Origin of the sequence: Furfurilactobacillus entadae (genome assembly GCF_045862745.1) — a bacterium.
GTDB lineage: Bacteria > Bacillota > Bacilli > Lactobacillales > Lactobacillaceae > Furfurilactobacillus > Furfurilactobacillus entadae.
In genome coordinates, this window is the sequence record NZ_BQXN01000003.1 from 1 (window position 1) to 57,671 (window position 57,671).

55 protein-coding genes and 1 pseudogene (1 of these 56 running past the window's edge) are annotated in these 57,671 nt (G+C 47.4%); 10 read left to right on the top strand and 46 right to left on the bottom strand.

What is annotated here, in order from left to right:
- The coding region (locus tag ACKTR5_RS01885) for an IS3 family transposase (RefSeq protein ID WP_407878723.1) at positions 1-238 on the top strand (238 nt) is incomplete at its 5' end.
- 79 nt (positions 239-317) lie between these two features.
- Here the strand turns inward: ACKTR5_RS01885 and ACKTR5_RS01890 are convergent.
- A complete protein-coding gene (locus ACKTR5_RS01890; RefSeq protein ID WP_407878725.1) occupies positions 318-953 on the bottom strand; it encodes an NAD(P)H-binding protein in 636 nt (211 codons plus the stop codon).
- Between the two features lie 232 nt (positions 954-1,185).
- On the bottom strand, positions 1,186-2,157 hold the full coding sequence (locus ACKTR5_RS01895) for a TDT family transporter (RefSeq protein WP_407878726.1): 972 nt from the start codon (positions 2,155-2,157) through the stop codon (positions 1,186-1,188).
- Between the two features lie 114 nt (positions 2,158-2,271).
- Between ACKTR5_RS01895 and ACKTR5_RS01900 the strand changes: the two genes are divergently transcribed.
- Entirely contained in the window at positions 2,272-3,111 is an 840-nt protein-coding gene (locus ACKTR5_RS01900; RefSeq protein WP_407878727.1) for a LysR family transcriptional regulator, read from the top strand.
- Between the two features lie 52 nt (positions 3,112-3,163).
- Here the strand turns inward: ACKTR5_RS01900 and ACKTR5_RS01905 are convergent, their stop codons facing one another.
- From ACKTR5_RS01905 to rnz, 5 genes are all read right to left on the bottom strand, one after another.
- Positions 3,164-3,682 carry an adenine phosphoribosyltransferase gene (locus ACKTR5_RS01905; RefSeq protein WP_407878728.1) on the bottom strand — a complete coding sequence of 173 codons (519 nt, stop codon included), beginning with the start codon at positions 3,680-3,682 and terminating at the stop codon, positions 3,164-3,166.
- A gap of 15 nt (positions 3,683-3,697) precedes the next feature.
- Positions 3,698-6,028 carry a single-stranded-DNA-specific exonuclease RecJ gene (recJ, locus tag ACKTR5_RS01910; protein WP_407878729.1) on the bottom strand — a complete coding sequence of 777 codons (2,331 nt, stop codon included), beginning with the start codon at positions 6,026-6,028 and terminating at the stop codon, positions 3,698-3,700.
- Between the two features lie 119 nt (positions 6,029-6,147).
- Positions 6,148-6,549 carry a LapA family protein gene (locus ACKTR5_RS01915; protein WP_407878730.1) on the bottom strand — a complete coding sequence of 134 codons (402 nt, stop codon included), beginning with the start codon at positions 6,547-6,549 and terminating at the stop codon, positions 6,148-6,150.
- Positions 6,549-7,433, bottom strand: coding sequence for an SDR family NAD(P)-dependent oxidoreductase (locus ACKTR5_RS01920; protein ID WP_407878731.1), 885 nt, complete (start codon positions 7,431-7,433; stop codon positions 6,549-6,551). Before ACKTR5_RS01920 ends, ACKTR5_RS01915 begins: the two co-directional genes overlap by 1 nt.
- Positions 7,434-7,481: 48 nt before the next feature.
- Positions 7,482-8,411, bottom strand: coding sequence for a ribonuclease Z (gene rnz, locus ACKTR5_RS01925; RefSeq protein WP_407878733.1), 930 nt, complete (start codon positions 8,409-8,411; stop codon positions 7,482-7,484).
- A gap of 246 nt (positions 8,412-8,657) precedes the next feature.
- On the opposite strand from rnz, the gene ACKTR5_RS01930 reads away from it, so the two are divergent.
- The gene (locus ACKTR5_RS01930; protein WP_407878734.1) at positions 8,658-8,939 is read left to right on the top strand and encodes a hypothetical protein; all 282 of its coding nucleotides are present in this window, start codon (positions 8,658-8,660) and stop codon (positions 8,937-8,939) included.
- Positions 8,940-8,949: 10 nt separating this feature from the next.
- On the opposite strand, the gene ACKTR5_RS01935 is transcribed toward ACKTR5_RS01930, so the two are convergent.
- From ACKTR5_RS01935 to ACKTR5_RS01960, 6 genes are all read right to left on the bottom strand, one after another.
- A complete protein-coding gene (locus ACKTR5_RS01935) occupies positions 8,950-10,866 on the bottom strand; it encodes an acyltransferase family protein (protein WP_407878736.1) in 1,917 nt (638 codons plus the stop codon).
- Between the two features lie 27 nt (positions 10,867-10,893).
- Positions 10,894-12,213 carry a GTPase ObgE gene (gene obgE / locus ACKTR5_RS01940; RefSeq protein WP_407878737.1) on the bottom strand — a complete coding sequence of 440 codons (1,320 nt, stop codon included), beginning with the start codon at positions 12,211-12,213 and terminating at the stop codon, positions 10,894-10,896.
- Positions 12,214-12,368: 155 nt separating this feature from the next.
- The gene (gene uvrC, locus ACKTR5_RS01945; protein WP_407878739.1) at positions 12,369-14,210 is read right to left on the bottom strand and encodes an excinuclease ABC subunit UvrC; all 1,842 of its coding nucleotides are present in this window, start codon (positions 14,208-14,210) and stop codon (positions 12,369-12,371) included.
- Positions 14,211-14,402: 192 nt separating this feature from the next.
- Positions 14,403-15,548 (bottom strand): ArgE/DapE family deacylase, encoded by a 1,146-nt coding sequence (locus ACKTR5_RS01950; protein ID WP_407878740.1) that lies wholly within the window; start codon positions 15,546-15,548, stop codon positions 14,403-14,405.
- A gap of 29 nt (positions 15,549-15,577) precedes the next feature.
- Positions 15,578-16,330: an amino acid ABC transporter ATP-binding protein gene (locus ACKTR5_RS01955; RefSeq protein ID WP_407878742.1), complete on the bottom strand. Its 753-nt coding sequence runs from the start codon at positions 16,328-16,330 to the stop codon at positions 15,578-15,580.
- Positions 16,323-17,804 carry an ABC transporter substrate-binding protein/permease gene (locus ACKTR5_RS01960; RefSeq protein WP_407878743.1) on the bottom strand — a complete coding sequence of 494 codons (1,482 nt, stop codon included), beginning with the start codon at positions 17,802-17,804 and terminating at the stop codon, positions 16,323-16,325. The genes ACKTR5_RS01955 and ACKTR5_RS01960 overlap by 8 nt, the downstream gene beginning before the upstream one ends.
- Positions 17,805-18,007: 203 nt before the next feature.
- Between ACKTR5_RS01960 and ACKTR5_RS01965 the strand changes: the two genes are divergently transcribed.
- Complete coding sequence (locus tag ACKTR5_RS01965) at positions 18,008-18,178, top strand: SPJ_0845 family protein (RefSeq protein WP_407878745.1); 171 nt, start codon at positions 18,008-18,010, stop codon at positions 18,176-18,178.
- A 47-nt stretch (positions 18,179-18,225) separates the two neighbouring features.
- On the opposite strand, the gene ACKTR5_RS01970 is transcribed toward ACKTR5_RS01965, so the two are convergent.
- The 8 genes from ACKTR5_RS01970 to rpsO all read right to left on the bottom strand — a co-directional run bounded on the left by ACKTR5_RS01970 (position 18,226) and on the right by rpsO (position 27,080).
- Positions 18,226-18,528 (bottom strand): nucleoside triphosphate pyrophosphohydrolase family protein, encoded by a 303-nt coding sequence (locus ACKTR5_RS01970; protein ID WP_407878747.1) that lies wholly within the window; start codon positions 18,526-18,528, stop codon positions 18,226-18,228.
- 5 nt (positions 18,529-18,533) lie between these two features.
- Complete coding sequence (yihA, locus tag ACKTR5_RS01975) at positions 18,534-19,133, bottom strand: ribosome biogenesis GTP-binding protein YihA/YsxC (RefSeq protein ID WP_407878749.1); 600 nt, start codon at positions 19,131-19,133, stop codon at positions 18,534-18,536.
- Between the two features lie 225 nt (positions 19,134-19,358).
- Positions 19,359-20,624: an ATP-dependent Clp protease ATP-binding subunit ClpX gene (gene clpX, locus ACKTR5_RS01980; protein WP_407878751.1), complete on the bottom strand. Its 1,266-nt coding sequence runs from the start codon at positions 20,622-20,624 to the stop codon at positions 19,359-19,361.
- A 235-nt stretch (positions 20,625-20,859) separates the two neighbouring features.
- Positions 20,860-22,188, bottom strand: a complete 1,329-nt coding sequence (gene tig, locus ACKTR5_RS01985) for a trigger factor (protein ID WP_407878753.1) — start codon at positions 22,186-22,188, stop codon at positions 20,860-20,862.
- A 223-nt stretch (positions 22,189-22,411) separates the two neighbouring features.
- Positions 22,412-23,602: an elongation factor Tu gene (gene tuf, locus ACKTR5_RS01990; protein WP_407878944.1), complete on the bottom strand. Its 1,191-nt coding sequence runs from the start codon at positions 23,600-23,602 to the stop codon at positions 22,412-22,414.
- A 221-nt stretch (positions 23,603-23,823) separates the two neighbouring features.
- The gene (locus tag ACKTR5_RS01995; protein WP_407878755.1) at positions 23,824-24,753 is read right to left on the bottom strand and encodes an outer membrane protein assembly factor BamD; all 930 of its coding nucleotides are present in this window, start codon (positions 24,751-24,753) and stop codon (positions 23,824-23,826) included.
- 6 nt (positions 24,754-24,759) lie between these two features.
- A complete protein-coding gene (locus ACKTR5_RS02000) occupies positions 24,760-26,484 on the bottom strand; it encodes a ribonuclease J (protein WP_407878757.1) in 1,725 nt (574 codons plus the stop codon).
- 326 nt (positions 26,485-26,810) lie between these two features.
- Complete coding sequence (gene rpsO, locus ACKTR5_RS02005) at positions 26,811-27,080, bottom strand: 30S ribosomal protein S15 (RefSeq protein WP_407878759.1); 270 nt, start codon at positions 27,078-27,080, stop codon at positions 26,811-26,813.
- A gap of 276 nt (positions 27,081-27,356) precedes the next feature.
- Here rpsO and rpsT point away from each other — a divergent pair, with 276 nt between their 5' ends.
- Entirely contained in the window at positions 27,357-27,611 is a 255-nt protein-coding gene (rpsT, locus tag ACKTR5_RS02010; protein ID WP_407878760.1) for a 30S ribosomal protein S20, read from the top strand.
- A 154-nt stretch (positions 27,612-27,765) separates the two neighbouring features.
- Here rpsT and holA read toward each other — a convergent pair whose 3' ends face one another.
- The 18 genes and pseudogenes from holA to pdhA form a co-directional block, all read right to left on the bottom strand.
- Entirely contained in the window at positions 27,766-28,791 is a 1,026-nt protein-coding gene (holA, locus tag ACKTR5_RS02015) for a DNA polymerase III subunit delta (RefSeq protein ID WP_407878762.1), read from the bottom strand.
- A 29-nt stretch (positions 28,792-28,820) separates the two neighbouring features.
- Positions 28,821-29,675, bottom strand: a complete 855-nt coding sequence (locus ACKTR5_RS02020) for a ComEC/Rec2 family competence protein (RefSeq protein ID WP_407878945.1) — start codon at positions 29,673-29,675, stop codon at positions 28,821-28,823.
- 129 nt (positions 29,676-29,804) lie between these two features.
- Positions 29,805-31,126: pseudogene (locus ACKTR5_RS02025) on the bottom strand (ComEC/Rec2 family competence protein); the annotation flags it as partial.
- The gene (locus ACKTR5_RS02030) at positions 31,126-31,635 is read right to left on the bottom strand and encodes a ComE operon protein 2 (RefSeq protein WP_407878764.1); all 510 of its coding nucleotides are present in this window, start codon (positions 31,633-31,635) and stop codon (positions 31,126-31,128) included. The gene ACKTR5_RS02030 and the pseudogene ACKTR5_RS02025, both read right to left, overlap by 1 nt.
- Positions 31,636-31,684: 49 nt before the next feature.
- Complete coding sequence (locus ACKTR5_RS02035) at positions 31,685-32,395, bottom strand: helix-hairpin-helix domain-containing protein (protein ID WP_407878765.1); 711 nt, start codon at positions 32,393-32,395, stop codon at positions 31,685-31,687.
- 126 nt (positions 32,396-32,521) lie between these two features.
- Positions 32,522-33,562 (bottom strand): SepM family pheromone-processing serine protease, encoded by a 1,041-nt coding sequence (locus ACKTR5_RS02040; RefSeq protein WP_407878767.1) that lies wholly within the window; start codon positions 33,560-33,562, stop codon positions 32,522-32,524.
- A 27-nt stretch (positions 33,563-33,589) separates the two neighbouring features.
- A complete protein-coding gene (gene coaD, locus ACKTR5_RS02045) occupies positions 33,590-34,075 on the bottom strand; it encodes a pantetheine-phosphate adenylyltransferase (RefSeq protein ID WP_407878768.1) in 486 nt (161 codons plus the stop codon).
- Positions 34,072-34,644, bottom strand: coding sequence for a 16S rRNA (guanine(966)-N(2))-methyltransferase RsmD (rsmD, locus tag ACKTR5_RS02050; RefSeq protein WP_407878770.1), 573 nt, complete (start codon positions 34,642-34,644; stop codon positions 34,072-34,074). The genes coaD and rsmD overlap by 4 nt, the downstream gene beginning before the upstream one ends.
- A complete protein-coding gene (locus tag ACKTR5_RS02055; protein WP_407878772.1) occupies positions 34,641-35,297 on the bottom strand; it encodes a YlbG family protein in 657 nt (218 codons plus the stop codon). The genes rsmD and ACKTR5_RS02055 overlap by 4 nt, the downstream gene beginning before the upstream one ends.
- Positions 35,298-35,315: 18 nt before the next feature.
- Positions 35,316-36,485 (bottom strand): FtsW/RodA/SpoVE family cell cycle protein, encoded by a 1,170-nt coding sequence (locus ACKTR5_RS02060; protein ID WP_407878774.1) that lies wholly within the window; start codon positions 36,483-36,485, stop codon positions 35,316-35,318.
- Positions 36,486-36,634: 149 nt separating this feature from the next.
- A complete protein-coding gene (typA, locus tag ACKTR5_RS02065) occupies positions 36,635-38,479 on the bottom strand; it encodes a translational GTPase TypA (RefSeq protein WP_407878776.1) in 1,845 nt (614 codons plus the stop codon).
- A 108-nt stretch (positions 38,480-38,587) separates the two neighbouring features.
- A complete protein-coding gene (locus ACKTR5_RS02070) occupies positions 38,588-39,367 on the bottom strand; it encodes an inositol monophosphatase family protein (RefSeq protein ID WP_407878778.1) in 780 nt (259 codons plus the stop codon).
- A 21-nt stretch (positions 39,368-39,388) separates the two neighbouring features.
- Positions 39,389-39,673 (bottom strand): UPF0223 family protein, encoded by a 285-nt coding sequence (locus ACKTR5_RS02075; RefSeq protein WP_407878779.1) that lies wholly within the window; start codon positions 39,671-39,673, stop codon positions 39,389-39,391.
- A gap of 1 nt (position 39,674) precedes the next feature.
- On the bottom strand, positions 39,675-40,610 hold the full coding sequence (locus tag ACKTR5_RS02080) for a lactate/malate family dehydrogenase (RefSeq protein ID WP_407878780.1): 936 nt from the start codon (positions 40,608-40,610) through the stop codon (positions 39,675-39,677).
- Positions 40,611-40,837: 227 nt separating this feature from the next.
- Entirely contained in the window at positions 40,838-42,265 is a 1,428-nt protein-coding gene (lpdA, locus tag ACKTR5_RS02085) for a dihydrolipoyl dehydrogenase (protein WP_407878781.1), read from the bottom strand.
- 7 nt (positions 42,266-42,272) lie between these two features.
- Positions 42,273-43,583 carry a 2-oxo acid dehydrogenase subunit E2 gene (locus ACKTR5_RS02090; protein ID WP_407878782.1) on the bottom strand — a complete coding sequence of 437 codons (1,311 nt, stop codon included), beginning with the start codon at positions 43,581-43,583 and terminating at the stop codon, positions 42,273-42,275.
- 74 nt (positions 43,584-43,657) lie between these two features.
- Positions 43,658-44,635: an alpha-ketoacid dehydrogenase subunit beta gene (locus ACKTR5_RS02095; protein ID WP_407878783.1), complete on the bottom strand. Its 978-nt coding sequence runs from the start codon at positions 44,633-44,635 to the stop codon at positions 43,658-43,660.
- 2 nt (positions 44,636-44,637) lie between these two features.
- Positions 44,638-45,756 (bottom strand): pyruvate dehydrogenase (acetyl-transferring) E1 component subunit alpha, encoded by a 1,119-nt coding sequence (pdhA, locus tag ACKTR5_RS02100; RefSeq protein ID WP_407878785.1) that lies wholly within the window; start codon positions 45,754-45,756, stop codon positions 44,638-44,640.
- 512 nt (positions 45,757-46,268) lie between these two features.
- On the opposite strand from pdhA, the gene ACKTR5_RS02105 reads away from it, so the two are divergent.
- Positions 46,269-46,880 carry a peptide deformylase gene (locus ACKTR5_RS02105; RefSeq protein WP_407878787.1) on the top strand — a complete coding sequence of 204 codons (612 nt, stop codon included), beginning with the start codon at positions 46,269-46,271 and terminating at the stop codon, positions 46,878-46,880.
- 83 nt (positions 46,881-46,963) lie between these two features.
- Here ACKTR5_RS02105 and ACKTR5_RS02110 read toward each other — a convergent pair whose 3' ends face one another.
- Positions 46,964-47,482, bottom strand: a complete 519-nt coding sequence (locus ACKTR5_RS02110) for a hypothetical protein (RefSeq protein ID WP_407878788.1) — start codon at positions 47,480-47,482, stop codon at positions 46,964-46,966.
- Positions 47,483-47,744: 262 nt separating this feature from the next.
- On the opposite strand from ACKTR5_RS02110, the gene ACKTR5_RS02115 reads away from it, so the two are divergent.
- The 4 genes from ACKTR5_RS02115 to ACKTR5_RS02130 all read left to right on the top strand — a co-directional run bounded on the left by ACKTR5_RS02115 (position 47,745) and on the right by ACKTR5_RS02130 (position 51,993).
- A complete protein-coding gene (locus tag ACKTR5_RS02115; protein WP_407878790.1) occupies positions 47,745-47,957 on the top strand; it encodes a DNA-directed RNA polymerase subunit epsilon in 213 nt (70 codons plus the stop codon).
- Positions 47,958-47,960: 3 nt separating this feature from the next.
- Entirely contained in the window at positions 47,961-49,754 is a 1,794-nt protein-coding gene (rnjA, locus tag ACKTR5_RS02120) for a ribonuclease J1 (RefSeq protein WP_407878792.1), read from the top strand.
- A 282-nt stretch (positions 49,755-50,036) separates the two neighbouring features.
- Positions 50,037-50,999 carry a diacylglycerol/lipid kinase family protein gene (locus ACKTR5_RS02125; protein ID WP_407878793.1) on the top strand — a complete coding sequence of 321 codons (963 nt, stop codon included), beginning with the start codon at positions 50,037-50,039 and terminating at the stop codon, positions 50,997-50,999.
- Between the two features lie 13 nt (positions 51,000-51,012).
- Entirely contained in the window at positions 51,013-51,993 is a 981-nt protein-coding gene (locus ACKTR5_RS02130; protein WP_407878795.1) for an ADP-ribosylglycohydrolase family protein, read from the top strand.
- A gap of 73 nt (positions 51,994-52,066) precedes the next feature.
- Here the strand turns inward: ACKTR5_RS02130 and ACKTR5_RS02135 are convergent, their stop codons facing one another.
- The 6 genes from ACKTR5_RS02135 to ACKTR5_RS02160 form a co-directional block, all read right to left on the bottom strand.
- Positions 52,067-52,249: a hypothetical protein gene (locus ACKTR5_RS02135; protein WP_407878796.1), complete on the bottom strand. Its 183-nt coding sequence runs from the start codon at positions 52,247-52,249 to the stop codon at positions 52,067-52,069.
- 339 nt (positions 52,250-52,588) lie between these two features.
- The gene (locus tag ACKTR5_RS02140) at positions 52,589-53,791 is read right to left on the bottom strand and encodes a C40 family peptidase (protein WP_407878797.1); all 1,203 of its coding nucleotides are present in this window, start codon (positions 53,789-53,791) and stop codon (positions 52,589-52,591) included.
- 564 nt (positions 53,792-54,355) lie between these two features.
- Positions 54,356-55,099 (bottom strand): glucose 1-dehydrogenase, encoded by a 744-nt coding sequence (locus ACKTR5_RS02145; RefSeq protein ID WP_407878798.1) that lies wholly within the window; start codon positions 55,097-55,099, stop codon positions 54,356-54,358.
- Between the two features lie 193 nt (positions 55,100-55,292).
- The gene (locus tag ACKTR5_RS02150) at positions 55,293-56,162 is read right to left on the bottom strand and encodes a triphosphoribosyl-dephospho-CoA synthase (protein ID WP_407878946.1); all 870 of its coding nucleotides are present in this window, start codon (positions 56,160-56,162) and stop codon (positions 55,293-55,295) included.
- Complete coding sequence (gene citX / locus ACKTR5_RS02155; RefSeq protein WP_407878800.1) at positions 56,162-56,722, bottom strand: citrate lyase holo-[acyl-carrier protein] synthase; 561 nt, start codon at positions 56,720-56,722, stop codon at positions 56,162-56,164. Before citX ends, ACKTR5_RS02150 begins: the two co-directional genes overlap by 1 nt.
- A 159-nt stretch (positions 56,723-56,881) precedes the next feature.
- Positions 56,882-57,671 carry the 3' portion of an NAD(P)-dependent malic enzyme gene (locus ACKTR5_RS02160; protein ID WP_407878802.1) on the bottom strand. Its footprint extends 359 nt past the window's final position, so 790 of the gene's 1,149 nt are visible here — the last part of the coding sequence; its start codon lies beyond the right edge, outside the window; it ends in the stop codon at positions 56,882-56,884.

The following is a 57,671-nucleotide window of genomic DNA, read 5'->3' on the forward strand; positions in this document are numbered from 1 at the left end:
CAAACAAATGCATATCCGGCAAAGTATGTCTCGACGAGCGACTTGTTTAGACAATGCAGCATGTGAGACTGTCTTTGATAAATTAAAAGTTGAAATCGGTAGTTTACAGCAATACGCAAATGCCTCAGAGCTAACCAAAGCAATCGATTCCTGGATTAATTATTACAATCAAAAGCGAATTCAAATAAAATTAGGCGGTCAATCACCACTCGATTTCGAGCGGCAATTAACTGCCTAATTAACAAAACTATTTAGTTCCAACTTTTTGGGTAAACGTCATTTAGCTTGGAAATTGTGATCGCTTTTTTAATTTACCATTAACGTTCTTCCATAGCAGAGATCATCACGCCAGCCCGTCGATAATCATCCGGGTTCTGAAATAACTGACTCAATGTAACGGCCAGTGAACGAACGCTGATGGGCCCACCGTCAATTACCTGTGAGCTTGGTTCAATGATTGCCTTTTGAACACTGTCATCGTATTTGAAAAAGTGGCACAGTAACAATGTGTAACTTAAATTGCTTGATTCAATGAGTGAGGCACCGAGTTTTTGGTTTTCAACATAGTTGCGTTCCACTTCCTCACTAAACCCAAACGTTGCCGCCAGATCCAGCATGTCTTGAGTCACTTCTGGTCGTGCAATTTGGAACTGTGTTGACCAGTATAACCGGCCAACACCGGCTTCATTCATTGCTTCGATCAATGGAACCGCATATTTTTCAACTTCAAACGGTCCAAGCGTTGAGAAAACAATATCAATTCCAGCTAGCGCTGAAACAAGGTCCTCAACCTTTGTGGCATCACCATAAAAGACGTTTGCTGCTGTGACTGGTTTAGCGTCAGCATGCTTCCGACCAAATAGCGTAACGTTGACCTCTGGGAGTGGTGCCAGTTCACGATAGACTTCCTGGCCAAGTTTCCCGAAGCCGCCCAAAATAAGAATGTTCATCATTCAACCTGCTTTCAAAGATAAAAGTTATTTTACCTCCATATTATACCCCGTTAATTAAATAAATCGGTCATTATCAAGCATTAACTTCAAATCTATGTTAGAATAGTTTCTGTCCCAAACTTATCCGTTTGGGATCATTCCAGGCGATCACTTTTGTGGTCGCTTTTTTTTGCAGTTTTTTCTAAATCAAAAGGCTGGCACTATCCTCTCCGGAAAGTGTCAGCCTTTTAGTTTATTCGTTTACAGAACGTTTTTGTGTCATGACCGTTTTCACGTTTCCAACGAGGAAACGCAAGTAGTGGCCCAGAACAAACATGACCATGATAAACGCAACGCCTAATTCAACGTTTGCTGCAATGTTCCACCATTGCCCCGTTACACCTAGCCGCTTTAACAGCGTTAGGAATCCGGTTGCTGAAATCACCAGTGGGAACGTTAATGCGGCAAAACTCGGGTAAAACCGAATCAACGAATGCTGCCCAATTACATATAAGCGCACCATAAACCCAACTGTAATAACATACAACGCTTGCGCAAATAATGCCAAGCCAACCGCAACGGCAACGTTTAATGTGGGTGTCATGTTCAAGTACCCCGTCAAACATAACGATGCCGGTGCCGCAATAATCATCAGGTACGGAAGCGCATTTTCAGCCAGTCGCCGGTGCCAAAATAGGCGCCACATCACAATTGGAAACACAATTGCATACAACCCGAGCGCAAGCACTAAGAACAGGCGGCCAGTCGCTGGTGAAAATGGTGTCGCCGTCACTGGAATCACACCAATCCCCACAAACATCACAAACCAACTTGGGTAAATATCCGTTGCGCTAATTCGGTGTGCCATAAAGTGGACATAACAAAATGCAATCATCAAGATCACGTGTGTGATCAAAGCGAGCCACCACAGACTTAAACCAACTGTTGACCAACCCCAACGGGCCCAAAAGACCGCAATGATCATCAGCGCCATGGTAAACGTTGGCAACGTCCCCGCGGTAAATGGATTCATTAATTCATCCTGCACTGACGTAAACGTCAGGATGACCTTCATTAAGACAATCATCATTAAGAGCATCCCGATGATTCCAACCACGTTACCAACGACCACTGCCCCAAGATTGACCAGCAGATTACCTAACGACACGAGTCCTAAGATCAGGCCACACATTGCCATTGGGATATTTTTTAACAGTGTTAACATTCGTCTTGTCCCCCATTGTTTTTACTAAACCTAGCTTACCGAATTTTCTAGGATAAATAAAATCAATCATTTTTATTGTTATAATAGAAATATTCAATCTAAAAAGGAGGTCACATGATGAATCCGTACCTCACCACGTTTATCTACGTTTATGAAACACGCAGCTTTTCTTTAGCCGCAAAAGAACTCTTTATCACCCAGCCCACCGTTTCGGCTCAAATTGGTCAGTTGGAAAAACGGGTCGGGCAATCCCTGTTCACGCGCAAACGCCGGCAAGCCATCGTACCCACTCCGGCAGGCGATCTGTTATATAAGCAGGCCCTTCATCTCCGCGAGGTATGGCAGGAAACAGAACAGCTCCTCGCCCAGGTCAATCAAAAACAACGTCAAATCATCCAGTTGGGTTTCTCCCAGACGCTGGCCCAAACGGTGGCCCCCACGTTTTTGATTCAGGCGCGTCATCAACTCCCCCAGTTTGATTGGCACATTACCGTCGCCAATTCTGATTACATCGCCGACCAACTAACAAAGCAGCAATTAACCATTGGCCTGATCGAAAAACCTGTTCTCACCGACCCCGCCGTCATGACCCGTCAACGGCTCGCTCATGACCAGCTCGTTCGCATTGGGACGCCAACCGGCCTGTGGTTCCAACGGGAACAAGGGTCCGGCATTGCGCACTACACGGATCAGTTTTTTCAAGAATACGATCTTCATCCCGATCAAACGATGATCATCAATCGAAACGATTTAATTATGAATCTAGTCCAACAGGGTGCCGGTGAAACCATCGTTTCAAAAAGCATTCTGCCATCTGAAGTCCCTTTCACCCCGCTTAACGCACACTTCAACCGGGACCTTTACGTCCTGACCACTAAGCAATTAGACGCTGCGGCCGTTACCCCCATCGTGACGTTACTCAGGACCCTCATGGCAACGCTATATTCAGACTAAAACAAAACCACCAATCGCTAATGTCAGCGCTTGGTGGTTTTGTTTTAGTTAATTAATAGTCCATCAAAACTAAGGTATCGTAGTCCTTTAACTTTTCACGGCCATTCAGGTCCTTCAACTGCAAGAGGAAGGCACAGCCAACGACGATGCCTCCCAACTGCTCAACCAACTTGATGGTGGCCTCAATGGTCCCACCAGTAGCTAAGATATCATCCGTAACCAACACGCGCTGGCCGGGTTTGATGGCGTCTTCGTGCATGTACAATGACGCGGTGCCATATTCAAGGTCATAATCGGCCTTAATGGTCTTCCGTGGTAACTTCCCCTTTTTCCGGGCTGGTGCAAACCCAATGCCCAGTTCATAGGCGACGGGACAACCAACGATAAACCCACGTGATTCAGGGCCGACGATCATGTCGACCTGCTTATCACGGGCGTAGCTAACAATGGTATCTGTTGCCTGATGATACGCCTCACCGTCACCCATCAATGGTGAAATATCACGAAACATGATGCCCTTTTCAGGGTAATCAGGTACCGTTGCAATGTAGTTCGTTAAGTCTAATGCCAATTTAGCCAACTCCTTTTAAGCCTGGTTCATGGCTCCCGTCAACCAAGCTGTCAGTTGGGGACCCTTTGAATAGAGTAATTTTTCTTCTGTATCGATCCGCGCCAGTCGTTCTTTGTACGCAGTTGCCGTAGCCAGTTCAACGTGTTCTGGTGCTTGCACGCCGTTCATGACGCCAGCATCTATTTTAACAAATCCCACTTCAAAAAACAGCTGAATCATGAAAATCAGTTTATCGTGGTCAATTTGTAAATATTTAGCAAGGGCATCCATTTGGTGAGCCACATCAACATCGTGGTGAGTTGCAATAAATTTAAACAGCTTTCCGTACTCAGCCCGACTTGGCATCCCACTCAAATACGCAGATTCACGCTCGTAAAAGTAAACCGTCACTTTATCAGCGCTCATTGCCGTCAGGGTGTCCGTTAACGTTGCTAGGTCATCTGGACAATCAACAAGGACTAAGTGCGTCGTGTGGGTCGGTACCGTGTCACGCCCGACACACACGGCCGTGGCGCCGTCCTCCAAGTAATCAGCCAGTTGCGTCGCCAATTTTTCGTGGAAGAAGAGGTAGGTTCCTGGCTGTGAAAATAGTGATTTCATCAGGTTTGTCGTTCTGGCATCGATAATGGCCATCCCGTTCACCTGAAGATCCTTCACCATTAATTGATACGTCGTCTTCCCCTGCCATTCATTGGCTGATAATGTGCCAACCGTGGTCACCTGATCAGCGCCCGCGGTCACTTGGTCAAACGAGGCACCATGACCAAAGGCAATGGCCGGCACCTGATGGCCAGCCTCATCCTTCATGGTGAACTTTAAGTGCGTCTTTGTGGCACCCATCGTTTTAACGTTTGTAACCGTTTGGGGCGCCACCTTGAACACTGGCTGAGGATTATCCGTCCCAAACGGCCCCAGTTGGTGGATCGTTTGGTAGTTTGTGGCGTTGATTTCTGGTAGATCGATCACACCAGCAACCGGCAAACTTGGTTTGGTGGTCAGATCAACATCCTGTTCATCACACGCTGCTTCCAATGCATCCGCAAGTGCCGGCAATTCAGCAATCGGACTGGTTAGTCCACAGGCCATCGCATGACCCCCAAACGCAATCATGCGCTCTCTGATTGGGTTGATTGCCGCAAAGAGGTCATATCCCTCGATGCTTCGGCCAGAGCCCTTTAACGTTTGTTTTTCAGGATTTTCTGTCATCACTAACGTTGGTTTATGGGTTGCTTCAACAATCTTGCTGGCAACAATCCCCAAAACCCCTTCGTGCCAACCCTCACCATGAATGATCAACGTCTTCCGGGCCTGGTTTTCTGGTGTCTGGGCTTGCGCCAACGCTGTTTCGCTAATCTGTTTCACAAGTTGCTGGCGGTCTTCATTTTGTCCGTTAATCATCTTAGCAAGTGACTTCGCTTGTTCTTCGTCAAACGTCGTCAAAAGGTCAACGGCTGGATTGGCGTCACCCAGCCGACCAAGCGCGTTTAACCGCGGCGCAATGCCAAAACCAACGTGTTCTTCATTAATTTCAGTTGCGTTGATCCCTGCTTCCGCCATTAATGCAACAAGGCCGGGCCGTTGCGAATTTGAAATGACTTGAAGACCAAATTTCACTAAGGCATGGTTTTCATCAGTCAATGGCACCAGGTCAGCAATTTCACCGATCGCAACCAGATCTAATTCATCACTCAACTCTTCAGCCGTCGCGTCTAACAAACACTGGGCCACCTTAAATGCGACCCCCACGCCGGATAATCCGCCAAACGGGTAGTTTCCTTCTGGGTGCCGCGGATGAATAATTGCATAGGCATTCGGGAGCTCATCTGGAAGCTCATGGTGATCAGTAACCACCACGTCCACGCCACGCTCACCAGCCGCTTCGATGGCTTCGTTACCGGCAACCCCGTTATCAACGGTAACAAACAAGGCCGTTCCCTCGTCAATGAGTTTGTTAAAGGCGGCCACATTAGGGCCATACCCGTCGGAAAACCGGTTAGGGATGTAGTAATTTGCATCCGCCCCCAGCTGAAGTAACGTTTCGTACATCAAGGATGTGCTCGTTAACCCATCTGCATCATAATCGCCGTACACCGTAATCTTTTCACCAGCTTCAATGGCCGCCTGGATCCGGGCCACCCCGAGATCCATATCAGCCATTAGCTTCGGATCATGAAGATCATCAATTGTCGGGGTTAACCACCCCTTGGCTGCTGATTCATCTGTCAGGCCCCGGCTTACCAATAAGCGCGCTAAAAACGGTGACACTGATAATGACGACACCAATTGTTCAACCTGCTGTTCCTCTGGTGTCGGGGCAACTTGCCACTTAAACTTCGACTCTAACACGTCATTGTCCTCCCCTTACGTTTCCCACTTTTCAGTCATTCACCACGAGGGAATGACCGGCAATCAATAAACCAGGCCAACACGATGTGCCAGCCTGGTTTATGCGTTAGTGGTCACTCTTATCCTTGTGAGCTTGTTTGTGCTGACGTTGCAGCACTAACAGTGCCCAACTGTTGTTGCAGTTGTTCAATCGTTTGATCACGTTCACTAACCAACCGATTTAACTGGTTATTTTTTGTGGTCAATTCTTTATTTTGGGCGGTTAACTGCTCATTTTCTCTTGCCAATGTGGCATCCGCCCTTTTATCGGCCGAATTATTCCCTGTTGAGACAAGCAGTGCAATGACAACCCCAATCAAAATCGCAACCACTAAAATTAAAATCATGGGCCATTTAACCGTGGCGACGCCGAAATGAATTGGCACACTATCACTGTTTAATAGCGCAAAGCCTGCAACAATTAAAATCAGGACCAGGACCAACACTAAACGCCACTGGTTCTTATTCTTCATGTTTTTCATTAGTCCGCCTCCGGTGTTGTGGTTGAATCCGTGGCACTCAGTTGATGGCGACGCGGCCAGTGGTGCCGTTCTTTGAACAGCTGGTTAATGACAAAGTCACCAGCATCCGGCCAAACACGGTATGCCATTGCTGCGGCTGTAAAGTACCGTGGGACCGTTACTTCACGAACGTGATACCCAATCGTTTCAACTAACCGACTAGCAACCAACTGTGGGGTCACCGTAAACCGTGCAACCCGGGATAGATACGTGCCATTTTGGTCCGCCACATTAAAGAAGTTTGTGGCGACAGGCCCCGGATTAACGGTTGTTACCTGCACACCAAACGGCCGCAGTTCTTGCCGCAGGACATTACTGTACCCAACAACCGCTGCCTTCGTTGCTGTATACACGGCGGACTTCGGTGTTGGAACAAGTGCAGCTACAGAAGCAACGTTAATGATGGCACCATAGCGTTTATCAAGCATCTCAGAAGCTAACCGCCGGGTAATGTAAATCAGGCCAAGCACGTTGACCCGAAAGAGTTGTTCGGTCGTGGCCGTTGATGTCGTCAACGCAGACTCCATATCGCCAAAACCGGCAGCGTTAATGACAACGTCAACGGAACCGATTTTATGACTTACGGTCGTCAGCATTTCATCAACCGCATCAACATCACCGATGTCCACCGGCATTGCAAACGCTGGCCGCCCAGAATACAGCATGCATTGCTGGGCCATCTGGTTCAACTTTTTCGCGTTGCGGGCCACTAAGACCACAATCGCCCCACGCCGAGCAACCTCAAAGGCCGTTGCCTGCCCAATGCCAGACGATGCGCCTGTAATGAGGACGATCCGATTTTTCAGATTCCGTAATGCTTTTAACCGACTTGCAAGGTTCATCATAACGTTCACCTCAATCTCGCTGATAGACAATTTGATGCCCACCACGAGTTATTTTTTAAACGGGACTTCAACAACGTCAAAATCGCGCATCACCTTCGTGTTGCTAAACGTTTGTTTTGCCTGTCGTTCTAATTCTTTAGCTCCACGTCCATTATAGCGCGCAGAAATGTGATTCAGTAATAATTTGCCGGCATGCGCATCCCGAGCCACCTCAGCAGCCTGAGCACTCGTTGAATGGAAGTAATTTCGTGCCAACTTTGCTTCATCCGCCGCAAACGTGCTTTCGTGGACAAGGACATCCGCATTTTGAGCCAGTTCTGTCGCCCGCCGGGTCTTTCGGGTGTCCCCTAAAATGCTGACGATCCGCCCCTTTTGTGCTGGGCCAATGAAATCGTGGCCGTCAATGGTCCGCCCATCAGGCAAGGTCACGGTCTTACCAGCCTTTAATTGCCCATACAGGGGGCCAGAAGGAACTTCTGCTTCCCGTAACTTATCGACAAGTAGTTCACCCTGATGGTCCTTTTCAACAATGCGGTAGCCAAAACACGTGATTTTGTGATCCAACCGCTTGCAGGAAACGGTAAAGGTGTCATCGTCAAACAACACACCATCACCATTTAGTTCCACAAACCGTAGCGGATAGGTCAACCCAGATTCAGATAACCGTAAACTGGTTTGAACATATTCCTTGATGCCTTTGGGGCCATAAATGGTCAACGGTTCACCACCACCCTGAAAGGATCGCGAACTTAGTAAGCCAGGGAGCCCGAAAAGGTGGTCCCCATGCAAATGGGTGATAAAAATCTTTTCGATTTTTCGTGGCTTGATTGTCGTGTTCAAAATCTGGTGTTGCGTTCCTTCACCACAATCGAACAGCCAAATGGCGTTTCGTTCATCCAGTAACTTTAATGCCAAACTTGAAACGTTTCGTGCTTTTGCCGGCGAACCAGCGCCAGTCCCTAAAAATTCAATTTCCATAATTATGCTTAACCTAATTTCTAATATGAACAAAATGTGTTTAAAACAGCGCTGTGAGGCTCACAGGCTTGTCGCTTTGCTTAGACGATCATCATCGACCGATCTCAAACTTCGGTCAACACCGACCGTAACGTTTCGATGCGTCCGCCATTAATTTTACTTAATTTACCGGTAAAAAACAATCATTGCCGGTTCATGGTATGCTAAGAAGATCAATTAATTATGCCAATGGAGACGCTAATAACCATGCGAATTGTCGACTTTAAATTTTCAACTGCGGATTATGACCCTAACCGGCCCTTATTCTTGGCCCATCCTGAAAATAATCAACCAGTGACTGACCTCACCCAACAGGCAAACACCCATCAATTGATTCTAAACACAGGAACCGGTCGGCCACTGACCCTGGATCAATTTAACGCCCGCACGCAAAAGCTCCCCGGTAGCTGGCGAATCACAACCGTGACGCCAACTGCTAGAGAGCTCTTTGGTTACCGTCTAGTTGATGAACAAATCGTCTTCATGTAGACGTGCCTGTTTACTTTGCTTTGGCCGTAATTGTCTGAACAACTAACCGGGTGTAGGCTGCACTCCCTGCTGGATCTGGATGAACATGATCCGGGCCAAACCAGGCTGGTTGCGCATGACTTAGCGAATACCAGTCGATTACATAAAAGTGCTGCCGTTGTTTTGCATTTTGCGCCAATAAGGTGTTCACTTGATCCTGCCAATTTTTGGTTGGGACCATCGTGTTAACCCAATAAATGGTGTGGTTTGCCCCAACGGCTTTCACAACGTCATCAATTTGAGCCTGCGTTAATGGTGCATTGGTTCCTAAATTAATTAACACCGTTTGCGCCAGTAAATGGCGCTTTTTTAGTGTCTCGATTGTTCCCGGTGCCTGCCAAACTTGGCGGCCAACCTGTGCATCAACGTATGCATGACCAAAGACCTGTTGCAAGTCATCCGCTGTGTCAACCAGAACCGAATCCCCAATCGCCGTAATCGACGTCTGTTGCGCTGCGAGGACCGCGGTTGGTTCTAACCCATACGTTTTTGTCAACGCTTGTTGCTTAGCGGACAGTTGCTTTTTGGCAGCTGCATTATCTTTTTGTTGGTGCGCAGCAGAGCTCGCCAACGCTGCCTTATCGTCTGCAACTTGGCGATTCTTTTGCTTGGTTTGTTTGCCTGCCGTTTGGATGTGCTTGGTAACAGCGTCAACCCGTTGCTTTGCCGTTGTCGATGCCTGAATGGCTCCAATAACGGTCACAAGGGTCAACACGCCAACAACCGCACTGGTGACTAACCGCGCCACGGGCTGCTTCGCCCACTGCTGTGGCGTGCGCAGTGTTTGCCACACCGTTGCCCATTCAACATGCGCTAACGGTTGTTCAATGAACCGGTAGGACACTTCCGTCAGGATTAAAATTAGCGCCAACTCCGCCAGGGCATTTAACCAGCTATGATCGGCAACATTGACCACCCGCTGCTCGTAAAAAATCATGACAGGAAATTGGTATAAATATAACCCATAGCTTCGTTGCCCAATCCATGTGAATACGGGGTTTGTCAGCCACCGATTCCAACTGGCCCCAGGATGAACAACCACGGCCAAGAGCCCCGTTGTCATCACTGAAAAAAGCGCCATTCCACCATGATAAGTCAGAGCGGCTGTTCCTGACAATTGCCAGTACATCAGAACCATCACCGCAAGACTTACGCCACCAAGCCAATTCAGGACTCGCCGACCATTCGTCCCGAGGTTTGCATTGAGGTGTGCACTGGGCCAAATGGCTGCCAACGCCCCACCAAACAAAAGTGAAAATGCCCGGGTATCCGTGCCGTAATAGATCCGGTTGATGGACGCTGAACCACTAAACAGCACGGCCATTAGCACTGCTGATATGATTCCCAATAGAGTCAACGTGCCGGCAATCCGGGCCCGCCGTTTAACCAGCCGAACAAGAATAATAATGACTAGCGGCCAAATTAAATAAAATTGGCCCTCAATGGACAGCGTCCACAAATGGGTAAACGGTGACTCCCCGTTAAACCGGTCAAAGTAAGATTGACCGTGGCCAATTTCAAACCAGTTGTAAACGGAAAGTAAGTTAGTCACCAACGTCGCTTTCAGCCCTGGCAACAGTTGCCGTGCGCACACCGTTATGTACGCACTTGTTGCCACTAGCATCGTAAATAGCGCTGGTAATAAACGCCCCACCCGCCGGCGATAAAACTGCCCAACGGCCAATCGTTCACCACGATGTAACTGTTCAAGAAATTGATCCGTGACGAGATACCCCGTCAGGGCCAGAAAAATCGGAACACCCAAAAAACCGCCCGGTAACAGTGCCGGAAGTAAATGATAGGCAATGACACCCAGAACCGCTAATGTTCGCAGTCCGTTGATTCCTGTGATATAACGCCGTTTCGCCGGCGTTGGTGTTGCCTGCATAACCTAACCCCTGTTTATTACAATTAGTTATTCAACAAAATCAAACGTAAAGTCGAGGATTTGGACGGGATCGCCATCCTGAGCGCCAGCTTCACGCAACGCATCATCAACCCCCATACTCCGCAACTGCCGGGCAAACCGAATCATACTCTGCTCATGCTGCGTGTTGGTCATCTTGAACAACCGTTCAATCTTATCACCATTAAGAATCCACGTGCCATCCTCGTCTTGACTGATCTCAAAGGCTGGGGCGATCTTTTCATCATACTGGTAAACCACACCTTGATCTGCAACCACTTCTGGTTCGATGGCCGGTGTTTCATCCAGTAGGGCCGCCGTTGCTTGGATCAACGGTGTTAACCCTGCGTGAGAAACGGATGAAATTGCTAACACTTGTGGCTTGGTTGTCAGTGAGTCATCGGTTGCTAAGGCCGCTTTAAAGGCTTCAAACCGTTCCTCCGCGCCCGGAAGGTCCATCTTTGTTGCCACAACGATTTGGGGCCGTTCTAGTAGACTTTCGTCATAACTCCCCAACTCCTTGTTAATGGCACGATAGGCGTCGATTGGGGTCATGGCTTCTTCATCAGCCAAGAACTCATCGCCACCCATAGCCACCAGGTGGAGTAACACCCGGGTGCGTTCTACGTGCCGCAAAAATTGGAAGCCTAAACCGACACCATTACTGGCCCCTTCGATCAACCCAGGTAAATCAGCCATAACAAAGTCACGCCCATCATCCAAGCGCACCATTCCGATGTTTGGGTCGATCGTTGTGAAGTGGTAGGCCGCAATTTTCGGCTTCTTGTTCGTAATAACGGACATCAGCGTTGATTTCCCAACGGATGGGAAGCCAACCAAACCAACATCGGCTAATAGTTGTAATTCCAACCCAATGTGGCGCTCTTGACCAGGTTCCCCGTTTTCGGAAATTTCTGGTGCTGGGTTTTTGGGTGTTGCAAACCGAATGTTACCGCGACCACCGCGGCCACCCTTAGCAATCACCAATTCTTGACCATTCTCCGTGAGGTCGCCAAGAATTTCGTTTGTATCAAGATCCCGGATGATCGTTCCACCAGGAACCTTAACGTACATATCAGCAGCGGAACGTCCCGTCATGCCCTTGGTCATCCCGTTGCCACCATGCTTCGCTTTGCAATGGCGATTATAACGGAAGTCCATTAACGTCCGCAGTCCTTCGTCCACGACCATAATGACGCTACCGCCACGGCCACCATCACCACCAAACGGTCCCCCGTTGGCGACAAATTTTTCACGACGAAAGGAGACAATCCCGTTACCACCATTACCTGCCTTCACTTCAATTGTCGCTTGATCAACAAATGCCATTTTTATTTCTCCGTCTCTATAATTTAACTCATTGACCGGCGCCACGTTCCTTGGCGGGTCTTCACCGTCCACAGCGGTTCATTCGCTTCCACCATTGTACAGTGCGTAGGCCAAGGGGTCAAAATAATCCCGGTAAAACCCGTGAAAAGGTCAATTTAGCGGTTCGTCTGTTTATCCAAGTAACTTAAGGATTGTTGGGCTTCGCCGGCAACCATGGCCGTCACTGCAAGGTGAACCGTTTGGGCGACCGCTTCTGACAACCCAAGTTCATGCAACTCAGCAACTGGAGCGGCCGCAATTTTCTTCAACGATCCGTATTTTTTTAATAATTTAGCCCGTGTCTTTGGCCCGACGCCCTGAATCTGATCCAGCCGAGAACTAAGCGAATTCTTATTATGCAACTGCCGGTGGAACGTAATGGCAAACCGGTGAACTTCATCCTGAATCCGTTGCAACAGGTAAAACCCTTGTGACTTAGGATCTAAATTCAGATGTTCATCCTGCTCACCAAACATTAAGTCGGCCGTTCGGTGATGGTCATTTTTAACCATTCCGGCAACTGGAATCATTAATCCCAGCTCGTTTTCCAACACGTCCTTGGCCGCGTTCATTTGAATCGCGCCACCATCCATGAGAATTAAGTCCGGCAATGCGGCGTGCTCTTTCAGCAAACGAGTATACCGCCGCCGAATCACTTCCATGGTGCTGGCTGTTTCATCCGCATGATCCACCGTCTTCAGCTTATATTTTCGGTATAACTTCTTGTTCGGTGCCCCATCTTCAAACACAACCATCGCGGACACCAAATCTGCCCCTTGTTCATGGGAGTGGTCAAACGCCTCGATGCGGGTAATCGGCGCAATTCGCAGGGCATCCGCAATTTCCTGCATCGCTCCAGTCGTCTTATGCTCATCCAGTTCCAACAAGCGGAACTTTTCTTCCAGAACTAAGCGGGCATTTTTCCCTGCCATTTCCATCAGGTCACGACGCACACCACGTTGGGGGACGTTGACCGGCACGTTCAGCACTTCTTCAATGGCCGACCGCGTTTCTGCATCGATCTCTTTTGGCACCAAGATTTCCCGCGGCAGAATCGCGTTTCGCCGGTTGTAAAACTGCATGATAAACGTTTGCATTTCTTCTGGTGCCGTGGAAACAACTGGGAACAACCGCTTTTCTCGTTTCATTAACCGGGCCTGCCGAACAAAGAACACCTGAATGGAAAGCCATCCCTTGTCCAAATAAAAATTGAAAATATCACGCGGCGTCTCGTCCGTGCTAATGATTTTTTGCTTTTCAACGGTCACATCAATGTAGTGCAGTTGATCCCGGAGGTCAGCAGCGCGTTCAAACTCAAGCTTTTCAGAAGCAGTCTTCATTTGCTCCTGGAGGTGCTTGATCACGGTCGCAGTATTCCCGTTCAAAAACGACTTAATGTGCTTAATTTGTTCCTCATAGGCTTGCTCAGGAACCTCCTTAAAGCAGGCGCCCAAACATTGGCCCATGTGGTAATACAAACATGGCCGCCCCTGATAACCGGAACAACGCCGCAACGGGTACACCTTTTGAAGGAAATGTAACGTCTCCTCAGCAGCATAAACATTCGGATACGGGCCAAAATAGTAGCCCCCATCCTTTTTAACGTCGCTGGCAATAATCATCCGCGGGTCACGTTCATTTGTGATTTTGATGTATGGGTAACCCGTTCCCCGTTTTAATTTAATGTTGTAATACGGTTGGTGCTTTTGAATCAACGTAATTTCTAATAAAAAGGCTTCTTTATCCGTCGACGTAATGATGGTCTCAAAGTCAACGATGTGAGCCACAAGCTGAGCCGTTTTCCCCTCATGGCTGCTCTTAAAGTACGAGCGGACCCGGTTCTTCAGGTTCTTTGCCTTCCCCACATAAATGATCTGGCCGTTGATGTCCTTCATGAGATAACATCCTGGCATGCCAGGCAGTAACGCTAATTTATGTTCAATGTGTTCTGACGCCACGTTGTCAGCCTCCCTTACCGTAAAATCGTAGTTAAATTATAACGCATGAACGCACGTTCGCAAGCAAAAGCAGTTATGCGCCCACATTTTCTAATCGGCAGACCGTTTCACCTTATTCAAACATGTTGCCAAATAAAAATGATCAATCTCCACTGAGATCGATCATCTAAATACCTGATTTATAAACCAACGCTACTTTGCAGTTTGCGCCCAGAATCGTTCGGCAAGGGTTCGGTAAAATTGGCAACCAAGGAGGTAATCTGCCACCGCGACATGTTCGTTGACCTGATGATCCGTTGCACCATCGGCTGGCCCCACAATGATAATCGGTAAGTGCGCCACCTTGACGTACTCTGAGGCATCCGTGGCACCAGTCCCCGCTGCCAATGCAGCATGGTGGTTAAAGTCCTCGTCTAACACCGTCACCGCTAACTGTGCCAACGCGGTGTCTGCCTGACTCGGTAACGGCAGTTCTGGATATTGATAACTGATTCCTAACGTTGCGCCCGCCGCATTTAGGTCTGCGACGATGTCTTCCAACTCTGCCATTATCTCGTCGTTTGGATAGGCCGGAATCGTCCGAATGTTCCCAGTTAGCCAAGCGCGTGCCGGGACAGAATTAACCTGTTCCCCACCCTGGATCTGACTGATGACGTGGGTTAGGCCACCTAAGACGGGGTCCGTCTTTTGATGGTTATCCATGACCGTTTGAACACGTTCAGCAAACGTCAACAGTGGTGTGATCGCGTTGACCCCCTGGTCAGGACGTGATGAATGGGCGCCCTTCCCCACGGAAGTCACTTTATAATCAATAACGCCCTTATGGGTTACCTTCACGTCAAAACCACTGGGTTCACCAATCACGAGGCCGTCCAGATCATTCGCGAAGCCGGCGGCCGTTAACTGGGCCGCGCCGTATTCACCAGTTTCTTCACCAACCGAAGCCAGTAACCGGATGCGGCCAGGTAACGGTTCACCAGTTGCCAGTAAATCAAGCATGGCCACAACCTGCGCTGCTAACCCCGCCTTCATGTCACTGGCACCTCGCCCGTACACATTACCATCACTTACGGTTCCAGAAAACGGTGGAAAGCGCCAATCTGCTTCGTCACCAGCAGCCACAACATCTTCATGCCCAGAAAAGCCAAGGAGCGGCCCCTTATCGCCAATTGTCACCACTAAATTATCACGCCCTGGTGCATAGGTGACCCGGTCGATCTGAACCGGTGCTCCCGCAAACAGGCCTGCCAGATAATCAGCAACCTGTGCTTCGTGATCATTGACAGAAAGAATTGCAATTAAATCCGTTAAAATTTTTAGTGCTGCCGCTGCTTCCATTTCGAAACCCCCGCCCTATTGTCTAACCGTTATGCTTCTAAGACCTTCGCCAAAAAGTCCTTCGCCCGATCCGTTTTTGGATGATCAAAGAAATCACTTGGCGTTGCTGATTCTTGAATGTACCCGTCGGCCATAAACCACACTTTATCCGCAACGTTTCTGGCAAAGCCCATTTCATGAGTGACCACAACCATCGTCATCCCATCGTGAGCTAGATCCTGCATGACTTTTAAAACTTCTCCGACCATTTCAGGGTCCAGCGCTGAGGTTGGTTCATCAAACAGCATCACCTTTGGGTTCATCGCAAGCGCCCGAGCAATGGCAACCCGTTGTTGTTGTCCGCCAGACAAGCTCGTTGGGTAAGCATCCGCCTTATCAGCCAGTCCCACTTGGTCGAGCAGTTGTTGTGCCGTCGCAGTGGCCGTCGCCTCATCAACGTTTTTTACCTTCATTGGCGCTAACTTGATGTTTTCGATCACCGTTTTATGAGGAAACAGGTTAAAGCTTTGAAACACCATGCCCATGTCTTCCCGGAGTTTATCCAAGTGCTTATCATCCATCTTCGTCAGGTCGTTGCCTTCAAAAAGCACCTCTCCTGACGTGGGTTGATCCAGTAAGTTTAAACACCGTAAAAACGTACTCTTCCCGGCACCAGAAGGGCCGATCAGACAGATCACCTGTCCGTTATGCACCTGTTCGGTGATGTCCTTCAACACTTCGTTTTTAGCAAAGACCTTTTTTAAATGATTGACCGCCAGTACTGGCGTTGTTTCGTTATTCATGTGACATTCTCCCTTCAAAGAACTTCATCAACCGTGACAACCCAAACGTCATAATGAAGTATAAAATCATCGTAATGACCAGTGGCATTACGCCCCGATACGTGTCTGCCTGAACGATCCGCGATTGATAAATCAAATCCTTAACCCCGATGATCGAGACAATTGAGCTTTCCTTGATCAGAGAAACGAATTCGTTCCCCAATGCTGGCCAAATATTCTTCATGGCTTGTGGCAAGATCACGTGGCGCATGGTTAACCCCCGTGAGAGCCCTAATGAGCGGGCTGCTTCCGTTTGACCGATCGGCAGTGAGTTGATCCCTGACCGGATCACTTCGGCAACGTAGGCCCCGGAATTCAGTGAAACAGCGATGATCCCGGAAAGTAGTGCCGGAATGTTCACAACCACACCAAGACCAAAGTAGATGAACAGGATTTGCACCATTAACGGTGTTCCCCGAACGAACTCGATGTAACTAACCGCAATCCCATTGGCAACTTTGTTTTTACTCAACCGCATGAGTGCTAATAACACCCCAAGTAAAAAGCCAAGAACAACGGAGACGGCTGAAATCATTAAGGTATAACCAACTCCGGCAACGAAGAAGTCCTTGTAAGCCCACATGGAGTTGGCCGCCTTCGCAGATTTCGATGTTCCGTTCGACAGGTACTTCCCTGCGTCAGGAAGGTACTGCTTTTGGATCAAATGGTGCGCGTTGATGTCTGCAATGGACTTATTGGCTGAATCAACCATGGATTGTGCGCCCTTTGGAAAGGCAATGGCTGACCCTTGAGCGCCTTCATCCTTAAAGCCGGCATTAATGGCAACCAGCCCCTGAGTGTTTTTCGCATAGGCTTCCGCCGTTGGTTGGTCCAGTGCGATTGCACTGATCTTATTGGTTTGAAGGGCCAAGATGAGGTCGGTATCCTTGTCCATTCCCTTCAACGTTGATTTTGTTGCCTGACCCTTAACCAAGTTGTATTGAATTGAACCTGTTTGGGCCCCAATCGACTGGTTAGCAAGGTCACGGTAGCTCTTGATCTTCTTTGCGTCGGCCTTCTTAATGACAAGGTCTTCACCCGCTTTATAGTACACGTTACTGAAATCAACACTCTTGGCCCGTTTTGGCGTCTTGCTCATCCCAGCAATGACCATGTCGACCTTCCCAGTTTGCAAAGCAACCAGGAGTGAATCAAAGTCCATCCGCTTAATCACTAACTTAACGCCCATATCGTGCGCCACTTTTTTAGCGATATCGATGTCCATCCCCACAACTTCTGACTTACCATTGACGTTCTTGGTAAACTCATAGGGCGGGAAATCTGGACTGGTTCCAACGACCAGTTCCCCCTTTGCCTTGACGTCACTCAAATAATGATCCGTAGCGGTCGTTTCGGCATGGCTGGTCGTGTGTGTCAAGCCAAGCGTTACCAATACGGTAAGAACTAATAATAGCCAACTGACGGTTTTTTTCATCTTGTTCTCCCCTTATCTCTTTAACAATGTAAATGAGTATACGATTGTTTGAAATAATATGCAAGAAATATTTAAAATAAGTTTGTTTTATTCATATAAAGTGATTAAAATACCGTGTTTTTGCATATAAATTGCGAAATTTCCGTTTTCGGTCAATTTCTGCTACAATTACCGCAGTTGATAAAGGGAAAGGAGGCGCACTCATGGGCTTAACCTATAAACGCCAAGATGATCTCGATAAGTTGTTTGATCAATTCGCGATTGAACCAGATGATCTGAAGGATCCTAGCAAAACACCGCTTAAACGTGAACACATCAAGGATGAGACGCCAAAAAAGGCCACCAAGTCTGACGAGCAAACAAATAACCAATAAAATAGCACAAAAAAACTCGGGTGATCATTCACCTGAGTTTTTTTGTGCTATTCCCACTTGGCGTGCTGCGGGTCTGGGTAGCGTTCATTTAATTCATCGAGATTCTGTTTAGCAACAGCTTCAAAATCGATGTTTGCCCATTCAGCAATCTGAGATAGATACCATAGCGTATCGCCCAGTTCATGGGTCAACTTTTCTTTATCGAGCGGTCGGCCCTGGAATGTATAGCGTTGCACCAAATCAACAACCTGGCCCGCCTCGTTAGCAACCCCCAAGGTGATGTTTGTTAAGACCTGTTCGTTACCAAACAACGTGCGTTTGGCTTCCTTTTGATACTCGTTAAATTCCATGGTTCCTACTTCCCTTCATTCAACCCCGACTGCTGTTCTAACCATTGCCAAACAGCGTCCTTCCCCTGTTTGGTTTCAGAAGAAAACTGAATGTATGGTTCATCCGGTGCCATGTTAAGGCCCTTGCGGATCCGGCTCTCCGCTTGATTCCATTTTCCGCGCGCAATTTTATCAGACTTCGTTGCGACAACCAGCAACGGGATGTCGTAATAGGCCAACCATTCGTGCATGCTGATGTCATCATCTGATGGCTCATGGCGTGCATCAATCAATTGAACGACACCGCGTAGCTGAGGCCGGGAGGTCAAATAGGTTTCGATCATTTGACCAAACTCTTCCCGCGCCTTTTTTGACACCTTCGCAAACCCATAACCAGGAACATCCACGAAGAACAGTTGATTTTCCACTTTATAAAAATTAAGTGTTTGTGTCTTCCCTGGCTGACTTGATGTGCGTGCATACGCCTTTCGGTTAATCAGCGTGTTGATCAGGGATGACTTCCCCACGTTTGACCGTCCTGCCAACGCAATTTCCGGCAGATCCCCATCTGGATACTGCTTTGGTGCCACGGCACTAATGGTTAATTTAACCTCATGCACTTCCATGCCGACAACCTCCTCGATTTCAATGCTTCTATCATAGCATAGCCGCCACTAAATTAGCGGTTCACTTCACTAACATTTTTCTAATCATCACAAGATTCCCTCAACATAAGCATCATCATGATCACCCGTTATGCGCCATGTCGCAATTTTTCAAACAGATCCAGCCACAAAAAAACGGCCACAAATTCCGTGGCCGTTTTTTGAATTCATTAATGCTCGATCCGTTTATGATGCTTTTTCAGTTTTTAAAATTAACTCAGGTTCGGCGTTTGACGTAACCGTCTCCTTAGTAATAACAACCTTTTCAACATCATCACGGCTTGGCAAATCAAACATGATATCACGCATGACTTCTTCCATGATGGACCGTAATCCACGAGCACCAGTATCTCTGGCAATCGCTTTTTTCGCCATTTCACGTAACGCAGGCCGCGTGAAGTCAAGTTTCACATCATCCAACCCAATCAGCTTCGTGTACTGTTTAACCAGTGCATTCTTTGGTTCGGTTAAAATCCGAACAAGATCGGATTCGTCCAACTTTTCCAACGCGGTTAAAATTGGTAACCGGCCGATAAATTCAGGGATTAACCCAAATTCTAAGAGGTCTTCTGGAATCACGTGTTGCATGATGTCCTTATCGGTCATTTCAGCAACGTTTGGTTGATTGACAGAATCTGTACCAAAACCAATGGTCTTTTCACCCATCCGGTTCTTAACGATGGTTTCAATGCCATCAAACGCACCACCAACGATAAACAGCACATTGGTTGTATCAATCTGAATGAACTCTTGCTGTGGATGTTTCCGACCGCCCTGCGGTGGCACATTCGCAATCGTTCCTTCGAGGATCTTCAGCAGCGCTTGTTGGACCCCTTCACCAGACACGTCACGCGTAATTGACACGTTTTCGCTCTTCTTAGCAATCTTATCGATTTCATCAATGTACACAATTCCGTGTTCAGCACGTTCAACATCGTAATCGGCGTTTTGTAACAGCTTCAATAAAATGTTTTCAACGTCTTCACCAACGTAACCAGCTTCAGTCAACGTGGTTGCATCGGCGATTGCGAATGGAACATTCAAGATCTTTGCTAAACTCTGGGCCAAGTATGTCTTCCCAGAACCAGTTGGGCCAATGATGCTGATATTACTCTTTTGCAATTCAGCATCGTTGTCATCGTCAGTTGTGGCCGATAAGTCGTTGATTCGTTTGTAGTGGTTATAAACGGCCACTGACAGCGTCCGTTTTGCTTCACTTTGACCAATGACGTACTGGTCCAACGTCTTAACGATTTCCGCTGGTGTTGGTACATCTAGGACTTGACTAGCCGTATCTTCAGCAAATTCTTCATCAATGATTTCTTTACAGAGGTCGATACATTCATTACAAATGTATACGCCAGGGCCCGCCACAATCTTCTTCACCTGATCTTGTGACTTTCCACAAAAAGAACAGGTTACAGGGCCATTTGGATCTGTCTCATCTATCATTAGCACCCTCACTCTCTTTACTCAATTGATCCTCGCGCGGCGAGGATTTAGACTACGAATATCATAGCAGGTTTCTAAATAAAGCCCTAATGACTTGCTTAGTCCCGCCTCAATTAATTCCGGAGGCTATTGTAACACGCACCGCGCAATTATGCTTGGGTCAAAACTTGACCGATAAAAAATGAGCCACCATCGCTGGTCACTCATTTTTCAAACCGTTAATTAAAAAATGTGACTACTTTTCGTCACTCTTTTTAGTTGATTTCTTTGCTTCTTGCTTAGCATTGTCAGCAATCAGGTCAACGGCCTTCTTGATGGCGATGTCATGCTTCAACATGTCGTCAGTCAAAGCTGAACGAACAGCTGATTCTTCCATGTTGTATTGACCAGCCAAGTTTTTAACTTCAGCATCAACGTCTTCATCCGTTGCAGCCAAGTTTTCAGCATCAACGATGGCTTCCAGAACAAGGTTTGTCTTAACGCGACGTTCTGCGTCAGGAGCAAATTGCTTGTGTAAGTCGTCTTCCGTCGTCCCAGTGATCTGGTAGTACGTTTCAGGGTTGATCCCTTGTTGAGCCATTTGAGCCAAGTATTGGTCCATCTGACGGTGAATGTCTTCATCAACCATGGCTGCAGGAATGTCACCACCAACGACTTCAGCGTTGTCAACAGCAGCGTTAATCGCAGCGTCTTCAACAGCATCATGAGCAGCCGTCTTCTTTTCTTCCTTCAAACGGTCTTTTGTCTTGGCTTGTAATTCTTCAAGACTGTCAACATCTTCGTCAACGTCCTTGGCGAATTCATCGTCCATTTCAGGCAGTTCCTTAGTCTTTACTTCGTGGATCTTAACATCAAAGATGGCTTCCTTACCAGCTAAATCACTAGCTTGGTAGTCCTTAGGGAACGTAACGTTAACTTGAACGTCTTCATCCGCCTTGTGACCAACCAACTGATCTTCAAAACCAGGAATAAAGGAGTTAGAACCCAATTCCAAACTGTAGTTATCAGCCTTACCACCATCAAAGTGGTTACCGTCAACAGAACCATCAAAATCGATAACAACTGTGTCACCGTTTTCAGCAGCCTTGTCTTCTTTAAGAACCAATTCAGCTTGTTGTTCACGCATCTTTTCAAGTTCTTCAGTAACTTGCTTTGCTGTAACTGTTGTTGATTGCTTAGGAACTGAAACACCCTTGTAGTCGCCCAACTTGATTTCTGGGGCAAGCGTTACAACGGCCTTCAAAACCCAGTCAGAGCCCTTTTCCATGCTCTTAACGTCGATTTGTGGTTGATCAACTGGTGTAATGCCAGCTTCTTCAACGGCCTTTGAGTAGGCTTCTGGTAACACGATGTTCAACGCATCGTTATACAATGATTCCTCACCGTACATCTGGTTAAAGATAGCACGGGGAACCTTGCCCTTACGGAAACCAGGGATGTTCAGTTGTTTCCGAGTGTTAGTGAAGGCTTGATCCATACCTTGTTGGATCGTTTCGTTAGCGATTGAGAATGTCAATTCGCCTTGGTTGCCTTCTTTTTTAGCAAATTCTGCTTTAGCGACCATTTAAAAATTCCTCCAGTTGAAGTCACGCTGTTCACGCACTTCTGTTAAATTGCATACGTTTAACAGTTTAACGTATGCCTGTCCGAAAGTAAATAAACACGGGGAAAAAGTCTTCCACCTGCCCGGATTGATTTACTTTTGGTAAATAAAAAGTGCTTGACCAAAATGGCCAAGCACTCGTGATTGCTATCTCAGGCAACCACTAATTTAGCCAAGGCTAAAATTAGTCGTCGATTTCTGAAACAACACCGGCACCAACAGTGTGTCCACCTTCACGAACAGTGAACTTAGTACCCTTTTCAATGGCAGCTGGTTCGATCAGTTCAACAGTGAACGTTACGTTATCACCAGGCATAACCATTTCTACGCCATCAGGCAATTCAATAACACCAGTGATATCAGTGGTGTGGAAGTAGAATTGTGGACGGTAGTTTGAGAAGAATGGTGTATGACGACCACCTTCGTCCTTTGATAAGATGTAGACTTCACCCTTGAACTTCTTGTGCGTCTGGATTGAACCAGGTGCAGCAAGAACTTGTCCACGGACAACTTGGTCGCGGTCAATCCCACGAAGCAAGGCACCGATGTTGTCACCGGCTTCACCTAAGTCAAGTGTCTTACGGAACATTTCAAGACCAGTAACCGTTGTCTTTTGGATGTCTTCCTTCAAACCAACGATTGAAACTTCGTCCCCAACCTTAACAGTCCCACGGTCGATACGACCTGAAGCAACAGTACCACGACCAGTGATCGTAAATACGTCTTCAACAGGCATCAAGAAAGGCTTGTCAGTGTCACGGTCTGGTGTTGGGATGTATTCATCAACAACGTCCATCAAGTGCAAGATAACCTTTTCTTGTTCTTCGTCGCCTTCAAGAGCCTTCAAAGCTGAACCGCGCAGAACTGGAATATCGTCACCAGGGAAATCGTATTCAGAAAGTAATTCCCGAACTTCCATTTCAACCAGGTCAACCAATTCGTCATCGTCAACTAAGTCAGTCTTGTTCAAGAACACAACGATGTAGTTAACACCAACTTGGCGAGCTAACAGAATGTGTTCACGTGTTTGTGGCATTGGACCATCAGTAGCGGCAACAACCAAGATTGCACCGTCCATCTGAGCAGCACCAGTGATCATGTTCTTAACGTAGTCCGCGTGTCCTGGGGCGTCGATATGAGCATAATGACGCTTTTCAGTTTCGTATTCAACGTGGGCAGTGTTGATCGTAATTCCACGTTCACGTTCTTCAGGGGCAGCATCGATTGAAGAATAATCTTGTTCCTTAGCCAAACCCTTGGCTGCCAATACCTTAGTAATAGCAGCAGTTAAAGTAGTCTTCCCATGGTCAACGTGGCCGATAGTACCAATGTTGACGTGGGGCTTAGTTCTTTCATAATGTTCTTTAGCCAAAATGAAAACCTCCAGTGTGTGATAGAAGAATGTCAGGTGCGCCCTGACAAATCTTTATAAAATAGTATACTACATCCCTAGTTGATAACAAAGTGAAAAACATTGATTTTTCACTGTTTCAGCCCAAGAATCCTTAAGTATTATATATACTGCTCGTTTGTTTGTAAACACATAACCCCGAAAATTTTGCATCAGCTTAATGAAATCGACATAAGTAACGGGATTTAATCATCATTAGCAACAAGTTCAGCGGTCAATTGTTCCAGGCGTCGTTGCCAGTTTGAAACACTTTCACTGACCGTTTGATCATCGCCACGATAAATTTCAATTAAACCTGTGACCCACTCATCAGGATCTGTGACAACGTCGTTTAGGCGTGGATAAACAAGCGTTAACTGTAACCGGACCTCTTGCGTTAATAATGTTTCAGCAACAGGATCTTCATCAACCAATCGATCCTGCAACTTTTTTTGGACTTGCTGATAGATGGCGTCATCGTCCAGCGGTGTTAGCTGCGCTGGCACCACTTCATGCGTTTTTTCATCAAGCCAGCGATAAGAAACTGGCTCATCAAGTTGAACGCGCTGGAGCACTTCTAAAATGCTGGCACGATATAACGGGTGCAGGTACGGATCAAGGAGTAAAAACTTTGCCCCCGTTTCGAACTCCGCTAACGGTAATTTCATCGCCGCTTGAAACCGGTGTTGTTGTTCTAAGACTGAATCATCGCTCATGTGATAGAAGTGTTTAGCGACTGTCTTTATTGTGGCCGCCGTTTCGGTCCGGGCCGCTTGTTCAGCCCCTTCGATCAAGGTTTCACTTTCGATCCTTAACGTTGGTTCATGAATCCCTGCTGTAACCTCATGCGCCAAAATAAAGTCGTGCACACGAAGCAACAGCGTTAGCAAAAATCGCCAATCGGCCGCGGTCCCTAAATAACTATTTAAAAATTCTCCGGCATACATCCGCGCTCGTGAATATTCTTCGTGCATGTACAGTGCCTGAACCAGCAAGTGGTTCACCTCAGGCAACTGCACTTCTTCATATAATTTTTCTAACAAAGAAGCCGCCTGCGCGTAATCTTCGTCATTAAACGCTTGTTTAGCGTTGGCGACAATTTCACGTTGGCGACTGGTCAATGCGTCTTCCGACATTTGCTGTTACTCCTGTTCAGTTGACTTCTTTGTGCCTCGTTTTGCGCGGCCATGGTGGGCGTGCTGATTAACTTCCATGATGACCGGTAAAATCACTGGATGGCGCTTCGTTTGGTCAAATAGATAACGACCAAGCTGTTCGCGAACATCTTGCTTCAAGTGGCCCCAATCAAATTCCTTGTTATCCAAGTTGTTTTGAACGGCCTTTGTCACTAATTCGCTTGCTTCATGCATCAGGTCGCGGTTGGCCTTCACGTAAACAAAGCCACGTGACGTGATCTTTGGCTGCGCTACGATCCGTTTTTTCTTCCGATCAATGGTCACAACCGCGATAAAAATCCCGTCTTCCGAAAGAATTTTCCGGTCACGGAGCACAATGTTTCCGATGTCACCCACACCGATACCGTCAATCATGGTATTTCCGACTTCAACACTTTCTGCAAGGTGCATTGGCGTTTCACCATCGTAAACCAGTGAGTCGCCCCGCTGCGTTAAGAAAATGTGGTCAGCAGGAATCCCTGTTTCCATGGCTAATTTAGCGTGCCGGTTTAAGACCCGGTATTCCCCCTGAATGGGAACTAAGTATTCAGGGTGCATAAAGTTCAACATTAACTGCAAATCGGCTGGGGTCCCGTGACCTGAAGATGGTAAATTGTCAGAAATGGCCTCAACGTGCGCACCCGTCCGGAAAATGAGGTCCCGTGTCTTTGCCATCGTCGTTTCCATCGCATGTGATGGGGTCGTTGTAATGAAGACAAAATCGCCTTCGCCAATCTTCACTTGACGATCTTCACCAGTTGCCATCCGCTGCAACGCCTTGATTGGTTCACCCATCCGCCCCGTCTCCAAAATGACGGTTTGTTCTGGTGCAAGGCTATCCATGTTCTTTGGGTTAACCAACAGATCTGGCGTTGGTAATTCTAGCCGACCGAGTCGCATGGCCGTCCGAACAATTTTTTCCAAATCATGGCCCATCAACACAACCTTGCGTTCTGTCGCTGCGGCTGCGTCAAAAATCTGTTGAATCCGTAAAATGTTTGAGGCAACACTCGCCACGATGATGCGGCCATGATGGCCTGCAAACTTATCATGAACTAAAGTTTCAATGGCGTTTTCTGTGGCCGCCTGCCCGTAAATCTCGGCACCAGCTGAGTCACTTAATAACGCCACAACACCGTTTTTCCCAATTTCACCCAATCGCGCAAGATCTGTTTGGTAATACGGTGCAGCCGTTTGATCGAACTTAAAGTCCCCTGTGTAAACCACTTGTCCCAGCGGCGTTTTCACAACGATCCCTAATGATTCAGGAATGCTATGGGTTGTCTTGAAAAAGGACACGGTTTCTAGTCCAAAGTCGATTTCTGTATCAGCATCCACAATGTGGAAATCAGTAAACTTCTTCGACTGAGGATCGTTTTCAACGTTTAGCTTAGCCAGTTCAATGGTTAACTTGGACCCAAAAACGGGCACGTTAAACTCACTGACAAAGTATGGTAATGCGCCAATGGCATCCGCATGACCATGGGTTAAAAAGACCCCCACAATCTGGTCTGCGTGTTCACGCAAGTATGTCCAGTCAGGAATAACGACATCGATCCCTAACAATTCATTTTCTGGGTACTTTAGCCCACAATCGAGGATAAAAATATCCTCATTAACTTCCAATGCGTACATGTTTTTACCGTTTTCGCGAACACCACCAAACGGCATAATTCTAATTTGATCACTCACGTTGTTCACCTCATAATAGTATGGACAAAGTGATCTCGCCATGTTTCTTCGGTTTATCTATAGTGTAAACGCTGGTTAATCCGGGATTTACAGTACGTAAACAGCCTCACGTCGCTATTGAACAGTTGGACGTGTCTAACGGAGCGGCAACTCCACAAAACATTGGTGATCACTTTGAAAATTTTGTCTGGATAATCAATTAGTGTTAGCTTAGCATACTCACCGGTAAAAACCAATCACAGCGCCACGCCCCTGCTAAGGAAACGCAAAAAGGACGGCTCCCAAACGGGAACCGTCCTTCTTCACACACTTCGGTCGATCTGTGATTACCGACGAAGACCTAACTTTTGGATCAACGTCCGGTAACGTTCAATATCCGTGTCACGCAGGTAACGCAGTAAGTTACGACGGTGACCAATCTTCTTCAACAAACCACGTTGTGAGTGGTAGTCGTGAGTGTGCACTTGCAAGTGCGCGTTCAATTGGTTGATGTCAGCAGTCAAAACTGCGATTTGAACTTCAGCAGAACCCGTGTCACCTTCGTGACGAGCGTATTCTGTCATAATTTGGTTCTTTTCTGCTTGTGTAATAGCCATGGATAATATCCACCTTTCGATTTTTGTCACCACATACCGAGTCGTCGCCAAGTGGTGGCAAGCGACTAAGTAAGGGTCGTGCATTAGCACTTGTCCTAGTTTAGCCAACTGATATCGCAATTGCAAGACAAAACGGTCCTTTTATAACCAATTGGGGGTCAAGTAAATTTCCTTGACGCGTCTTGATTTAATTATTGCAAAGCTTCGCGCCCTCTTGTATAATGATGACTGTTGAAATTTGTTTGACATGGGTCAGACGCTTCGGAGGTGAAATTAATGCCAGTTACTAAATCAGCCATTGCGCGTGTGAAGACTAACGAAATCGCTAATGCACGTCGTGTTGCTCAATTGAGCGAAGAACGGACTGCAGTTAAAAAGTTTGAAAAGGCCGTTACTGCAGGTGCAGACAACCTTGAAGACTTGTACCGTTCAGCTAGTGCAGCGATCGACCACGCCTACTCAAAGGGTTTGATCAAGAAGAACAAGGCCTCACGTGACAAGTCACGTCTTGCTGCTCGTTTAGCTAAATAAGCATTCAAGCAACGTCATTTCTTTGGAAATGACGTTTTTCTTTTGTTAAAAAGCGTGTGTTAAGTTCCGCTTTGAACCACATGCACAAAAAAAAAAGCGACTGTTCACCCAAACTTTTCTGGGCAAACAGTCGCTTTTTTTGGTATTTGTCTTTTTACGCTGCCTGATTTGTAAATTTCAGCATAAACAGATTAAACAGTAGCTCTGGATCCTGCCGGCTTTGCTTCAACTGGGTCTCGATGTTAATTAACCCAAGAAACGCCCGACTGAGATCACGCTGAGAAAATTGATGGTTGCTTTGCATTGCCAACTTGACCCGGTACGGATGCACCTTTAGTTGGCCCGCTAACGTTCCCTGACTGAGTCCCCGACTAGCTAACACCTTTACCTGCAAGAGTAGCCGGAATTGACTCACGAGAACGGCATTGATACGTAATGGTTCCTCCCCCGTTGCCAGCAAATCATGATACAGCATGACCGCTGTTGAAACCTGGCGCTTCAACACCGCCGTCACAAGGTCAAAAACATTGTCTGCCAATGATTGGGGAACCAACCCGCTTACTGCTTCACGGTCGATCACCTTACTTTGAACCGCAAAGAGCTCCAGCTTGGTCAAGTTACTCATCATTAACGATAAATCCGCATTCGTTCGCTGAACCAGTAAGTTGAGCGCGTCATCCGCCAATTGGTATTGATCTGTTGCCGCCTGATCAATCACTGCTTGGCGGGCCGCTTGTTCCGTGAGCGGAGCCGTTTCGATCGTAACGGCAGCTTTTTTCAAAACTTTCACGATTTTTTTACGCCCGTCCAGTTTTTCATACGGGGCCATTATTACAAAAATAGTCGTTGGCTCTGGATGTTGAATGTAATGTAGTAACGCATCTAAATCATGATCCACCTTGCTCCGGCTTGTTTCGCCGGTTAAAAAACCGGGCTTATCGATCAGTACCAGCCGGTGATCACCGAAAAACGGCATCGACATCGCATCATCTAATGCAACCGCAACTGGGGTTTGCTCCATATCATAACTGCCGACGTTCATTTCAGCTTGCTCAGCCGGAATCACCGCCTTAAACGCATCCCGAACTTCGTTTAGTAAGTAATTTTCCGTTCCTAACACAAGATACAGTGGTTGCTTATCGCCGTTTAGTAACGCCTTTTTTAATGCCTGAACATCCATCTATTTTCACCACTCCTTACCTAATTTGCTTACGGCGATCCTGCCTGTGGTGTCGTCACTGGTAGCATTGTTTGCCAGTGACCCACCCGTTCCCACCATAAATATGTATAACTGATCATACCAACATCTGCCGTACTAACCGCTGTAACATGATGATTGGCGAGTGTCATTAGCGTTTGTGCTTTGGGATGACCATACCGATTTTTTCGTCCTGCAGAAATTATACCGAACTTTGGCCGCACATGGGTAATAAATTCAGGATCGCTTGCGGTATCGCTACCATGATGCCCCACTTTAAGGACATCCGTTTGAAGGGTTGGGTACTGTTCGATCACCTGACGTTCACCAGCGCGATCCAGGTCGCCCATAAACAGAAAGCGGGTTCCTTGTTGGATCGTTCCTAAAACCACCGAATCTGCATTTTCACCAGTCCCTGCATGAAAGGGATGATACACGGTAAACGGAAAATTCGGAATGTGTTGCCCTGCCGTCAGTTCAAGCACTGTCGTTCGACCGAGATACGGGGCAATTTTTGTTTGAAAGCCACGCGACATGCGCATGCCGGCCGGAATTGTTAGCCGTTTGACCCGCATTTGTTGTAACAGCACGCCAACATCGCCGATATGGTCTGCATCTTGATGACTACAATTAACGTCATCAATCGTGGTAATCCCCCGACTGTGAAGGTAATTAACCGTCACCCGTGTCACCGTCGCAGAACCGGTTTCACTTTGGGCCCACTGAGGCTTTCGAAATGTCAGGTGCCCGCCGGTATCAATGAGTGATACGTGCCGATTAAACGGCGTCCGAACTAAAACGCTATCGCCCTGCCCGATATCAAGAAAACTCACTTCGCCATCCAGCGGATAGTGCAATGCAACCATTCCTAACCCGTAGCAACAACATAATAACCGTAAATATCGGCGCCGCCCCCGCCACGTTGTTTGGTCAACCAGTATCAGTGTTAGTAGTAAGCATAGCCAGGTCAGGATTGTTGGCCATCGACCGATCGTCAATAGTCCTGGCAGACTCCCTAGCCAGTTTGTTAATGCACCAAACCACGTTAGTCCAGTGTTACATCCTTGCGCAATTAGTGGCCACCACGTGCCCACCCCAACACCAATCAACACTAGCGGAAAAACAACGTAGCTAAAGACCGGAATCAATAAGAAGTTAGCCGGTGTACTCAGGACGTGAATTTGAAAAAGACTGTGCAGTAATAGCGGTAAACTTGCTAAGTTCATGAGCCACGTCTGCCACCATCTTTTTGTGCCCGAACATAAAGCAAGATAAACGCGAGCAGATAGCTCAATTGGCCACCGAGCGTCGTCAAGACTAGTGGTTGGAATAATAACCCACCAATTAACGACCACGACCATGCCGTCAACCCACTCACTGAGCTGTTTGGCCACCGCTGTTGCACAAAGGGCATCAAGACGCTCAATTCACCAATTAGTACCGCCCGAACTAATGTGCTGGCACCGCCCGCGACCACCACGTAGCCGGGCAATAAGGCCGCTAAAATAAGGTTTGTTGTTTCCCGCGTCACACCAGCTAAGGTAAGTAATAGCCGGCACAGTCCGAGTAAGTACACCACGTGCATTCCTGAAATACTAAAGAGGTGAACCAATCCAAGTTCTTTGATTCCTGGTTGTACCTCGTAAAATGATTGTGCAGTGGCCCCCAACAGTAAATTATCCGCATCCATTCTCAATGTTAGTGGTAACCGTTCAAACCGTTGGAGCAGTTGTGCCCGCAAAATATGGGGCCGATCACTGAGCCACTGCCACGGTGAACCGTGATTATCATCATTGACGGTCCATTTTGTGATCCGAAGCTGGTCATGCACTCCTTTGCTTTGCAGCCATTGCCGCCCGTCAAACTGATTTTTGTTCCGCGGACCGGCAACGAGTTGATTGGTCCCAGTGACTGTCCACACAGTCGGTCGTCGTAACCGGGTCATTTTTTGCGCCTGTCCCGCTGACGATAACCGACCAAAAAGTTGAATAACGTGGCCAGTGGCCGTTCTGCCAAGTGCTTTCAACTGGTCACCGCTTACCTGAACACTATCCGGCTGAACACGGACTTGTACCTGACGAACCTGTTCAGTACACCACTGTTGTGCATGGTAGTGATGGTTGCACCACACAAACCACCCTGTCCCGAAACTTCCCACGATAAAAAGCCAAATGACTTGTTTACCTGGATGCCCCAAGAAACAGCACCGAACGCATAAATACACGCACCCGGCAAAGCACCACCACGAATGGAGAAAAACAAGGCCACTCAATAACCCCAATAGAATGGCTAAGAAAATCAGCGGTGGCCGCCGCACTATTGTTCAGTTGGTGCTTTTGTGGCATCGGATTGCAAGAAATCACTGACATGAAAATCAGTCAGGCCGTCCTCAGGTAATCGAACCTGAGTCACTTCAATTTGTTTTAAAGCCACCAGGTGCATTGCGTACGGATCATTATGGTAGTTCCGTAAGTAGTTAATTTTTGTAATGCCAGCCTGAAGCAGCATCTTGGTGCACTGTAGACACGGAAAATCCGTCACGTAAATTTCTGCCCCAGCCGTTGCGATCCCAAACTTGGCGCACTGCAAGACCGCATTCATTTCAGCGTGAATGGTTCGTAGACAGTGACCGTCAACTAAATAATCCCCCACATCCACACAATGATCATCACCGGACACCGATCCATTATAGCCACCCACAATGACCCGTTTATCACGCACTAAGACCGCGCCAACGGAAAGGCGCTGACAGGTGCTTCGACTTGCTAATAGCACCGCCTGCATCATGAAATACTGATCCCATGGAACCCGCTTTGTTGCTGTCATTTCGTTAGCCTCCTCTTTTGGTTGCATTAAGCCTAAGCCATTCTGTAGTTTACGACAAGCACAAATGTGGTTTTAACGTTTGAACCGTCTTTGCCCCAAACCCTGGCACCTTCGTCAGGTCGTCCAGTGTTTTAAACTCACCGTGTGCTGTTCGATAATCAATAATTTTCTGAGCCTTTTTCTCACCCACACCGGTTAACCCCGTCAGTTGATCCTTCGTTGCACGATTCAAATTCAGCGGCGCCGCACCACCATTACCGGATTCCTGCATTGGCACCGTACTGGTTGTTCCCGCGTTCGCCGTCTCATTCGCCGCGGTTGCTAAATCCGTCGGCACCGTTTCACCCTGCATTGGGACATAGATAACCAGCTGATCCGCAACACGTTGCGCTTGGTTCACCCGATTGATGTCCGCGTCGTGGCGAAAGCCCCCTGCCTGTGCAATCACATCAACGATCCGTTGTTGCGCCGCTAAATGAATGACTCCCGGATGATTCACCGCGCCCTTCACCTCAACCGCAACGGTTGTCGCTGCTGGTTGAGGTGAGCGGTGAGAAGACTCATTTACTGCTTGGTGCATTGACGTTGCCTTTGGCCGTGACGCAGCCGTCGCCGTTAACGCCGGCTGCGTCACCGCCCCCATTTTAACCGTCATTATCGTTCCAACGATTCCAACAACAATGAGTGTTGTTAAGCCACCCAGTAACCACCACCGGTAGTCACGCCAAGCTGTTTTAAGTGCCCCTTGCCAATCCATCATCTTGTCCGCTCCTTCCATCTTTCAGTCCCATACACCGACATACGGAAATAAACGCACTTTGTTTTTTTAAAACAATAAAAAACGCACGGCCTGCGACCATGCGTTTTGTCCTTAGCTTATCACTGATTAGTGGTGTGTTTGTAAGTAATGAACAGCGTCTTTAAAGGAACTCACCGGAACCACTTTCATCCCAGGGGCATACTTTTTCGCCGTCTTCTTTGCTAACTGATAGTTCGTCATGTGATCCGGTTCGTACTTCAGCAGCGCTTTTGTTGGCTTAACGTACGGCGCGAAGAACACCGTTGCGCCGGCATTATGAGCGGCCACGATTTTTTTATCGATCCCGCCAATTTCACCAACAGAACCATCGGCACCGATAGTCCCCGTTCCAGCAATTTTTCGACCATGCCGTAAGTTTTCATTAGTCAGTTGTTGGTAAATCTGAAGACTAAACATCAGTCCACCAGAAGGGCCACCAATTTCACCCGGATTCACTTCTACTGGAACCTTAGTAGTGACCTTGACGTTATCAGTCAGGGTGATCCCAATGCCTGAACGACCACCAGGCAACTTAATGAGTTGCTCCCGTGCCGTCTTTGTTTTGCCATTATGCACGTAGGTCACGGTCACCTTGTCCGTTGGTTTCCGGTTAGCCAGGGCCTTTTGGTAGCCGCTGGCAGAATCATAGTGCACGCCATCAACCTTTGTCACCGTATCGCCCACACTAATTTGCTTCTTAAAGTGCGAAGACTTCGCCACATCCAATACATAAATCCCTAAATATTTTTTGGTGTACGAAGCCCCAGCCGTCTTATAGGCCGTTGCAATTGCTTCGTTAATGGCACTCTGCATGTAAAAGGACTGCACCTTGTCATAGGTTGCACCGCTTTGGCCACCCGTGACATCCGCTGCGTCTTCAATGCTTGCGTGCGGGTCAGCATGCGCCCACAACCAGCTTAACGGCGTTGCCCGTTGCAAATAGACAGAGGTAATCATGAATTTACCCGCTCGTTTATCCGGTCGTGTTGGCATATCCACAAAGTTCTGTAGGTTATCCGCAGTCCCCGGTGTTTCGATGTACGTATTAAGTGGGACAAATCGTAATCCTAATAAGACAAGAATTGTGATGGCACCACCCAGCCACCAGCCAAAACGTCGCTTCTTCATTCAATTACCTCGATTAACATCCATTGTTTATTGCTTATTTTTTTGTTGAAGTCGTGCTAACACTACTGGTGGAACAAATGCGGACACGTCCCCACCAAAATGGGCGATTTCTTTTAAAATACTTGAAGAAATCTGGGCATTCTCTGGTTTAGCAAGCAAAAACACCGATTCAACGTCCCGGGCCAACGTGCTGTTCATGTTGGCAATGTCCCGTTCAAAATTGAAGTCCTGCTCATTTCGAAGCCCGCGAATCAGAAACTGCGCGTGTTGTGCGTGGGCAAATTCAATGGTTAACCCGTCGATTGCCTTCACCTGAACGTTTGCTAAATCAGCGGTAACATCGGCAATCATTGCTTGCTTCTCCGCTAAGTCAAACAACGGTCGTTTTCCCGTATTGGTCGCCACCGCCACGATCACCTGATCAAACAGCTGACTACTCCGCTGAATGATGTCTAAATGACCGTTTGTTAGCGGGTCAAAGCTACCAGGAAAAATTGCAATTCGTTCACTCATGCGGGGGCCTCCGTTTCTGTGTGGAATTCGTAAACCATCACATCCGTAATCCCGTAATCCTTATGGTGGGTTTGTGTAAACCCAGCAAACTGCTCTGGAAGACCAGCGTTCTGATCCGTTTCAGCAATCACCGTTGCCCCATCGTTTAGTAACCCGTGTTCGGCCATAAACGTGAGGTTAGCAATGATCTTCTGCTTTGCATACGGCGGATCCAGCAAGATTAAGTCAAAGGGCTGACCATCACTTGCTAGCCGGCCCAAAACAGCCTCAGAATCGCCCTTGATCACCGTAAAGCGTTCCGGCGCCTTGGTTACCGCAATGTTCTCACGAATCGTTTTAACGGCCTGATATTGGCGATCTACCAAAACTGCTTCATCAATTCCCCGAGAAACAGCTTCAATCGCTAATCCACCGGAACCAGCAAACAAATCAAGTGCCCGGCCCCCATCAAAATATGGGCCGATCATGCTAAACATAGCTTCCTTGACCTTATCTGTTGTTGGCCGGGTCAGTGTCCCCGGCACCGCACTCAACGGTCGGCCACCGAAGTCTCCTGCAACAATTCTCATGAGTCCGCCTCCGTCTGATCATCAGCATCGGCCGCTCCATCATTTTCTGTATGGGTCACAAAATTGGCGTTAACCCCGTGACCAACAAACGGATCAATCACCGGTCGTTCACTCACCATGACCCGCCGCACAAACGACAACTTATTAATGGCTTGCCGATTTTGTTCGATCTGATCTGCGTCCATGTAGATCACAGCATAATGCAGCTTTTTCGAAACGTAGTCAATGTCACCAAAACGACGAAGCTGCCGGACTTGGCGCAGATTACGGACATAGACACTTAGCGCCTGCCGTGGTTGGAGCGTCAATGCCGTTGGTTCATGATCAACAAAGGCATTTGCTAACTCAGCCCGCACAACTGTTTCCGGTTGCGCCACGGGTGCCGCTGCACTAACCGCTTGTGTCTTTGCTGGTTGTGATGTGGCGGCTTGATTATCAGCCGCCTGTGAGGCAACCGGTTGACTCGCGACATCACGGTCGCCCGTCGGTTTCTTATGCCGACGCCGCGGTCGCCGACTGTTAGTTGGTTTTTGTGTTGTCACTTCGCGGTTAGTTTCTGGCGTTGCTTCTTTCGACCGTGGTCGATGAGACCGGTGCCGCCGTGGTCGCTTTACTACGGGCTTTTTTGCCGTTGTTTCTTGTTGTTCGCTCACTGGAAAACCCCCTTGATTTTATTGATCATCACGTTGGTGGTCACTTAGTCGTAGCCGTTTTTGCCGGGCCGAAATGTTCATCAAAATCCCCATACACATGGATAACATCAGCATTGATGAACCACCATAACTAACAAATGGGAGCGTCACCCCAGTAATTGGCAACGCGCCAACAACGCCACCAACGTTAAACAGTGATTGGATGGTGATCAACGCAGCGATTCCGTAACACACTAAACTTTCGTACATGGTTTCTGCCCGGTTTCCTAAACGAACGGCGCGGTAGGCAATCATGCCAAGCAAAAAGAGAATTCCGAGTACCGCCAGGGCACCGAGTTCTTCACTTGTAACCGCTAAAATAAAGTCCGTATTTGGTTCTGGTAAGTACCCCATTTTCTGAATACTGTTTCCCAGTCCCTTACCTAACAACCCACCATTACTAATGGCATAATACGAGTTGACCAGCTGTCGGCCCACCGTTTTGATGGTCCCGAACGGGTCAACAAAAGCAACAAACCGTTGCAGCTGATAATGTTTCGTCCACAGCGAACTGTTCACATCAATGTGTGACAACGCACTGAGCATCGCGATGTACAGGGCAAAAAAGCCCATCACGATTTCCATTGGCACATTATGTTTGTTTCCACTGGCCATAATGACGATCAAAATAATAAACCAGTCAATCGCAAACCCACCGGTATCCGGTTGAATTAAAATCAATCCGGTCATAATGGCAAACATAATTAGTGGACTGCGCATCGTTCGCCAGTAGTGCTGTTCAAGCCCCTGCTTATGCGAATCCATGTAGTGGGCTAAAAACAAAATGATGTACAACTTCAAAAATTCTTCCGGCTGAATGTTCACCGGCCCAAAATTAATCCAGCCCTTCGCCCCGTTAACTCGTGACCCAATCACAAGCACAGCAACTAGTAGTAAGGCCATAATAATGGTCGCCCATCCAACCAGTCGCATTCGCCGTAAAACGGACAAGCGCATTAAATCAAAGAAAATGGCAAGCCCAAGGCCAATAACAACGTACGCTGCTTGCTTAATCAGATACATACTGGGGGTTGTCCCAGTGGTAAGAGCGACGTTAGTGCTGGCTGAATAAACCATGACGATCCCAATAAGGCTCAGGACAATGTAGGGAATAAAAATGTAGTAATCAACGAGCTTTAGTTTTTTCACACCATTTTCCTCACAAAAAAATTCTGTTCACATTATAGCATATGCCCAGCCCGACCAGTGGCCTCGGTGTTAAGCTCGCAACATTTCTTAATAAACCAACAAAAAAACCATTCAGTAAGCGAACTTACCGAATGGTTTTTAGCCGTTAATTAGTCGCGGGCAGCAGCCTTACGACGCTTAGCAGCCTTTTCACGCGCGTTTGTTTCCAAAATTTGTTTCCGCAAACGAACGTTTTCTGGTGTGATTTCACAGTATTCGTCTTCGTTCAAGAATTCGAGTGATTCTTCAAGCGTCAAGTGTGTTGGCGTCTTGATTGAAGCAGTCATATCCTTGTTAGAAGAACGCACGTTAGTCATGTTCTTACCCTTGGTAACGTTAACCGAAATGTCGTTTTCACGACTGTTTTGACCAACGATCATCCCTTCGTACACAGTGGTACCTGGGTCGATGAACAACTGTCCACGATCTTCAACACCCATCATGGCATAAGTTGTGGCTTTCCCTTGGTTAATTGAAACTAAGGTTCCGTTCCGACGACCAGGGTTCCAGTTCTTGATTACTGGCATGTACTTTTCAAAGGTGTGGTTCATAATTCCGTAACCACGCGTCATTGATAAGAATTCAGTGGAGTAACCAATCAGCCCACGTGAAGGGGCCAAGAATTCCAACCGTGTTTGACCGTTACCAGTGTTTTCCATGTTCTTCATTTCACCCTTACGTTGTGAAAGCGTATCGATGATTGAACCAACATATTCTTCTGGTGTGTCAATTTGAACGGCTTCAAATGGTTCTTCCATTGTGCCATCAATTTCACGGTAGATAACTTCTGGACGTGAAGCTTGTAATTCATACCCTTCACGACGCAATGTTTCGATCAGAATTGACAAATGCAATTCCCCACGACCTGAAACCATCCATGCATCTGGTTCATCCGTGTCATCAACACGCAATGAAACATCAGTATGAAGTTCTTGCTTCAACCGTGTTTCAAGTTGACGCGTCGTTACGAACTTACCTTCTTGGCCGGCCAATGGTGAATCATTTGTCCGGAATAACATTTGCAGCGTTGGTTCGTCGATCCGAAGAACTGGCAATGCTTCTTGGTGATCTTGTGGTGTCACAGTTTCCCCGACGTTGATTTCTTCCATCCCTGAAACGGCAATCAAGTCACCAGCTTTGGCTTCGTTAACTTCAACCCGTTGCAACCCAATGAACCCGTATAACTTCGTAACACGGAAGTTTTGCGTTGTTCCATCAAGCTTCATAACGGTAACACTGTCACCAACCTTGATCTTCCCACGGAAAATCCGGCCGATCCCGATCCGACCAACGAAGTCGTTGTAGTCCAGCAAGGCAACTTGGAATTGTAATGGTTCGTCTTCGTTGTCAATTGGTGCTGGAATGGTCTTCAAGATGGTGTCGAATATTGGTTGCATCGTGTGTTCTTGTGAAGCCAAGTCGTCACTGTATGATGACGTCCCGTTCATGGCTGATGCATATAACACTGGGAATTCCAGTTGTTCTTCATCAGCACCTAATTCGATGAACAAATCAAGCACTTCGTCCACGACTTCAGCAGGCCGTGAACCTTCACGGTCAACCTTGTTGATGACAACGATTGGTGTTAAGTGTTGTTCCAAAGCCTTCTTCAGCACGAACCGTGTTTGTGGCATCGTTCCTTCGTAGGCATCGACAATCAACAGCACACCGTCAACCATCTTCATAACCCGCTCAACTTCACCACCGAAGTCCGCGTGTCCTGGGGTGTCCAAAATGTTGATTTGCTTGTCGCCGTACTTAACCGCCGTGTTCTTTGACAAGATCGTGATCCCACGTTCTTGTTCAATGGCGTTCGTATCCATGGCCCGATCAGCAATTTCAGTATGTGAATCCAGTGTATCTGATTGCTTCAGCATTTCATTAACCAGCGTCGTCTTACCGTGGTCGACGTGGGCAATGATGGCAATGTTACGAATATCGTCTCTAGTTTTCAAAGTGTAACTTCCCTTCATTTTTAAATCATTAATTTATTAAACGCAGCTGCCTCTACCGGCCCCGCAAGGCCGCAAAAAAACTGTGACCTCGTATGTCACAGTCCGACATCACGCCGTTTGCATTGCAACAATCATTTGTTGCGCCTGCTTCGTAGCTACTAATACAACGCCATATGATAGCACAGCCGGCGTTTGGCCGTCAACTGTCGACACAACTAAGCCTAACTCTTCGGCCAGAACTCGCCCCGTCGCAAAATCCCATGGTCGGAGGTACGAAATGTAGCAAACGTGTTGGCCCAAAAGGACCCGGGTAAAGGCAATTCCAGCGCTGCCAATCATGCGCATCCCTAAACTTGTTTCGGCAATTTCTTGCATGTGGTTCACATCGTGTTGAACCAGTGGTCCTGATAATCCAGCCAGTCCCTCGGTCAAGGGAAGATTTTCTGGTGCCGACAAACGCTCGTCATTCACCCACACACCAACGTTTTTACCACCATGAAACAACCGGTCCCCCGTAACATCACAAAGCCAAGCCGCCTGGCCCACACCATCAACATACAACGATAACATGATGGCAAAGTCTGTGCGTTCTTTAATAAAGTTCATGGTGCCATCCAGCGGGTCAATGATCCACACCCGGCCAGAAAGATCGGTAACGTCATCACCCAACCCTTCTTCACCAAGAATTTGGGCCGTTGGATCAGCCGAACGAATGTGTTCAACAAATTGGCGTTCGTTTTCTTTATCGACCTGCGTTACAAGGTCACGACGGCCGGATTTTTCCTCAACGTCAAGCCGCTGATCAAAATGCCTTAAAATATTTTCACGTGCTTCTTTAATCCAGCCACTAACCGGTTCATCCCATTGAGAAAATTCTGACTGTTCCACGATTCATCGCCCCTTACCTGTTTACTGCTGAATGACTAACCGCCGTGCATGACTATCAGCCGCTTGTTTCATCGTTTGATAAATGCTGATGCCCGTTTGTTGACTCAACTGTCGGTCGAGCTGACGTTGCTCCCCTTTAGCAGGGATCACCGTCCGAAACGCATTGTACGCCGCTAATAACTGCTCACGGTCAACGCCGCCTTCGTTTGCTTCCAGAACGAGCTCATACAGCTTTGTCACCGTCACGATTTCATCCGTTGACCACGCTGGGTCAATGGGGAAATCAATATTTTCATTTGTCTTCACGTTACGCCTCCTGTCCTAGCCCACCAGTTTCAATGTTATGTGTTGCTTCACGAACGACATCACTAATGTCGTCAAGTTCGCGTTGCTCCACATCTGAATACGTCACATCAACCAATTTTGACACGCCGGCCGCATTCAACCGAACCGGCGTGCTCAACGGTAAGGTCTGTCCATCCATTGTGGTTAGTAAGTTCGTCAGTGTCCCAACAAGTGGCCGTTCCAAGAATAGTCCTTGGATCACCCGAATCACCGCTTGTGCCCGAACCACATCGTTACTGGAAATGACGGCTTCGTTTAACCGTTGCTCAATGTCCCCTAGTTGGGCAGCATCAAAATTGATGTCCTCGTTTGCCATTAATGAAAGCACCGGAACTGGGCCAACGGTTGACCGACTCCAGGCAACCACGTGCTGACTGGCGATTCCAATAACATAGGCGTGTAACGCCGTTAAGTTAACGTTAAACGCTTTGGCTAACGTCGTTGTTAAAATGTGGGAATGGGCCAACGTGCCGATCCCAATACAGTTAGCGGCGCTAATCCCGGAAAAGCGCTGTGCAAAGTACGTTAATAAGCCATCATATTGCCCAGCAACCACGATTTTTCCCGTAAAGCCCTGCGCCATCGCTTCACGCATCAATTCACGAATCACCGGCAAACTGGCTGCCAGCGTCTCATCACGCGATGCTTCTGGTGCCAGTGCAACAACATCCCCGATAACGATTGCATCTGCCGTTACTAAATCCGTTGCGGTTCCCGTTGTTAAATCAACGTTCATACTGCTGGCACCAGCAACCCGGGCTGCCTCCAACTGTTGCGCCGTTGTTGCATCCGCCGAGTCCATTACAGCAACCGTCATTGCTTCGTTTAGCATCAGCAACGACGTGACCAGTGTTTCATTAAACGATCCCGTTCCGTACACCACTATTTTAGGTTTCATAAAACCATCCCTTATTTGACTTATTCAAGCCCGCGAATTCACATCGCGTACCCCCAGATTAAGGTGCAATCAGTTATAAGTAATTTTACCCAAGCCGCCCCGAATAGCAAGTGATCCCGCCATTAAACCACGTTATTCACGCCAATTTTGTCACTTATTGTTGACTCAAAACGACTCGCGGCCACAAAAAAAGATGCCGTTACCGACATCTTTTTGAGCGTCATTTTTTAAACGTGAGTTGGGAAACCGATCGCAATATCAGCAGCTTCTGCAATTGGTTCACTCAACGTTGGGTGTGGATGAATGGTCAACGCCACATCCTCAGCGTTCATGTGTGAGTTAACGGCTAAACTTAATTCAGCAATTAAATCACTGGCGTCTGGGCCAACCACTTGGGCACCAACGATGGTGTTATCATCCTTGGTTGTCACTAAGCGAACAAACCCATCTGCTTCATCCATAGAAACGGCCCGCGCATTCCCAGCAAATGGGAATTTCGCCGTTGCAACATTTAAGCCGGCTTCCTTCGCTTCTGCTTGGGTGTACCCAACAGAGGCTAACTCTGGATCAGCAAAACAAACGGCTGGGACGCTTACGTAATCATTGGCAGTATGTTGGCCGGCAATGGCACCAACGGCCACTTTTGCGTTAAAGAAGGCCTTATGTGCCAACGCTGGTCCGTTATTGACAATATCACCGATCGCATAAATGTGTGGTGAGGCTGTCCGGCCCTGATCGTCAACGTCAACAAAACCACGTTTGTCGAGCTTAACGTCCGTAAATTCTAACCCAAGGTTATCCGTGTTTGGTTTCCGGCCAACCGTGACCATGCAGTAATCCGCCTTTAACGTCTTTGCAGCGCCGTCCACTTCATACGTTACTGTAACGGAACCGTCGTCTTGTTCTGACTTCTTCGCCATGGCATTCGTCACAACATCAACGTTCTTCACCTTCAAGTTCTTCAGAACAACGGCAACCATGTCTTTTTCAAAGTTAGGCAGGATGGATGGTGTTCCTTCAAGGATGGTGACATGGGCGCCCAAGTTGGCGTAAGCACCAGCTAATTCAGTCCCCACGTAACCACCACCAATAACAACCAATTCCTTAGGGATTTCTGGCAGGTTTAACCCACCAGTTGAATCCACAACACGACCTTCAAATTTAAAGTTAGGAATTTCAACAGGACGTGAACCAGACGCGATGATCAAGTCTTTAAACGCAATCGTCCGGCCAGTGTCACGGCTCATGAATTGCTTTGGACCTGGTGCGATGACCCGTAATTGGGTATCACTATCAAGTGTTGCTTCCCCACGGATCACTTCAACCTTGTGCTTTTTCAGCAACATGGCAACCCCACTCGTCATGCGGTCAACCACTTTAGTTTGTTTCCATTCTTGCGTTTTAGCGAAGTCGATTTTGGCACCCGTACTTGTGATCCCGTACGTTTCAGCACCCTTAGCTTCTTGCAAACGGTGACCAGCTTGAATTAAAGCTTTTGATGGCACACAGCCGACGTTTAAACAGACACCACCAAGCGTTTCAGACTGTTCGATCACCGTAACTTGTTGACCCAATTCTGCTGCACGAATGGCAGCAACATACCCACCAGGGCCAGCACCAATGATTACTGTTTCCTTTTGTTCTACATCAGCCATTATTCAATCATCCCTCCATTAACAGCATGTCTGGGTCGTGCAATAATTGCTTCAACTCATTCAGCGCACGTTGAGCAGTTGCACCATCGATCAAACGGTGATCGTAACTCAAGGACAGCTTTAACATGTTTCCGATAACGATTTCGCCATCTTCGTTGACAATTGGTTCCTTCGCGATCTTACCAACACCCAAAATGGCAACTTCTGGGTAGTTGATGACTGGTGTAAACCAACCACCACCGATTGACCCAACGTTACTGATGGTGATGGAACCACCACTCATTTCGTCAGCGGACAGCTTGTTTTCTTGGGCCTTTTGCGTATTGTCCGTAATTTCCTTGGCAATCGCAAACATGCCTTTAGAATCCGCATTCTTAACGTTTGGTACATACAAACCGTGATCTGTATCAGTTGCAATCCCGATGTTGTAGTAGTGTTTGTAAACAATTTCCTGCGTGCTGTCATCAATGGATGCGTTCAGCGTTGGGAAGTCCTTCAAAACGGCAACTAAGGCTTTGGCAATGTATGGCAGGAAGGTCAAATGAATGTCGCGGTCTGCGGCAGCAGCCTTGTACTTCTTCCGGTTTGCCATCAAAGCCGTTACATCAACATCATCAAATGACGTAACGTGTGGTGCAGTGTGCTTAGACGTTACCATGGCCTTAGCAATGGCTTTCCGCGTCATTGACATTGGTTCACGCGTTTCAAGGTCAGGCGTTGCAGAAACGTATGGCTTAATTGGTGCAGCAGCCGTGTCACTCGCAGGCACTGGTACGGCTGGTGTTGCTGGCGCAGCAGCTGGTGCAACGCCACCATTCTTCGCAGCGTCAACGTCAGTCTTCAAGACCTGACCATGCTTACCAGATGCAGCGACCAAGGTAATGTCCACGTTGTTGTCACGAGCATATTGCCGAACTGATGGCATTGCCAAAACAAGTTTGTTTGGATCGCTCAAAACTGGGTTGGCACTGGTTGGTGCAGCAGGTGCTGCCGGTGCTTCTGCAACAGGTGCAGCTGGCGCTGGCGTTTCTGCTGGTGCAGCTGGTGCTTCAGCCGGTGTGTCATCACCAGTATCAGCAGAGCCATCATCAATTTCGACCAGGACATCACCAATCTTGGCTGTTTCTCCTGCTTGCATAAAGATTTTTTTGACGGTTCCAGAAACAGGTGATGGTAATTCAGAAACAGACTTATCGTTTTGGATTTCCACTAAGGTTTCGTCTTCAGCAACCTTGTCGCCTTCTTTAACATCCCAAGCGGCAATTTCACCTTCGGCCATCCCTTCACCAAGTTCTGGTAGTTTGAATTTATAGGACATGGAAAATCTTCCTTTCATCGAATTAACAGGTCAATGCCTGTTTGATCGTTTAAACGATCATGATCAGGACCAGATTAGTACGTAAGCACTTCGCGAACCTTAGTTTCAATTTCGGCAGCGTCTGGAATCCAGTCGTCTTCAGCCAGTGCAAATGGATAAACGCTGTCTGGTGCGGCAACCCGGCCAATTGGAGCGTCCAATGACATGATGGCATTCTCAGCAATGTCAGACACAACGGTTGCGCCGACCCCTGCCATGCGTTGTGCTTCTTGAACAACAACAACGTGGTGTGTCTTGTCAACAGACTTAAAGATCGTTTCTGTGTCGATTGGTGACAGTGAAACTAAGTCGATAACTTCAACAGAAATCTTTTCCTCAGCTAACTTATCAGCAACCTTCAGTGCTTCGTTCACTTCAGCACTGTACGCAACAACGGTAACATCCGTTCCTTCACGCACAATTTTAGCCTTATCCAACGGAACCGTGTACTTACCATCTGGCACATCAGCCTTCATGGACCGGTACAGTTTCAAGTTTTCCATGAACAATACAGGGTCGTTATTTTCAACTGCGGAAATAATCAAGCCCTTGGCATCATAAGGATTAGATGGTGTTACAACCCGTAATCCTGGTACACCAGTAAAGAAGTTTTCCAAGTTATCGGAATGCATTTCAGCGGTATGCGTCCCACCACCAAATGGTGTCCGAATGGTGATTGGCATGTTCTTTGTGTTACCAAAGCGGAATCGTGTCCGGGCCATTTGACCGGCGATGGAGTCGATTGCTTCAAACGTAAAGCCCATGAATTGGATTTCAGGGAGTGGGCGCCAGCCAGTTGCAGCTAATCCCATTGCTAATCCTAAAATTCCAGATTCAGCTAATGGTGTATCGAAGACCCGGTCTTCACCATACTTGTCCTGTAAGCCCTGGGTTGTCCGGAACACACCACCATTTTTCCCGACATCTTCACCGAAGATTAACGTCTTGTCATCGTCGCTTAGGACTTGATCAAGTCCGTCAGTAATCGCTTGAATATAAGTTTTCGTAGCCATGATTACTTCGACTCCTTTGCTTCAAATTCGGCAATTTGCGCCTTGATGTTCGGAGTTGGTACTTCGAACGTATTCTTTAACATTTCAACGTTGGTTTGCTTTGGTTCTGCATCCGCAGCCTTCAATGCAGCCTTAAAGTCAGCCTTGCATGCGTCGACATAGTCACTTTCTTGTTGATCAGACCATAAGCCCTTATCTGTCAGCACTTTCCGTAACCGAATCAATGGGTCTTCATCATGCCACGGTTTTTCTTCTTCTTTACTCCGGTAACGCGATGGGTCATCACCAGCGGAACTGTGAGCACCATACCGGTACGTTAAGGTTTCAATTAAGACTGGTCCGTTCCCTGCTGCCGCATAGTCACGGGCAGCTTTTGAAACAGCGTAAACGGCCAAAACATCCATCCCATCAACTTGAACAGATGGAATTCCGGCAGCGACAGCTTTTTGAGCCAGTGTCTTCGCAGCTGTTTGCTTTGCACGTGGAACAGAAATGGCAAAACCGTTATTTTGAACAAAGGCAACAAGTGGTGCTTGGAAAGCCCCAGCAAAGTTTAATCCTTCGTACGTGTCCCCTTGCGATGTCCCACCATCGCCGGTGTAAACAAAGGCAACGTTTTTTTCCCCGTTCTTTTTAATTCCTAGAGCAGCACCGGCAGCTTCAACATACTGTGCACCGATAATGATCTGTGGCATCCAAGCACGATATTTTTCATCATAAATATTGCCAAGAACATGACCACGTGACCATAAGTACCCTTTTTCAACTGAACCACCATGTTGAATTAATTGAGGAAGGTCACGGTAAGCAGGGAATAAGAAGTCTTGGGGTTCAAATGCTGAAACACTCCCCATTTCACTTGCTTCTTCACCAGCCGTTGGGGCGTAAAAGCCTAACCGACCTTGACGTGAAAAGCTCATTGTTTGTTCATGCAATGCACGTTCCCATACCATTTTCTTCATGAAATCAACCAATTGGTCATTGCTGAAACTATCAAAGACCTCTTGATTAACGACTTTGGCAGAACTGTCTAATACTTGCACCGTCTTATAATCACTGCCTTGGTTATTTTTAATTGCAGCGAAATCGACAATTGCCGTTGATGAATCGTTGTTTGCCATAATGCACACATTCCTTCCCTTTATCTGATGACAGCTGTTCATTCGCCCAGTGTCTAATATTTCTCATAAGCAAATGTATGCGCTTTCATCTTTCGTAATTTATTGTACCGCTTTGCAGAATCCGTTTGCAAGGGTTTTCAGCCTCGTTAATCTGTTCACAATAGATTAGGCAGCCACCTGCGACTTTGTGAAGCTTTCGGACAGTTTTTGCTAAATTTGTCTAACAAATAAACCGTATCCGCGTCAGGTCACGATTTTTACTCTTTTCTTTGAACGGTTAACAGGTCTCAACCATTTCTTTCATCCCTTTCCATTTTCACAAGCATCCCCAAACCAGCCGTGAATCACCCACTAATTCAACTGAAAATTACGGTGAAACAATCCGCATTGTTTGTTGTTTCACTTAGCAATTAACAAAATCATGGGCGGCCACATTCAATTAAGATGGGTAGTAGTCCCATTTTCACGCATATGCTACACTAGTATGCAGAACTACTCGAGGAGGAACGAACGTGATATTAATGAACAACATTATTCGGGATGGTAACCCCACTTTGCGAAAACAGGCGGCTAAGGTTACCTTTCCTTTAAGTGAGGAGCACCGCCAGCTTGCTGCTGACATGATGGAATATTTGGAAGTTAGCCAAAATCCTGACCTCGCTGAAAAGTATAAGCTCCGGGCCGGTGTCGGTTTGGCCGCACCACAAGTGGATGTTTCCATTCAGATGGCTGCCGTCTTGGTTCCCTCCCCGGTTGAACCAGAGGATCCTGAAAACCACGACGATATCGTCAAGGCTGCCCAAGAAGCACAAGATAACCCAATCTTTAAAGACGTGATCATCAATCCCGTTATCGTTAGCCAATCAGTTCAAGCTGGTGCACTATCTGAGGGTGAAGGTTGTTTATCCGTTGATGAAGATCGGCCTGGCTATGTTCCCCGTGCTGACCGGATCACCCTTCGGTACCAAGATGTTGACGGTGAGACTCACTCGATTCGGCTGAAGAATTACCCAGCCATTGTTTGCCAACATGAAATTGATCATTTACACGGCACCTTGTTCTATGATCACATTAATCATGAACATCCCTTCGCCGCTGATGATGGCACCATTTTAATTGGTTAACCCACGCCACAGCTATTAATAATGAACAATCAAAAATGGCAACGACCCAGATAATGTAGGTCGTTGCCATTTTTATTTGTTCATTAATCCTGTTTTTCTTGGGTGGGAACTTCAGAAGCATTAAGACGTTTTAAATCCCGAATGTACTCGACGGTCGCCTCATTCATTAGGTACGCGACATCGACATGCCATTGGTCTTCAAAGAGCCATAGATCTGTAACCACAAACGTTGGTGAGTCTGCTGAATAACGGGCAACCTCATGTTTACCCGCGTATTCACCCAGTGCATTATTCAACTGCCGCCGCAGCATTGGCAATTGAGCAGGCGTTAGCCCGTCACCCACAATGGTAAATTCAAACGCCATAACGCCCCGGCCCCAAACATCCGCGACAGTTTGGGCCACCGTATAGTGATCCTGCCCCTCACTTAACGTGGCCTCTCTTGCTAACTGTTGCAACGCTTGTGAAACTGCCGCCTCTGTCGTCGCCTGGGCATCATCTCTCACGATGGTCGTGGCTCGACGAACAATGAGCTGATGAATGTAATGGTAGACCAAGTATGCAACACCAACACCGACAATAATCGTAATTGTTAATGTCATCGACTATCACCCTTCCTGTTTTCCCTTTAATTCTACCATAATTACATCTCATCCTAATCAGTTTCGGTTTGCCCCGCATGGCAACGACCCCCGTTTGGTGTACATCCCCAAAGGGCTATGGTAAACTAAAAGACAAATGTTGTGGCGACACAACCGCTGTTCGGGATAAAACACCTTAATTTTTGAGCAATGCTGCCGTGGGTCATTTGCGGACGGTGTTGTTTTGATTACACAAATTAATTTATAGAGGAGAATAATTACCATGATTTTTAAGGTTTATTACCAAGATACAAAGATTCGGAACCCAAAACGAGAAGACACACGTTCCCTATACGTTGAAGCTGATAACGAAGCTGCTGCCATGAGCACTGTTTCTGAAAACACAGCGTACAACGTGGAATTCATTGAAGCACTTGAAGGCAACGCTTTAGAATACGAGCAACAGAGCGCTAACTACAAGTTAACGGAGTTTTAGCTTATGGCAAAGCTCAACATTAAGAACAACGAAACCGCCGTTTACGCCATTGGTGGTCTGGGCGAAATCGGTAAAAACACGTACGGCATTCAATTCCAAGATGAAATCATCGTTATTGATGCCGGAATTAAGTTTCCTGAAGACGAATTGCTCGGGATTGACTATGTCATTCCAGACTATTCCTTCCTTAAACAAAACGAATCAAAAATTAAGGCGTTAGTCATTACCCACGGACATGAAGACCACATCGGTGGGATCCCTTACTTACTACAGCAAATCAATGTGCCAATTTACGCAGGTCCCCTGCCAATGGCCTTGATCAAAAATAAGCTTGAAGAACACGGCTTGTTGCAAACAACGGAGCTTCACGAAATTGATGAAGACACGGTGTTGAAGTTCCGAAAGACAAGCGTTTCATTCTTCCGGACAACCCACAGTATCCCTGATACACTGGGTGTTGCGGTTAAGACACCATCTGGAACAATTGTTCAAACCGGGGACTTTAAGTTTGACTTGACCCCCATCAACACCCCCTCACCAAACTTACAAAAGATGGCTCGTTTAGGTGAAGAAGGCGTCTTGTGTCTTCTTTCTGATTCCACGAATGCCGAACGGCCAAACTTCACGAAGTCTGAACGGTGGGTCAGCGACTCCATTCACAGTTTGTTTGATAAGATCGATGGGCGGATCATCTTCGCCACCTTTGCGTCAAACATTTCCCGGATCGAACAGGCTGCTTCTGCTGCCCTTGAACACCACCGGAAAATTGCTGTCTTTGGTCGATCAATGGAAGCCGCATTAGTAAACGGTCGTGAACTTGGTTACCTTAACATTCCCGATGACATGCTCGTTGACGCCAGCGAACTTCGTCATTTGCCGGCTGAGGAAACCCTGATCCTTTGTACCGGTTCCCAGGGTGAACCCATGGCCGCCCTCTCCCGTATTGCCAACGGAACGCACCGGCAAATTTCCATCCAGCCAAACGATACGGTTATTTTCTCAAGTAACCCCATCCCAGGTAACACAACCAGTGTGAACCGCGTAATCAATGAACTGGAAGAAGCCGGTGCCGAAGTGATTCATGGTGCAATCAATAACATTCACACCTCTGGTCACGGTGGTCAGGTGGACCAGGAACTGATGCTCCGGTTAATCAAGCCGAAGTACTTCATGCCAATTCATGGTGAGTACCGGATGCAAAAGATTCACACGCAGTTAGCGGCGTTGTGTGACGTTCCTGAAGATCATTCGTTCATCTTGGAAAACGGAGACGTCCTTGCCCTCACCGCTGATTCTGCCCGCGTTGCTGGTCATTTCACTGCTGGTGACGTTTACGTGGATGGTAATGGCGTTGGTGATATCGGTAACGTTGTGCTCCACGACCGGCAGATGCTGTCTGAAGAAGGCCTTGTGGTCGTTGTTGCAACCATTGACTTAAAGAACAAGGAAATTCAGGCTGGTCCTGACTTGTTGAGTCGTGGTTTCGTCTACATGCGTGAATCTGGCGACATGATCAACGAAGGTCGGCGTCGCGTCTTTAGAACGATTCGACGCGCCATGAAGGATGATCACGCAACAGAAGCTTCCATCCGCACTGCCATCATTGACGATTTACAAACTTTCTTATATGAAAAGACAGAACGTCATCCGTTGATCTTGCCTGAACTCATCATGACAAGTACAAACAAAGCGGCTGTCTCAACAAATAAAAAAGCAACCGCTAAACCAGCTGCTCAAAAAACACACCGTGCTCGTGGTGCTAAGGCTAAAGAAACGGTTGAAGCAACCGAAGACTAAACCGTTAATGCCACTATGGATCTCCATCAACATTTAACGTAAATGCCTGCTTTCCTACATTTAGGAAAGCAGGCATTTTTTAGTCTAGACAGCGTTACTTATTCGTCAAGGACAACCCTTATGCCATCTCAACATTATTTGGTATTCTATTGTTCTGAACAATTATTTAGCTGCGAACGCCGTTAACTTTAAGAAACACTAAACAAAACGAACACTTAACGTTCTGTTCGTAACATTTTTGTATACTAATTGTAATAATATGTCGCATTGTGAGGAAACAACATGAACCGCCACTTTTACATTATCTTAAACCGTCACGCCGGTCAGGGCCATGCAGCCGATGTCTGGACGACGATTGCCGCTGAATTAGCGCGTCAATCCGTAGACTACACGCTTGCCGAAACAGAATATGCTGGTCACGCAACCTTATTAGCGGAACAATTCGCTAAACATCATCAGGAATCAACCGTTACAGAGGTTGTTCTGGTCGTTGGTGGTGACGGGACGCTTAATCAAGTATTAAACGGTCTTCAGGACGCTCATAGCGCCCACCAACTCCCCATCGCCTACATTCCGGCCGGTTCAGGTAATGACTTTGCTCGTGGTGCCCACATTAGCCAAGAGCCACTCACAGCGTTAAACCAAGTTTTGGCAGCCAGTGCCCCACAATCTTTAGACATTGGTCGCTATGAAGAAACAATCAAAAAAGAGCGGCGCTATTTCGTTAATAACGTTGGGATTGGTTTTGATGCCGCCATTGTGAGTGCTGCTAACCATAGTACGGATAAAAAAACGCTTAACCGAATGAACATGGGAAACCTCGCCTATTTGCGCCAAATTTTTCACGTTCTTGGCCAACAGGATAGTTTTCCGGTCACCGTGCACATCGGTACGCGCCGCGAAATTTTCCCAAACGGGTTTCTTGTCACCACCAGCAATCATCCCTACTTTGGCGGTGGTGTGCCCATCTTGCCTAATGCAACGGTTAAAGATGGCCAGTTATCGTTAATTGTAGTGGAGAAACTTTCTTGGCCGCGTTTTGCATTTCTCTTTAGTTTGATTCCCACAGGCCGCCATTTGCGGTTCAAGGCTGTTCATCAATATAAGGCTCGCGAAATTCACCTCACTGTCTCAGCGCTCGAATTTGGTCAGGTCGACGGTGAGGAGATGGGCACCCGCTTCTTTGATATTTACTTAATGATTGATCAATACCCGTTTTGGTTTACGGAAACAACCGCCCATTAGAAAGTGTGACCACATGATTTCAACAACACGCGCCTTAACTGCTGGTTTATACGGGAGTGCCATCGGAGACGCCCTCGGCCAACCTGCACAATTTAATTCCTTTACAGATCAACAGACCCACCCGGTTACAGAAATGGCCGTTGGTGTCTATGACACACGCCCTGGTACCTGGTCTGATGACACAAGCATGACACTTGCAACACTAGCGGCCATGAGCACCGTTACATCCCCCCAAGAGCAGTTAAGGACCACAATGACAAACTTCGAGGCCTGGCTTACTGATGGCGCCTTTACGCCCGCTGGGTGGACGTTTGACGAGGGAAACGGAACAGTTCTCGCATTGACCCATTACCGGACAAACCACGATCTATTTCATGCGGGTAGTGATGACGAACAAAATAATGGTAACGGCGCCTTAATGCGGTTTCTAGTGCCTGCACTCTACTATACCCACTTAGACGGCACAGCCATTTTCGATCATCCTGACCATGTGCGCGCGTTAATCGACTTAGCGCAGTTAACCCACCGTCACCCGCGCTCAACTGTCGCCTGCTTGATTTATACCGCGATGGTTGCCCAACTGGTTACGAACCCACAACAAGCGCCACAGCAGCTAATTCAGACGGCAATAACGACATTGGCAAATGCGCTTGTCACCAATCCCGCCTTAACAGCGCAGATGGTCTACTTTAAGCGCCTGGCTGACCCCGCCTTTTATCAACTTCAACCAGCACAGCTGACCAGTAGCGGATACGTCGTTGACACACTCGAAGTCGTTTGTTGGCTGCTAAACCAACCCACAAACTACCGCGAGACAATGCTTACCGCCGTTAACTTCGGTGGTGACGCAGACACCATTGCCTGCATTGCTGGTGGACTCATTGCGATTCGTGACGGCTTAGCCATCCTCCCCAGCGACTGGATCCAACAGCTTCAGGGCCAAGCTGTTCTTCATGACTCACTGCACACCGCCCTGCAATCGGGCCAGTTTTAACAGACTAACAAAACAAAATGGGAACTTGACCACATAAAGGTCAAGTTCCCATTTTGTTTGATAACTGATTTAATTAGTCCTCAGCTGCTTCCATTGCTTCTAGGATGGCATCTAACTGATCACACTTCCCCTTTAGAGAATCGATCTTGTCAGATAAGGCTGCCTTCTTTTCTACTGCCGCTGAGTCTTCTTGAAGTTCCTCAAGCTCTTGTGTGGCTTCACGGTATTCTTCAAGAATTTCTACTTTGTTACTCACCTTTAACACTCCATTTCATCTTATGAGCCGCTCGGGCCCAGATTATGACGGAAGCAATAAAAGCCCCTTCAAATTTCAAAAATTACTATAACACCTTTCGTCCGGTCTGTGAACAACTTTGCTCGCGATTTTTTCTGCGATTAATCGGACATCATCTGGTAACATTTTGTATTCTATTTTTTGGGTTCATTGCTAGTAACAATAATCAGTATCACCAGGATGTGTATCTGTACAGAAACGTAAGGAAATTAAACTTTGTAAAACGTTCAACGAAGACGCTCGAAATTTGTATTCATTTTGTCATATTTGTTCACTGACAAATCGTGCCTGCTCCAAGGTTTACTGGCGGAGCGTTCCCGAAAAACTTGGCATAAACGTTTGCCCATCCATCGTATACGTTTGGACAGTGGTTCCCGTTTCAGATGCTGAAACGTACTGACTTCCGCCAACGTAGATGGCCTCATGATACGTTTGCCCCTGATTACCCCAGAAGAGAACGTCGCCCGGTTGCGCTGCACTAACAGATTGGCTGGTAAAGTAAGCTTCCTGATCAACAGTATTGTGCGGTAAGGTCACATCGGCCTGTGCATAAGCCTGCTGAACAAGACCAGACGCATCCATTCCGGCTGTTGACGCCCCACCCTGGACAGAACTGACCTCTTGGTCAGCATACGTTTGCGCCGCGTTAACAACTTGGGGTGCCACAGCATTTGTTGATTCACTCACTGAATCAGCCAAGGTCGGTGTTGGTGTCGCTTCACTAGTTGCTTGGCTCGTCGACGGTTGCGCCGTCGTTGACACTGGTGTTACAGCGGCTCGCGTCGCCCGCGTCGTCGTTAACGATATGGCCTTAGCGCTCTGGCGAGTAACCCGGAAAGACATTGCTGTAGCGGCTGGTTGGGCCGTTGCTGACGCCGCACTGGTTACTGCGGTACTTGTGGCAGCGGGCTGCTGGTCACTGCTTGCAGAGTCAGCCACGGTGCTCTGTGTTGAATCAGCTTCAGCACTGCTTGCGGCCTGTGCTTCGGCTTGCGCCTCTGCGGCTGCGTTTGCTTCTGCTGTCGTCTCAGCTTCTGTATTTGCTGCCGCCTCCGCAGCAGTCAGTCCCGCCGTTTCAGGAACCTGAAGTGTCTGGCCACTATGGATAACTGAATTCTTCAACTGGTTAGTCGCCATTAAGTCATGAACACTGACCTGTAGCTGTTCACTGATCGTCCACAACGTGTCACCAGATTGCACGGTGTAGGCACCCTTTGAACTCGTCTTAACAGATTTATTGACTGCCTTAACAGCCGGTTTCATGGTTGCTTCAGAGGTCTCTGTCGGCACCGTTGCCTGATGCTGTGAGGTGGCCAGTTTCCCACTTTGAGCTTGGTTTAGCACGTGCAATGATTTTAATGAAACATGATACGGCTTTGTTGTTTCTTGTTGTGGCCGGTTTGCTGGCCGCGTTTGTGAAGCAAAAACCGTTGTGCCCCCCGCTGCCAAAACGGCACTCAGCGCACCAACAATTGCCACAGTCCGATTTTGTTGCTTACTCATCCTGCTTCCATTCCCTTCGACTCTAGAATAATAATGAATAATGCCAAATAAACATTAAGAAATCTTTAAGTACGTTACATATGTTAGTATAACAGGCTTCTTGCAATCGGCAATGATTTTGTTCACGCTTTCGACCATTATTTTTCAACTGAAGATTCATGCACATTTCCACTAAAAGCATTGTCATTTCAGCATCATTATTCTCCCTCATGACAGCTTTCTGTATCATACATTCAAAGCAAAGTATTTGCCGACCAAGGTGCGGACCAGCAAACCCTCAAAATGAGCCTCTTTAATTACCCCCACAAACTAACGCCGGTATAACGCCGTTTTCTCCCATCGCGCATCATTCCATGAATTTTGACACAATTCGAAATGGTCTAGTCACACTTTAATTGAGATTGTTAATGGCAAAAAGCTTATTTAAAGGCTTTACCGTGTCATCATCTCAATCGATCAGTTTTGACCTAAACATCAGTAATCTCGCCGTTATATCTGATCAGACCAACAAAAAAAGCACATAACCGCAGGCGATGTGCTTCAAAATTGGTCTAAATTTTACTTTTAAGCGTTTTGCCCACCATCGAGCACGAATTCTGCACCCGTTGCGTAGGCTGATTCGTCAGAAGCAAGGAAGACACACATGTTTGCAATGTCTTCTGGCTGACCCATGTGCCCCATTGGAATAGTCTTTGTAACTGCTTCACGCATTGCGTCCGGAATGATGGCTGTATCAACCCAGCCTGGGTGAACGGAATTGACGCGAATGTTCAACCCTTCTTGAGTTGCGGATAACGCTGCCGCCTTCGTCAACAACCGCGTCCCACCTTTACTTGCAGAATATGGCGCAGCTGTTGGCAACCCACGTAAGCCAGCAACGGAGGATACGTTGATGATGGAACCCTTCCCACCGTTTTCCTTCATTGCCTTCATCCCATACTTAACCCCTAAGAAGTTACCGGTTAAGTTAATGTCGATGACTTTTTGCCAATCAGCCAAACTAAAGTCTTCAACGAAGCCGTTTGCGCCACCAATTCCGGCATTGTTGACAACGACGTCAACATGACCAAACTTTTCCTTTGTTGCGTCGATCACCTTTTGCCAGTCAGCTTCTTCAGCCACGTTCTGCTGAACGAATAACCCAGCGTCGCCTAAACTACTTGCAACGGCCTGCCCGCCATCAACATTATGGTCAGCCGTCACAACAACTTGACCACCTTCCTTGACGAATGCTTCGGCAATGGCCTTACCGATTCCGGCTGCGGCACCTGTAACAATGGCAACTTTTCCTGCTAAACGATTTGACATGAAAAATTCCTCCTTAAATAGTTACTCATAGTGTAATCTATTTTAGATGAAAACGCATTCAATAAGTCGACTTGACGCAGTTTGCGCATTATTTTAAAAAGAATGTATATACCAGCATCAAGGTAAATCAGTATTTATGTGCGGTAAAAATCTTCATAATTTTGTTCGACTTTTCTCATCAACTCGCCAATTGTCATTCAAAGAGGCCCTCTTGTAAACCACAGAAAATGGTTAAAATCAGCAGATCAGCCGACCCGCCTAAGCTAAGGTGCTGATCAAACATTGCCTGGTTTAATTTTACTAAAGCCGCTCGACCAGCCGGCGCTTGTGCACCACCCAGTTGAAAGAACTGTTCACTTTGTTCATGCATCCACGTTGTGATTTCTGGGTTACCAGCACGTTTAATGAGGTTAGAATCATCTGTCTCGCCCGCAATTTTAATTAGAACATTGAGCAACCGGTCCATTACTGACCCTGTCTGCTGCCGTAAAAATGGCAGTGCTAACGTGGCGACCGTCGGGAAACCAGCCTCGGCTTCACCACGGATTCCTAACTTTCCATACTTGAGAAATTGCCGTTCACCTGCCGTCAATTGCTGTGGGTTTCGCTGCTTCAGGCGGTCAAAATCACGTTTGCTTAAACCCGCAAGCATTTGCTTGGTAATTGCAAAAACTTGTTCTGACGAATATTTGTATCCAACAGCTAATTGAGCGGCCGTTGCCGTAACTAAAACGCCTAATGAAAAGACAGCGCCCTTATGCGTGTTCACCTGCTTTGTCGCCGTAAACATGGTTTGCTCGGCAATGATGCCTAATGCGCGAATTTGCTCAAACACCGCTTGCCAGTTTACCGGCTCAACCACTGCTAATCCAACCTGCGCACATTGATAAAAATACGGTCGCAAACTGGTCGCACTATCAATGAACGTAAAAACATTCATGTCAGGATGTGGCCCGGCACTGACCGGATCAACCAGCCCTGGCTTCGGATTGACCGTTACCTCGTAAAGGAGCGCCCGTTCCGCAGTTTGTGCAAGCTGATCTGCCTGCTCGTCACGATTCATCATAAAATTGGCCCACCAAAGAGGCCTGCATACGTCGTTGAAATTGCCTCCTGTAAGTCTTCAACACTGTGTCGACGCGAGCGCGCGCAGTCTTTCGCTGGCCGCTCGCAGAGTAAACACTGGCGAACGGGTAAACCAAAGTTGGTTCGGGATAGTGCGCGAAGATGACCATCAAGTGCCATTAACACATCGACATCAAAAAGACGGCCCACCTCATACTGGTCTTCAAATTCAACCGCTAAATGTTTTAATTGGTCGCCCTTGCCATCAATCACATAAAATTGTTCCCGGCCGGTTGGCTTATCCCAGCTAACACTATCGATGACGGCTAAGCCAGCCCCCGTCACCCGACTCCGCCACTGGTTTAATCCCGTGTCAAATAGGCGTCCGAGCTGTTGATTGTTTTTAATGGGTCCAGGAATGTTTAACTTAATTGCCACAACGGTCTTACCTGGATAGCGTGCTGCTAATTCTTGTTGAAGGGCGACCCGTTCATCACGATTCGCTAATACATCAGCAATCGACTGTTCGGCTCCCGTTTGAAAGATACTTTCTACCACGATTTAACACTCCAATCATTACTCATGTCTAACCACTAGTTTACCCTATTTGGCGACTCATTACCGCTTCTCGTTTTCATTATTTGTACATAACAACAGGCCGCGAAAACAGCATCGCGGCCTGTTTGTTTCATTTATTGATTAATGAATCTTTACCGATTATTTAGCAAAATCATTAACCGCTTTTGCCACCGTTTGAACCACACCATCGTCAAACACACCAGGCACGATCATTTCAGCAGTGGGCGTTTCCACCAACCCAGCCAGTGCCTTTGCGATTGTTGCTTCAAGCACAAACGTCACGTGCTTTAAGCCGCTTGTCAGCAGGCCCTTGTATAATCCTGGAAAGACCAAAATATTATTGACCTGATTGGGATACTGACTGGAACCCGTTGCCATCACAGCAGCACCGGCCGCCAACGCTTCGGCCGGATCAATTTCTGGAACTGGGTTTGCTAGCCCAAAAATAATCGGATCCGCTGCCATTGTCTTCACGTTTTCACCGGTCAGGACATGGGCATCCGATAAGCCAACAAAAACATCCTGGCCAACAATGGCCTCTGCCAGTGTCTTCCCCGTCGTTTGTTCACCAAGTTGGCGGGCAAGCTGGCGTTGATACTCGTTGTACCGCTCATCATCGGGCGTCACGACCCCGTAACGATCCACCAATGTGATGTGCTTGACTCCCGCCGCAGACAACAATCTGGCCGTTGCGATTCCTGACGCACCCGCTCCGTTTACTAAAATTTTGAGTGACTGAAAATCTTTATGAACCACTTTAGCAGCATTCAGCAATCCAGCCATCACGACCATGGCAGTCCCTTCCTGATCATCATGGTAAACGGGAATGTCTAATTCCTTACTCAACCGTTCTTCAATTTCAAAACAGCGTGGTGCCGCAATGTCTTCTAAATGAATCCCTGCAAAGCTGCCAGCGATATTTTTCACA

Excerpts from the sequence above, each read along its gene's own strand:
- ACKTR5_RS01965 (WP_407878745.1), top strand. The coding sequence starts at position 18,008 with ATGGGCTTAACCTATAAACGCCAAGATGATCTCGATAAGTTGTTTGAT.
- tig (WP_407878753.1), bottom strand. The coding sequence starts at position 22,188 with ATGGTCGCTAAAGCAGAATTTGCTAAAAAAGAAGGCAACCAAGGCGAA.
- ACKTR5_RS02140 (WP_407878797.1), bottom strand. The coding sequence starts at position 53,791 with ATGAGTAAGCAACAAAATCGGACTGTGGCAATTGTTGGTGCGCTGAGT.
- ACKTR5_RS01895 (WP_407878726.1), bottom strand. The coding sequence starts at position 2,157 with ATGTTAACACTGTTAAAAAATATCCCAATGGCAATGTGTGGCCTGATC.
- ACKTR5_RS02040 (WP_407878767.1), bottom strand. The coding sequence starts at position 33,562 with ATGAAGAAGCGACGTTTTGGCTGGTGGCTGGGTGGTGCCATCACAATT.
- ACKTR5_RS01950 (WP_407878740.1), bottom strand. The coding sequence starts at position 15,548 with ATGGAAGCAGCGGCAGCACTAAAAATTTTAACGGATTTAATTGCAATT.
- ACKTR5_RS01920 (WP_407878731.1), bottom strand. The coding sequence starts at position 7,433 with ATGATGAACCTTGCAAGTCGGTTAAAAGCATTACGGAATCTGAAAAAT.
- holA (WP_407878762.1), bottom strand. The coding sequence starts at position 28,791 with ATGGATGTTCAGGCATTAAAAAAGGCGTTACTAAACGGCGATAAGCAA.
- clpX (WP_407878751.1), bottom strand. The coding sequence starts at position 20,624 with ATGATAGATGAGACAGATCCAAATGGCCCTGTAACCTGTTCTTTTTGT.
- rpsT (WP_407878760.1), top strand. The coding sequence starts at position 27,357 with ATGCCAGTTACTAAATCAGCCATTGCGCGTGTGAAGACTAACGAAATC.
- ACKTR5_RS01915 (WP_407878730.1), bottom strand. The coding sequence starts at position 6,549 with ATGAAAAACATGAAGAATAAGAACCAGTGGCGTTTAGTGTTGGTCCTG.
- ACKTR5_RS01970 (WP_407878747.1), bottom strand. The coding sequence starts at position 18,528 with ATGGAATTTAACGAGTATCAAAAGGAAGCCAAACGCACGTTGTTTGGT.
- yihA (WP_407878749.1), bottom strand. The coding sequence starts at position 19,133 with ATGGAAGTGCATGAGGTTAAATTAACCATTAGTGCCGTGGCACCAAAG.
- ACKTR5_RS02095 (WP_407878783.1), bottom strand. The coding sequence starts at position 44,635 with ATGGCTACGAAAACTTATATTCAAGCGATTACTGACGGACTTGATCAA.
- ACKTR5_RS02080 (WP_407878780.1), bottom strand. The coding sequence starts at position 40,610 with ATGAAACCTAAAATAGTGGTGTACGGAACGGGATCGTTTAATGAAACA.
- obgE (WP_407878737.1), bottom strand. The coding sequence starts at position 12,213 with ATGGCATTTGTTGATCAAGCGACAATTGAAGTGAAGGCAGGTAATGGT.
- rnjA (WP_407878792.1), top strand. The coding sequence starts at position 47,961 with ATGGCAAAGCTCAACATTAAGAACAACGAAACCGCCGTTTACGCCATT.
- ACKTR5_RS02110 (WP_407878788.1), bottom strand. The coding sequence starts at position 47,482 with ATGACATTAACAATTACGATTATTGTCGGTGTTGGTGTTGCATACTTG.
- ACKTR5_RS01960 (WP_407878743.1), bottom strand. The coding sequence starts at position 17,804 with ATGAAAAAAACCGTCAGTTGGCTATTATTAGTTCTTACCGTATTGGTA.
- ACKTR5_RS02130 (WP_407878795.1), top strand. The coding sequence starts at position 51,013 with ATGATTTCAACAACACGCGCCTTAACTGCTGGTTTATACGGGAGTGCC.
- ACKTR5_RS02035 (WP_407878765.1), bottom strand. The coding sequence starts at position 32,395 with ATGATGGATTGGCAAGGGGCACTTAAAACAGCTTGGCGTGACTACCGG.
- rpsO (WP_407878759.1), bottom strand. The coding sequence starts at position 27,080 with ATGGCTATTACACAAGCAGAAAAGAACCAAATTATGACAGAATACGCT.
- ACKTR5_RS02145 (WP_407878798.1), bottom strand. The coding sequence starts at position 55,099 with ATGTCAAATCGTTTAGCAGGAAAAGTTGCCATTGTTACAGGTGCCGCA.
- ACKTR5_RS02115 (WP_407878790.1), top strand. The coding sequence starts at position 47,745 with ATGATTTTTAAGGTTTATTACCAAGATACAAAGATTCGGAACCCAAAA.
- ACKTR5_RS01935 (WP_407878736.1), bottom strand. The coding sequence starts at position 10,866 with ATGCAGGCAACACCAACGCCGGCGAAACGGCGTTATATCACAGGAATC.
- ACKTR5_RS02150 (WP_407878946.1), bottom strand. The coding sequence starts at position 56,162 with ATGAATCGTGACGAGCAGGCAGATCAGCTTGCACAAACTGCGGAACGG.
- ACKTR5_RS01930 (WP_407878734.1), top strand. The coding sequence starts at position 8,658 with ATGCGAATTGTCGACTTTAAATTTTCAACTGCGGATTATGACCCTAAC.
- ACKTR5_RS02020 (WP_407878945.1), bottom strand. The coding sequence starts at position 29,675 with ATGGTTGCATTGCACTATCCGCTGGATGGCGAAGTGAGTTTTCTTGAT.
- pdhA (WP_407878785.1), bottom strand. The coding sequence starts at position 45,756 with ATGGCAAACAACGATTCATCAACGGCAATTGTCGATTTCGCTGCAATT.
- ACKTR5_RS02030 (WP_407878764.1), bottom strand. The coding sequence starts at position 31,635 with ATGACAGCAACAAAGCGGGTTCCATGGGATCAGTATTTCATGATGCAG.
- ACKTR5_RS01955 (WP_407878742.1), bottom strand. The coding sequence starts at position 16,330 with ATGAATAACGAAACAACGCCAGTACTGGCGGTCAATCATTTAAAAAAG.
- rsmD (WP_407878770.1), bottom strand. The coding sequence starts at position 34,644 with ATGAGAATTGTTGCAGGAGACTTCGGTGGCCGACCGTTGAGTGCGGTG.
- rnz (WP_407878733.1), bottom strand. The coding sequence starts at position 8,411 with ATGGAAATTGAATTTTTAGGGACTGGCGCTGGTTCGCCGGCAAAAGCA.
- ACKTR5_RS02090 (WP_407878782.1), bottom strand. The coding sequence starts at position 43,583 with ATGTCCTATAAATTCAAACTACCAGAACTTGGTGAAGGGATGGCCGAA.
- coaD (WP_407878768.1), bottom strand. The coding sequence starts at position 34,075 with ATGAGTGAACGAATTGCAATTTTTCCTGGTAGCTTTGACCCGCTAACA.
- lpdA (WP_407878781.1), bottom strand. The coding sequence starts at position 42,265 with ATGGCTGATGTAGAACAAAAGGAAACAGTAATCATTGGTGCTGGCCCT.
- ACKTR5_RS01995 (WP_407878755.1), bottom strand. The coding sequence starts at position 24,753 with ATGTCGGAAGACGCATTGACCAGTCGCCAACGTGAAATTGTCGCCAAC.
- ACKTR5_RS01900 (WP_407878727.1), top strand. The coding sequence starts at position 2,272 with ATGATGAATCCGTACCTCACCACGTTTATCTACGTTTATGAAACACGC.
- ACKTR5_RS01890 (WP_407878725.1), bottom strand. The coding sequence starts at position 953 with ATGATGAACATTCTTATTTTGGGCGGCTTCGGGAAACTTGGCCAGGAA.
- ACKTR5_RS02125 (WP_407878793.1), top strand. The coding sequence starts at position 50,037 with ATGAACCGCCACTTTTACATTATCTTAAACCGTCACGCCGGTCAGGGC.